General features: G+C 64.2%; 59 protein-coding genes and 2 pseudogenes (2 of these 61 running past the window's edge). 26 read left to right on the plus strand and 35 right to left on the minus strand.

Features of this window, described 5'->3' with window-relative positions; translation table 11 throughout:
* The 11 genes from ACWW36_RS28550 to ACWW36_RS28600 all read right to left on the minus strand — a co-directional run.
* On the minus strand, positions 1-1,063 hold the 5' portion of the coding sequence (locus ACWW36_RS28550) for an MCE family protein (RefSeq protein WP_456142661.1). Its footprint begins 251 nt before the window's first position; 1,063 of the gene's 1,314 nt are visible here — the first part of the coding sequence; its start codon is at positions 1,061-1,063; the stop codon falls past the left edge of the window.
* Positions 1,063-2,538 (minus strand): MCE family protein, encoded by a 1,476-nt coding sequence (locus tag ACWW36_RS28555; RefSeq protein ID WP_456139269.1) that lies wholly within the window; start codon positions 2,536-2,538, stop codon positions 1,063-1,065. Before ACWW36_RS28555 ends, ACWW36_RS28550 begins: the two co-directional genes overlap by 1 nt.
* The gene (locus ACWW36_RS28560) at positions 2,535-3,629 is read right to left on the minus strand and encodes an MCE family protein (RefSeq protein ID WP_456139270.1); all 1,095 of its coding nucleotides are present in this window, start codon (positions 3,627-3,629) and stop codon (positions 2,535-2,537) included. The genes ACWW36_RS28555 and ACWW36_RS28560 overlap by 4 nt, the downstream gene beginning before the upstream one ends.
* Complete coding sequence (locus tag ACWW36_RS28565; protein WP_456139271.1) at positions 3,629-4,660, minus strand: MCE family protein; 1,032 nt, start codon at positions 4,658-4,660, stop codon at positions 3,629-3,631. The genes ACWW36_RS28560 and ACWW36_RS28565 overlap by 1 nt, the downstream gene beginning before the upstream one ends.
* Complete coding sequence (locus tag ACWW36_RS28570; protein WP_456139272.1) at positions 4,657-5,937, minus strand: MCE family protein; 1,281 nt, start codon at positions 5,935-5,937, stop codon at positions 4,657-4,659. Before ACWW36_RS28570 ends, ACWW36_RS28565 begins: the two co-directional genes overlap by 4 nt.
* Positions 5,938-5,948: 11 nt before the next feature.
* The gene (locus tag ACWW36_RS28575) at positions 5,949-6,806 is read right to left on the minus strand and encodes an MlaE family ABC transporter permease (protein WP_456139273.1); all 858 of its coding nucleotides are present in this window, start codon (positions 6,804-6,806) and stop codon (positions 5,949-5,951) included.
* 4 nt (positions 6,807-6,810) lie between these two features.
* Positions 6,811-7,623 carry an MlaE family ABC transporter permease gene (locus tag ACWW36_RS28580; RefSeq protein ID WP_456139274.1) on the minus strand — a complete coding sequence of 271 codons (813 nt, stop codon included), beginning with the start codon at positions 7,621-7,623 and terminating at the stop codon, positions 6,811-6,813.
* Positions 7,610-8,779: a thiolase C-terminal domain-containing protein gene (locus ACWW36_RS28585; protein WP_456139275.1), complete on the minus strand. Its 1,170-nt coding sequence runs from the start codon at positions 8,777-8,779 to the stop codon at positions 7,610-7,612. The genes ACWW36_RS28580 and ACWW36_RS28585 overlap by 14 nt, the downstream gene beginning before the upstream one ends.
* A gap of 85 nt (positions 8,780-8,864) precedes the next feature.
* Positions 8,865-10,040 (minus strand): OB-fold domain-containing protein, encoded by a 1,176-nt coding sequence (locus ACWW36_RS28590; protein WP_456139276.1) that lies wholly within the window; start codon positions 10,038-10,040, stop codon positions 8,865-8,867.
* Positions 10,041-10,057: 17 nt separating this feature from the next.
* Complete coding sequence (locus ACWW36_RS28595) at positions 10,058-11,263, minus strand: CaiB/BaiF CoA transferase family protein (RefSeq protein WP_456139277.1); 1,206 nt, start codon at positions 11,261-11,263, stop codon at positions 10,058-10,060.
* Positions 11,260-12,744, minus strand: a complete 1,485-nt coding sequence (locus ACWW36_RS28600; RefSeq protein ID WP_456139278.1) for an aldehyde dehydrogenase family protein — start codon at positions 12,742-12,744, stop codon at positions 11,260-11,262. The genes ACWW36_RS28595 and ACWW36_RS28600 overlap by 4 nt, the downstream gene beginning before the upstream one ends.
* 249 nt (positions 12,745-12,993) lie before the next feature.
* Here ACWW36_RS28600 and ACWW36_RS28605 point away from each other — a divergent pair, with 249 nt between their 5' ends.
* The 5 genes from ACWW36_RS28605 (at position 12,994) to ACWW36_RS28625 (ending at position 16,709) form a co-directional block, all read left to right on the plus strand.
* Entirely contained in the window at positions 12,994-13,692 is a 699-nt protein-coding gene (locus tag ACWW36_RS28605) for an SDR family NAD(P)-dependent oxidoreductase (RefSeq protein WP_456139279.1), read from the plus strand.
* Between the two features lie 36 nt (positions 13,693-13,728).
* Positions 13,729-14,589, plus strand: coding sequence for a mycofactocin-coupled SDR family oxidoreductase (locus tag ACWW36_RS28610; RefSeq protein WP_456139280.1), 861 nt, complete (start codon positions 13,729-13,731; stop codon positions 14,587-14,589).
* 13 nt (positions 14,590-14,602) lie between these two features.
* Positions 14,603-14,797 carry a ferredoxin gene (locus ACWW36_RS28615; RefSeq protein WP_456139281.1) on the plus strand — a complete coding sequence of 65 codons (195 nt, stop codon included), beginning with the start codon at positions 14,603-14,605 and terminating at the stop codon, positions 14,795-14,797.
* A gap of 31 nt (positions 14,798-14,828) precedes the next feature.
* Positions 14,829-16,202: a cytochrome P450 gene (locus ACWW36_RS28620; protein ID WP_456139282.1), complete on the plus strand. Its 1,374-nt coding sequence runs from the start codon at positions 14,829-14,831 to the stop codon at positions 16,200-16,202.
* A 66-nt stretch (positions 16,203-16,268) separates the two neighbouring features.
* The gene (locus ACWW36_RS28625) at positions 16,269-16,709 is read left to right on the plus strand and encodes a hypothetical protein (protein ID WP_456139283.1); all 441 of its coding nucleotides are present in this window, start codon (positions 16,269-16,271) and stop codon (positions 16,707-16,709) included.
* Between the two features lie 9 nt (positions 16,710-16,718).
* Here ACWW36_RS28625 and ACWW36_RS28630 read toward each other — a convergent pair whose 3' ends face one another.
* The 5 genes and pseudogenes from ACWW36_RS28630 to ACWW36_RS28650 form a co-directional block, all read right to left on the minus strand.
* Positions 16,719-17,501, minus strand: coding sequence for an SDR family NAD(P)-dependent oxidoreductase (locus tag ACWW36_RS28630; protein WP_456139284.1), 783 nt, complete (start codon positions 17,499-17,501; stop codon positions 16,719-16,721).
* Between the two features lie 18 nt (positions 17,502-17,519).
* A pseudogene (locus ACWW36_RS28635) lies at positions 17,520-18,817 on the minus strand (acyl-CoA dehydrogenase family protein).
* A gap of 19 nt (positions 18,818-18,836) precedes the next feature.
* Positions 18,837-19,604, minus strand: a complete 768-nt coding sequence (locus ACWW36_RS28640) for an enoyl-CoA hydratase/isomerase family protein (protein WP_456139285.1) — start codon at positions 19,602-19,604, stop codon at positions 18,837-18,839.
* A gap of 5 nt (positions 19,605-19,609) precedes the next feature.
* On the minus strand, positions 19,610-20,785 hold the full coding sequence (locus ACWW36_RS28645) for an acyl-CoA dehydrogenase family protein (RefSeq protein WP_456139286.1): 1,176 nt from the start codon (positions 20,783-20,785) through the stop codon (positions 19,610-19,612).
* Positions 20,769-21,776 (minus strand): acyl-CoA dehydrogenase family protein, encoded by a 1,008-nt coding sequence (locus ACWW36_RS28650; protein WP_456139287.1) that lies wholly within the window; start codon positions 21,774-21,776, stop codon positions 20,769-20,771. Before ACWW36_RS28650 ends, ACWW36_RS28645 begins: the two co-directional genes overlap by 17 nt.
* Before the next feature lie 276 nt (positions 21,777-22,052).
* Between ACWW36_RS28650 and ACWW36_RS28655 the strand changes: the two genes are divergently transcribed.
* From ACWW36_RS28655 to ACWW36_RS28670, 4 genes are read left to right on the plus strand one after another with little or no spacing between them, the layout of a single operon-like run.
* Complete coding sequence (locus ACWW36_RS28655) at positions 22,053-23,138, plus strand: amidohydrolase family protein (RefSeq protein ID WP_456142662.1); 1,086 nt, start codon at positions 22,053-22,055, stop codon at positions 23,136-23,138.
* A gap of 30 nt (positions 23,139-23,168) precedes the next feature.
* A complete protein-coding gene (locus ACWW36_RS28660) occupies positions 23,169-24,311 on the plus strand; it encodes an amidohydrolase family protein (protein WP_456139288.1) in 1,143 nt (380 codons plus the stop codon).
* A gap of 1 nt (position 24,312) precedes the next feature.
* Complete coding sequence (locus ACWW36_RS28665) at positions 24,313-24,705, plus strand: Rieske (2Fe-2S) protein (RefSeq protein ID WP_456139289.1); 393 nt, start codon at positions 24,313-24,315, stop codon at positions 24,703-24,705.
* Positions 24,702-25,610, plus strand: a complete 909-nt coding sequence (locus ACWW36_RS28670) for an alpha/beta fold hydrolase (protein WP_456139290.1) — start codon at positions 24,702-24,704, stop codon at positions 25,608-25,610. Before ACWW36_RS28665 ends, ACWW36_RS28670 begins: the two co-directional genes overlap by 4 nt.
* A 5-nt stretch (positions 25,611-25,615) precedes the next feature.
* Here the strand turns inward: ACWW36_RS28670 and ACWW36_RS28675 are convergent, their stop codons facing one another.
* Entirely contained in the window at positions 25,616-26,089 is a 474-nt protein-coding gene (locus ACWW36_RS28675) for a hypothetical protein (RefSeq protein ID WP_456139291.1), read from the minus strand.
* 36 nt (positions 26,090-26,125) lie between these two features.
* Between ACWW36_RS28675 and ACWW36_RS28680 the strand changes: the two genes are divergently transcribed.
* From ACWW36_RS28680 to ACWW36_RS28720, 9 genes are all read left to right on the plus strand, one after another.
* Positions 26,126-27,427 carry an NADH-ubiquinone oxidoreductase-F iron-sulfur binding region domain-containing protein gene (locus ACWW36_RS28680; RefSeq protein ID WP_456139292.1) on the plus strand — a complete coding sequence of 434 codons (1,302 nt, stop codon included), beginning with the start codon at positions 26,126-26,128 and terminating at the stop codon, positions 27,425-27,427.
* A gap of 8 nt (positions 27,428-27,435) precedes the next feature.
* Positions 27,436-27,735 carry a ferredoxin gene (locus ACWW36_RS28685; protein ID WP_456142663.1) on the plus strand — a complete coding sequence of 100 codons (300 nt, stop codon included), beginning with the start codon at positions 27,436-27,438 and terminating at the stop codon, positions 27,733-27,735.
* Positions 27,732-29,387, plus strand: coding sequence for a thiolase C-terminal domain-containing protein (locus ACWW36_RS28690; RefSeq protein ID WP_456139293.1), 1,656 nt, complete (start codon positions 27,732-27,734; stop codon positions 29,385-29,387). Before ACWW36_RS28685 ends, ACWW36_RS28690 begins: the two co-directional genes overlap by 4 nt.
* Positions 29,388-29,434: 47 nt before the next feature.
* A complete protein-coding gene (locus ACWW36_RS28695) occupies positions 29,435-30,280 on the plus strand; it encodes an alpha/beta hydrolase (protein ID WP_456142664.1) in 846 nt (281 codons plus the stop codon).
* Complete coding sequence (locus ACWW36_RS28700) at positions 30,280-31,098, plus strand: NAD(P)-dependent oxidoreductase (RefSeq protein ID WP_456139294.1); 819 nt, start codon at positions 30,280-30,282, stop codon at positions 31,096-31,098. The genes ACWW36_RS28695 and ACWW36_RS28700 overlap by 1 nt, the downstream gene beginning before the upstream one ends.
* Positions 31,095-31,895 carry an NAD(P)-dependent oxidoreductase gene (locus tag ACWW36_RS28705; protein ID WP_456139295.1) on the plus strand — a complete coding sequence of 267 codons (801 nt, stop codon included), beginning with the start codon at positions 31,095-31,097 and terminating at the stop codon, positions 31,893-31,895. Before ACWW36_RS28700 ends, ACWW36_RS28705 begins: the two co-directional genes overlap by 4 nt.
* Before the next feature lie 124 nt (positions 31,896-32,019).
* Entirely contained in the window at positions 32,020-33,222 is a 1,203-nt protein-coding gene (locus ACWW36_RS28710) for a cytochrome P450 (RefSeq protein WP_456139296.1), read from the plus strand.
* Positions 33,219-33,419: a ferredoxin gene (locus tag ACWW36_RS28715; protein WP_456139297.1), complete on the plus strand. Its 201-nt coding sequence runs from the start codon at positions 33,219-33,221 to the stop codon at positions 33,417-33,419. The genes ACWW36_RS28710 and ACWW36_RS28715 overlap by 4 nt, the downstream gene beginning before the upstream one ends.
* Complete coding sequence (locus tag ACWW36_RS28720; protein WP_456139298.1) at positions 33,419-34,177, plus strand: alpha/beta fold hydrolase; 759 nt, start codon at positions 33,419-33,421, stop codon at positions 34,175-34,177. The genes ACWW36_RS28715 and ACWW36_RS28720 overlap by 1 nt, the downstream gene beginning before the upstream one ends.
* 70 nt (positions 34,178-34,247) lie before the next feature.
* Here ACWW36_RS28720 and ACWW36_RS28725 read toward each other — a convergent pair whose 3' ends face one another.
* The 12 genes and pseudogenes from ACWW36_RS28725 to ACWW36_RS28780 all read right to left on the minus strand — a co-directional run bounded on the left by ACWW36_RS28725 (position 34,248) and on the right by ACWW36_RS28780 (position 42,992).
* A complete protein-coding gene (locus tag ACWW36_RS28725; RefSeq protein WP_456139299.1) occupies positions 34,248-34,535 on the minus strand; it encodes a DUF1330 domain-containing protein in 288 nt (95 codons plus the stop codon).
* A 15-nt stretch (positions 34,536-34,550) separates the two neighbouring features.
* Positions 34,551-34,742: a ferredoxin gene (locus tag ACWW36_RS28730; protein WP_456139300.1), complete on the minus strand. Its 192-nt coding sequence runs from the start codon at positions 34,740-34,742 to the stop codon at positions 34,551-34,553.
* Positions 34,739-36,013, minus strand: a complete 1,275-nt coding sequence (locus ACWW36_RS28735) for a cytochrome P450 (protein WP_456139301.1) — start codon at positions 36,011-36,013, stop codon at positions 34,739-34,741. Before ACWW36_RS28735 ends, ACWW36_RS28730 begins: the two co-directional genes overlap by 4 nt.
* Before the next feature lie 124 nt (positions 36,014-36,137).
* Complete coding sequence (locus tag ACWW36_RS28740; RefSeq protein WP_456139302.1) at positions 36,138-36,983, minus strand: TauD/TfdA dioxygenase family protein; 846 nt, start codon at positions 36,981-36,983, stop codon at positions 36,138-36,140.
* On the minus strand, positions 36,980-37,315 hold the full coding sequence (locus ACWW36_RS28745; RefSeq protein WP_456139303.1) for a hypothetical protein: 336 nt from the start codon (positions 37,313-37,315) through the stop codon (positions 36,980-36,982). Before ACWW36_RS28745 ends, ACWW36_RS28740 begins: the two co-directional genes overlap by 4 nt.
* A gap of 2 nt (positions 37,316-37,317) precedes the next feature.
* Positions 37,318-38,577 (minus strand): aromatic ring-hydroxylating oxygenase subunit alpha, encoded by a 1,260-nt coding sequence (locus ACWW36_RS28750; protein ID WP_456139304.1) that lies wholly within the window; start codon positions 38,575-38,577, stop codon positions 37,318-37,320.
* Positions 38,578-38,589: 12 nt separating this feature from the next.
* A complete protein-coding gene (locus ACWW36_RS28755; protein WP_456139305.1) occupies positions 38,590-39,333 on the minus strand; it encodes an SDR family NAD(P)-dependent oxidoreductase in 744 nt (247 codons plus the stop codon).
* Positions 39,334-39,345: 12 nt separating this feature from the next.
* Positions 39,346-39,630: pseudogene (locus ACWW36_RS28760) on the minus strand (2Fe-2S iron-sulfur cluster-binding protein); the annotation flags it as partial.
* Positions 39,631-39,679: 49 nt separating this feature from the next.
* Positions 39,680-40,147 carry a MarR family winged helix-turn-helix transcriptional regulator gene (locus ACWW36_RS28765; protein WP_456139306.1) on the minus strand — a complete coding sequence of 156 codons (468 nt, stop codon included), beginning with the start codon at positions 40,145-40,147 and terminating at the stop codon, positions 39,680-39,682.
* Between the two features lie 6 nt (positions 40,148-40,153).
* A complete protein-coding gene (locus tag ACWW36_RS28770; protein WP_456139307.1) occupies positions 40,154-41,404 on the minus strand; it encodes a metal-dependent hydrolase family protein in 1,251 nt (416 codons plus the stop codon).
* Positions 41,401-41,730 carry a hypothetical protein gene (locus ACWW36_RS28775; protein ID WP_456139308.1) on the minus strand — a complete coding sequence of 110 codons (330 nt, stop codon included), beginning with the start codon at positions 41,728-41,730 and terminating at the stop codon, positions 41,401-41,403. The genes ACWW36_RS28770 and ACWW36_RS28775 overlap by 4 nt, the downstream gene beginning before the upstream one ends.
* Positions 41,727-42,992: an aromatic ring-hydroxylating oxygenase subunit alpha gene (locus tag ACWW36_RS28780; protein ID WP_456139309.1), complete on the minus strand. Its 1,266-nt coding sequence runs from the start codon at positions 42,990-42,992 to the stop codon at positions 41,727-41,729. The genes ACWW36_RS28775 and ACWW36_RS28780 overlap by 4 nt, the downstream gene beginning before the upstream one ends.
* A 101-nt stretch (positions 42,993-43,093) precedes the next feature.
* Here ACWW36_RS28780 and ACWW36_RS28785 point away from each other — a divergent pair, with 101 nt between their 5' ends.
* Positions 43,094-44,536 (plus strand): aldehyde dehydrogenase, encoded by a 1,443-nt coding sequence (locus ACWW36_RS28785; RefSeq protein WP_456139310.1) that lies wholly within the window; start codon positions 43,094-43,096, stop codon positions 44,534-44,536.
* A gap of 11 nt (positions 44,537-44,547) precedes the next feature.
* On the opposite strand, the gene ACWW36_RS28790 is transcribed toward ACWW36_RS28785, so the two are convergent.
* Positions 44,548-45,834 (minus strand): HNH endonuclease, encoded by a 1,287-nt coding sequence (locus ACWW36_RS28790; protein ID WP_456139311.1) that lies wholly within the window; start codon positions 45,832-45,834, stop codon positions 44,548-44,550.
* Between the two features lie 45 nt (positions 45,835-45,879).
* On the minus strand, positions 45,880-47,055 hold the full coding sequence (locus tag ACWW36_RS28795; RefSeq protein WP_456139312.1) for an acyl-CoA dehydrogenase family protein: 1,176 nt from the start codon (positions 47,053-47,055) through the stop codon (positions 45,880-45,882).
* 56 nt (positions 47,056-47,111) lie between these two features.
* Here ACWW36_RS28795 and ACWW36_RS28800 point away from each other — a divergent pair, with 56 nt between their 5' ends.
* The 5 genes from ACWW36_RS28800 to ACWW36_RS28820 are packed head-to-tail and all read left to right on the plus strand — an operon-like array spanning position 47,112 to position 51,914.
* On the plus strand, positions 47,112-48,020 hold the full coding sequence (locus tag ACWW36_RS28800; protein ID WP_456139313.1) for an NAD-dependent epimerase/dehydratase family protein: 909 nt from the start codon (positions 47,112-47,114) through the stop codon (positions 48,018-48,020).
* Between the two features lies 1 nt (position 48,021).
* Positions 48,022-48,765 (plus strand): hypothetical protein, encoded by a 744-nt coding sequence (locus tag ACWW36_RS28805; protein ID WP_456139314.1) that lies wholly within the window; start codon positions 48,022-48,024, stop codon positions 48,763-48,765.
* Positions 48,766-48,774: 9 nt separating this feature from the next.
* A complete protein-coding gene (locus tag ACWW36_RS28810) occupies positions 48,775-49,728 on the plus strand; it encodes a TIGR03564 family F420-dependent LLM class oxidoreductase (RefSeq protein ID WP_456139315.1) in 954 nt (317 codons plus the stop codon).
* A 56-nt stretch (positions 49,729-49,784) separates the two neighbouring features.
* Complete coding sequence (locus ACWW36_RS28815; RefSeq protein WP_456139316.1) at positions 49,785-50,624, plus strand: mycofactocin-coupled SDR family oxidoreductase; 840 nt, start codon at positions 49,785-49,787, stop codon at positions 50,622-50,624.
* Between the two features lie 15 nt (positions 50,625-50,639).
* Entirely contained in the window at positions 50,640-51,914 is a 1,275-nt protein-coding gene (locus tag ACWW36_RS28820) for a cytochrome P450 (RefSeq protein WP_456139317.1), read from the plus strand.
* Positions 51,915-51,952: 38 nt separating this feature from the next.
* On the opposite strand, the gene ACWW36_RS28825 is transcribed toward ACWW36_RS28820, so the two are convergent.
* Genes ACWW36_RS28825 through ACWW36_RS28835 form a run of 3 tightly spaced genes read right to left on the minus strand, consistent with a single transcriptional unit; the run spans position 51,953 to position 54,629 of the window.
* Positions 51,953-52,921, minus strand: coding sequence for a TIGR03619 family F420-dependent LLM class oxidoreductase (locus ACWW36_RS28825; protein WP_456139318.1), 969 nt, complete (start codon positions 52,919-52,921; stop codon positions 51,953-51,955).
* Positions 52,855-53,547 carry a nitroreductase family protein gene (locus tag ACWW36_RS28830; protein ID WP_456139319.1) on the minus strand — a complete coding sequence of 231 codons (693 nt, stop codon included), beginning with the start codon at positions 53,545-53,547 and terminating at the stop codon, positions 52,855-52,857. The genes ACWW36_RS28825 and ACWW36_RS28830 overlap by 67 nt, the downstream gene beginning before the upstream one ends.
* Positions 53,544-54,629, minus strand: a complete 1,086-nt coding sequence (locus tag ACWW36_RS28835; protein ID WP_456142665.1) for an NAD(P)H-dependent amine dehydrogenase family protein — start codon at positions 54,627-54,629, stop codon at positions 53,544-53,546. The genes ACWW36_RS28830 and ACWW36_RS28835 overlap by 4 nt, the downstream gene beginning before the upstream one ends.
* Positions 54,630-54,751: 122 nt before the next feature.
* Here ACWW36_RS28835 and ACWW36_RS28840 point away from each other — a divergent pair, with 122 nt between their 5' ends.
* Positions 54,752-55,660 (plus strand): enoyl-CoA hydratase, encoded by a 909-nt coding sequence (locus ACWW36_RS28840; protein WP_456139320.1) that lies wholly within the window; start codon positions 54,752-54,754, stop codon positions 55,658-55,660.
* A 17-nt stretch (positions 55,661-55,677) separates the two neighbouring features.
* Entirely contained in the window at positions 55,678-56,091 is a 414-nt protein-coding gene (locus tag ACWW36_RS28845; protein ID WP_456142666.1) for a PaaI family thioesterase, read from the plus strand.
* On the opposite strand, the gene ACWW36_RS28850 is transcribed toward ACWW36_RS28845, so the two are convergent.
* On the minus strand, positions 56,070-56,614 hold the 3' portion of the coding sequence (locus tag ACWW36_RS28850) for an acyl-CoA dehydrogenase family protein (RefSeq protein WP_456139321.1). Its footprint extends 469 nt past the window's final position; 545 of the gene's 1,014 nt are visible here — the last part of the coding sequence; its start codon lies beyond the right edge, outside the window — the gene reads right to left on this strand; it ends in the stop codon at positions 56,070-56,072. The two genes, ACWW36_RS28845 and ACWW36_RS28850, sit on opposite strands and share 22 nt — an antisense overlap.

The following is a 56,614-nucleotide window of genomic DNA, read 5'->3' on the forward strand; positions in this document are numbered from 1 at the left end:
AGGGGTCGCCCGGCGCCGGGATGAGTTTGGCGTCTTCGTCGCCCCATCGGGTGCCGAGGAATACCGACCGCTTCAGTCGCGGGTACGTGATGTCGAACACGGCGTACAGGTTGATGTAGTCGCCCTTGGTGATCCGGTCAGCGAAGGCCGGGCCGTAGGGGAAGGCAAGGGCAAAGTTGAGCGCCTTGGTTATCTCGGGTCCGATGTCGGCCAACGCCTTGAGGGCCGGCTCCAGGTCGCTGAGGTTCTTGACCAGATCCTGGCCTGCGTCATTGACCAGCCCCGCGGTGGTATCGCTGAACTGACCGAGCTTCTCGAGCGCGGTCGTAAAACGAGGCCGCTCCTTGTTCAGCACGTCCAATGCGGGCGGGATGTCCTTGAGCGCGCGGTCGATCACGTCACGTTGGCCGGCGAACTTGCCGGCGACTCGATTGAGTTGCTGGATGGATGCGACGATGTTGTCCCGCTGTTGATCAAGCACTCCGACGGTGTTGTCGAGCCGGGTCAGCAGCTCACGCAGCTGGGGTCCCCGCCCGTTCAACGCGATGCTGAAGTTGTGGATGACGTCGCCGAGTTGACCGAGCCCACCGGCGTTGACGACCGCCGAGAGGGACGACAAAGTCTGCTCGGTCGTCGGGAAGGTCGACGACTGGTTCAACCCGAGCGTTGCCCCGGGTTGCAGTCGGCCACTTGGCTGTTGGCCGATCGGCGGATCGAGCGCCAAGTGCATGGATCCCAGCAAGCTGGTCTGCCCAACCGTGGCCACGGCGTTGGCAGGCACGGCCACGTCGGGCTTGACCGAGATCTCCACGTCCGCGTGCCAGTCCTGGACGGTCATCTTCCCGACGCTCCCGACGACGACGTCGTTGATCATCACCGGCGAATTCGACTCCAGCGTTGCAACATTCGGTACCTGGACGTGGTAGGTGACCGCATCGGGGCCCCGCCCCACCGCCCCCGGGAGCGGCAGTGAATTCAACCCCTGGAAGGAGCAGCCCGTCAGCGTCAGAGCAACGCACGACGCGAAGACGGTCAAACTCTTCACACGACTCCGGCGGATCATCATGGCGCCCCCGCTTCCGCAGGCAGTGGTGGACCGGATGGTGGCGGTGGAGTGCCCGGCGGCGGCGTCGGCGGAAGCAGCATGCTGTCCAACGTGGGCGCGGTTCCGGTAACTATGTTGGGCGGCCCCGGAATCGGCGCGCCGGGATACAACGCCGGTGACGAGATGGCGGGCACTTCGTCATGTCCGTACATGCCCTGCCCCGGAGGCTGCGGGGCTCCCCAGCCAAGTGGTGGCGGAACATCGCCCATGCCGGTGTAGGCCGACACCGTCGGCGGCGGCTCGGGCGCGTCGCCGGGCCCTGCTCCACCGGGCGCAAGCTTCGGGTCGGTGTAGAGGAGCTTCCCCGGGCTGGGTACAGGCCGCAGGTACGGGTTGATCGGCAACGGCAGGCCGTTGAAGTTCAGCAGCCGCAACGCGGGACCCAGGTATTGCTCGCACAGTTTCGCGGTCTCAGGTGCGGTGGTGTTTTCGATACCTCCGATTAGACCGCAGACGAACCAAACCGGGTTCGCGAAGTTCGCCAGTGAGAACGCACCGGTCACGCCGCCGGACGCGGGATAGTAGATGTTCTCGTAGTTGGCGATCGCGGTAGGCGCAACGTGAAGAATGTTCTCAAACGCCATGTGTTGATCAACCAGGGTCTGGGTAACGGCACCCAGGCTTCTGATCTGCTCGGCGGTCTGATTCCGGCTGCCGGCGACGAACCGCTGCACGTCCGCGATCGCTGCAGGCAGTTCGCTCAGTGCGGCGTCCAGATCTGACCTGTTGTCATTCACGACGCTGCTCAAGCTGGCCAATCGATTCTGGAAGAGCACTATTTGTTCGTTGCTGTCACGCAGCGCCGTGACGAACGTCTGCAGGTTCTTGATGATGTCGACGATGTTGCCGCTGCCTTCGGCGAAAATTCGTGCCGCACCGGACAATTGCGCAATCGTCTCCCGCAGCTTTGCGCCGTTACCGTCCAAGGCGTTCGCGGCACTGTCGATGAACCGGGAGACGGATGTGCCCGATACGTCACTCTTCGGCCCCAGATCCGTTGCCAGGCGCATCAATTGGGCCTTGACCTCGTCCCATTCGATGGGGACAGCGGTGCGGTCGCTGGGAATTACGCCGCCGTCTCGCATGGTCGGTCCGGAGCCCTTCCGGTAGGCCGGCGTGAGCTGGACGTAGCGGGCCGCAACGAGGTTCTGGGCAACGATCACGGCCTTGGCGTCGGCCGGAATCGGCACATCCCTATCGACTTTGAGGATCATCTTCGTCTGCGTGCCCTCGGGCGTGATCGAATCGATCGTGCCAACCTTCACGCCCGAGACGCGCACCTCGTCCCCCGGATAGGTCGATGTGGCGGTTGGGAAGTACGCGGTGATCGTGTGGGGGCCGAAGAACACCTGGCGCACCAAGAACAGTGCGCCTGCGACGAGGGCGACGGCCAGGGCGATGGCCGCGACGGTGACGAGTCTTCTTCTGTTCATCGCGGCGGAAGGTCTCCTGGTTGCGGAATTCCGTTGACTGGGAACGGCAACTCAGCCCGTGGTCCGGCGTTGTCCGGTGGCTGGCCGGCATCGACTCCTCGCCTGAACCCGAAGGCGTAGTCGAGGAACGGCTGCAGAAGCTGTGCAGGTTGGATGTTGGGCACGAGCGCGTTGTAGTACGCACCGTTCGCCACGATCTCGCTTTGGGTGAGTTCGTATTTGGCCAGACCAGGCAGCGCCTTGGCGATATTGTCGCGGTTCTTTTCAAGCATCTCGGTGACGCGGTTCAGTCGCTCGAGCGCGGGCGCCAGTTGTTTCTCGTTGTCCTTCACCAGACCCGACAGTTGACGCGACACGGCGAAGGTGTTCGCGAGCAGGCCGACGATCGCCTGCCGACGCTCGTTGAGCACCGCGAGGAGATCACTGGAATTGAGGATCAGGCTGTTGATCTGCTGGCTGCGTTCGGACAAGATCCCGGTGACGTCGCCCGCGGTCTTGAGCAGCTCTGCCAGGCTTTGATTGCGGTTGTTCAGCGACTGCGACAGCCGGGACAGACCATCGAACGTCGGGCCCAGCTGCGGTGCGATCTGGTCGAGCGTCGCCGACAGTGTGTCGAGAGACTGGTTCAGGCTCTCGGTGTCGGTGGCAGCGGTATTTGCGGTGAGGTCGCTGACTGCGTCGGTCAGCGAATACGGCGACGTGGTTCGCGTCGTCGGAATCACGTGGTGCGGGTCGAGGGTGCCACTGCCCGCCGAGTCCAACGCCAACACGCGCTCGCCGAGCAATGTTCCCGTGCGAATGTGGGCCGTCGTGTCCGACCCGAGGGCGTACTTGCCTTGGATGGTGAAGCCGACCAGCGCGTCGCCGTTGTCGAGTTCGACACTCGACACCGATCCGACCTTGATGCCCGATACCGTCACGTCGTTGCCGACGACCAAGCCGCCCGCCTCGGAGAACAACGCCTGGTATCTGATCGCCGTCGCCCACTGCAGCAGCCGCTCGGGCTGTAACCCGATCGCGATGACGAGGATGATCAGGACAACGCCGATGAAGCCTGCCCTGATGAGTTTGGTTCCGCGGTATCTCAGCATCAGCTCTCCTCCGCGCACCTTCCCGTTTCTTGTTTGATCCAGGGAAATTGGACGGTCCGGCCCTGAAGGTCGCTGGCGCGGAAGGAGATTCCGCAGATGTAGTAGGGGAAGAAGCTGCCGTAAGAGCCCACACGCGCGAGCTTGCGATAAATCTCGGGCAAGCGCCCGATGCTGTCGTTGAGGCGATCCTTGTCGTTGTCGATGTTGGTGGCGAGACTGTTCAGTCTGTCGACCGTGCCCGCGAGCGGTGACCGCGCCTGGCTGAGGAGATCGGCGATCGAGGCGGTCCCGCGGTCCAACTGCTCGATGGCGGTACCGATCGAGTCCCGGTCATTGGACAGGCCCTTGAGGAGTTGCTCGAGTCTGTTGATCGCGCTCGAGAAGTCATCGCCATCCTTCGACAGGGTGTCCAGCACGGTCCGCAGGTCGTCGATCAACTGCTCGATCACCTGGTTGTTGTCGGCGAGCGAGTTCGAGAACGACGACGTATTCGATAACAGCGATTCCAGAGTCCCGCCCTGGCCTTGGAACACCTGGACGAGCGATGCCGTCAACGCGTTCACATCTTTCGGATTCAGGCCCTGGATAACAGGTTTCAGGCCACCAAGCAGCAGGTCGAGGTCCAGAGCGGGAGCTGTTCGATCCTCGGGTAGCTGCGAACCAACAGGAAGTATCTTCGTCGAACCCGGGCCGTCGACGAGCTCGAGATATCGGTCGCCGACAAGGTTGAGATAGCGGATCGCAGCCTTGGTGCCGGTCGTCAACCGGATGTTGCGGTCGGCATCGAACTTCACAAGCACCTTGCGGTCGCCTCGCAATGACACTTCCTGCACAGTGCCCACCCGGAGACCGGCGACCCGCACGGTGTCTCCCGGTTTCAGCCGTGACGCGTCGGCGAATATTGCCGAATAGCCGTTCGTCGGGCCTGTTCTGACCTGTGCAAATATGACGAACAGGAAGACGGTCAGCATCACCATCACGACCGCGAATGTCGCGAACTTGATCAGCGTCCCTGTTGCGCGCGTTTTCATCCCGGTTGCCCGATCTGTCCTGTGTTGCGGGGCGGCCCGGGGATCGGCCCGAACAGCCACTGCTTGAGGGCATCGGAGTTGAGCAGGAGGCCCTGGTTTCCGTACTTCACCGGGTTGGTGCCGCTGTCGGTGATAAGAAGCGGCGGACGGAACTCCGGCGGCAGTTCGGGCAGCCCCAGTTCCTTGCAGTACGGGCCGCCCTTCGCGGCGACCTTCGGCAGATCCTGCGGATAGCGATAGCGTTCCACACCCATGGTGATGGCTGCCGACACCAGCACACTCGAGAACTGTGGCACCGACCTCGCGAAAGGAACGAGTCCCCCGAGGCCGCATCCCAGTGCTTCGTGATACCTGCTCAATAGGTCGGTGGTTGGCACGAACAGGTGCAGCGTGTCCGTCAACGCTTGGCGGTTGGCACCGATCACGTCGTTACCGATGTCGGCGAGACCGATCGAGCTGACGAGGAAGGCATCAAGGTTCTGCTCCTCGTCGACGATGCTGCGACTGATCGTGGTCGAGCTGTCCACGGCCTTGATCAGGTCGGGCGCCGCATCGGCGTAGGCGGTGAACACCGGCACAGAGGTTTCGATGTCGTGGCTCAGATTCGGCAGGCTCGGTTCGATCTTGGCGAGGAAGGCGTTGAAGTCCGACAGAGTCTTGCCGAGCTTCTCGCCGCGGCCATTGAACGCCTTGGCTATTGCACCGAGGGTCTGGTTCAGCTTGACGGGGTCGATCTTGTCCAGGACAGCGACGAGTTGCTGGAAGACGGTGTTGATTTCGACCACCACATGCTGACTCTGAATCACCTGTCCCGCATGCAATCTCTGCGGAGATGGGTTCGGCGGCGCTTCGAGCTGCACCGACTTCGCACCGAACACGGTCGTGGAAGCGATGTCGACCGCGACGTTGGACGGTATGAGATGCAATTGGTTCGGATCCATCGCCAGGTGGATCGCAGCGGTGCCGTCCGGCCGGGTCTCGATCGAACTCACCTTGCCCACCTCGACGCCGCGCATCTTCACCTTGGCGTCGGGATTCATCACCAAGCCGGCCCGGTCCGAAATCACCGTGACCGCAGTGGTTGGGGTAAAGCTGCCCCGGAAGAGCGAGACAGCAAGTACGACTATCGCGGCGATCGCCACAACGGTTCCCAGGCCGGCCAGCGGCCGCACGTAGCCACTCGTCCCGAAATGCCGGCCCGGACGCCCGCCGACAGGCGTTGCGCCGCTAGTGGTCTCCGAGCGGTGCGCCGGACCGGGCCCAAGGTTTCGCGTCAACTTTTACTCACCTACCCGGACAGGTTGAAGTTGCCGTTGGAACCGTAAATGGACAGTGACACCAGCAGCGTCACCGACACGACGACGACCAGCGAAGTACGCACGGCGTTGCCCACCGCGACGCCGACGCCGGAGGGGCCGCCGGAGGCGAAGTAGCCAAAGTACGTGTGAATCAACAGGATCGTGATCGCCATCAAGACCGCCTGCAGGAACGACCACAACAAGTCGATTGGGTTCAGGAAGGTGTTGAAGTAGTGGTCGTAAAGTCCACCCGACTGCCCGAACAGGACGACGGTGGTGAACTGCGAGGCCACAAAGCTCAAGATGACGGCGATCGAATACAGCGGGGTAATTGCGATCATGCCCGCGACAATCCGTGTGCTCACCAGGTACTCGACGGGACGGATCGCCATCGATTCCAATGCGTCGATCTCTTCGTTGATCCGCATCGCGCCCAACTGCGCGGTCACGCCCGCGCCGAATGTGGCGGCCAGACCGATGCCGGCGACCACCGGCGCGGAGATACGCACGTTGATGAAGGCGGCCAAAAACCCCGTCAACGCCTCGATGCCGATGTTGCCCAGCGACGAATAGCCCTGCACCGCCAGCGTGCCGCCGGCCGCAAGCGTCAGGAACCCCACGATCACGACAGTGCCGCCGATCATCGCCAATGTGCCTGCGCCCATGGAGATCTCGGCGATGAGCCGGATGATCTCCTTGCGGAAATGCATGGCGGCGTGCGGCACACCCGCGAGTGCCTTCACGTAAAACAGCATGTGGTCGCCGATACGGCCCATGAGGTCCACCGGCCGGCGCGCCCCCCGCGTGATACGCGGGTAGGTCGACTTCAGAATCGTCATCGTGCCCATCGCGCTATCCCGTCGTCATCCGGATGCCGATGGCCGTGACGACCACGTTGATCACGAATAGCGCCATGAATGCGTACACCACGGTCTCGTTCACGGCATTGCCCACCGCCTTGGCTCCGCCCCCGGTGATGGTCAGCCCGCGATAGCAGGCCACCAGCCCGGCGATCAACCCGAACAGAGCAGCCTTCACACAGGAGATGATCACCTCGGGCACACCGGTCAACAGCGTGATGCCCGCGGCGAATGCACCCGGATTGACGTCCTGGATGAACACCGAAAACATGTAGCCGCCAAGGATCCCGATGATCACCACCAGGCTGTTGAGCAACAACGCCACCAACCCCGAGGCCAGCATCCGCGGCGTCACCAACCGCTGCACCGGATCAATGCCCAGCACTTCCATCGCGTCGATCTCTTCACGAATGGTGCGTGAGCCCAAATCCGCACAGATAGCTGTCGAGCCGGCACCGGCGACGATCAGCACAGTCACAATTGGACCGACCTGGGTTACCGCGCCGAACGCGGCGCCAGCACCAGACAGGTCCGCAGCGCCTAGTTCGCGCAGCAGAATGTTGAGGGTGAAGCTAATCAGGACGGTGAATGGGATTGCCACCAACAACGTCGGGGCCAACGCGACTCGAGCGATAAACCAGCACTGCTCCAGGAACTCCCGCCACTGAAACGGCCGGCGGAAGGTGTACTTCACAGCATCGGCGGACATCGCGAACAATCCGCCGACCGCCTGCATCGGCCCGGAGAAATTGCGAATGCTTGGCAGCCCGGCAGACCACCGTTCCGGCCCACTACCCCGCGCCATTGACCGATCCTTCCAGGATGGTGACGGCCGAAACCGCCGTCGGGCCACCGATATTGTGCGCCAACCCAATTCGCGCGCCGTCCACCTGGTTGACAGCCTCACCGCGAAGCTGTGCGAACAGTTCAACGCACTGCGCAACGCCCGTTGCACCGGGCGGATGCCCCTTGGCCTTCAGCCCCCCACTTGGGTTCACGGGCAGCCCTCCGCCGATAGTCGTGACGTCCGCTTCGACGAGTTTGTAGCCCCCGAACCGCTCGGCGAATCCGAGATCTTCATAGCTGATCAGTTCGATGCCCGTGAAGAAATCGTGAACTTCGGCCACATCCACGTCGGATGGCGTCATGCCGGCCATGCTGAACGCTTGCTTAGCAGCCCGCACTGTCGCGGTCAGCGTTGTCATGTCCGGCTTGTGTTGGTGCATCACGGAATCCAACCCGATGCCGACACCGCGAATCCATACCGGCCGGTCGGTGAAACGATCAACTACATCTTCGGCGGCGAGCACCAATGCGGCGGCGCCGTCGCTTTGTGGCGCACAGTCGTATAGGCGGAACGGGGTCACCACCATTGGTGCGTTCAGCGCCTGCTCCATCGTGATCTCGAAGCGCAATCGCGCCTTGGGATTATTGGCGCCGTGGCGGTGGTTCTTCACAGCCACCATGGCCAGGTGTTCCTCGGTGGCGGTCGACTCGTGCAGATAACGGCGGACGTGGAGGGCGAACCCGGCCGGTGAAACGACACCGAGGGGGTAGTCCCAGGCCATGTCTCGCGCCATCGCCTCCCACTCCCACAGCATGTCCGCCGAGGTGGTGTCACGCAGCTTGTCGGCGCCCATTACGAGAGCGACATCGAAAGCGCCCGACGCGACGCCGAACAACGCGTTACGCACAGCGTCATTACCTGTCGCGCAAGAGTTTTCAACACGGGTGACGGGGAGATCAGGCAACCCGAGGGTGTCGGCGAGGATGCCCGACGGGAACCCGTCGGTCGTGCCCATAGCGCCGAACCACGCCGCCTGAAGGTCGGTCTTCACCAAGCCCTTGTCGACGGTGGCCGCGCACTCCGCGAATGCCATCGGGAGGAGGTCCTTGATACCGAGGGCGAAGTGCTCGCCGAAGGGCGTCATACCGGCGCCGACGATGGCCACCCTCCTCATGGGGTGCCCCCGACGCAAGGAGAAGCACCAGGGCGGCCGGACACGCCGGGGATCGTACCGTATGGCTTACCGTAACTCGTGTTATTCACGCCGCCCGGACCTCCGGCTCGAAGGCGTACCCGTAATCAGGCACCCCCGATCGGACCGCCACACGACGCAGTGCAAGCCGCCCGCGGTCGCCGATGTCGACCGCGCCGGGAGATGCACCGGTCACCTTGACGAGGGCACGGATACCGACCCCGTCCAGCTCGACGATCACCAGCGAGTAGGGCGTTCGCAGTCCAGGTACGGGCATGTGAACAGTCGTCTCCGTGTACACCGTCCCGGTACGCGGCAGCGGCACCAGCTCATAGTCGGTGGCCAGGGCCCCATCGGCGCCTACCCGGTACCGGGGCGGGAAATCCAGTTCGTCGGACTCGGCGAACCGCCCCGCCTCCCACCGAACCTTCGCCTCGAACGCCCGCTCGTAGGCGGCAAGTGAGATGGGTATCTCGACGTCGGCGGTGTAACGGCTCTCCGGGATCGGCCGTGCCGCGGGCTCTCGACGATGTATCTGCGCGGAACCACCAGAGACGGTAATTCCTGACAGGATCGCCTGTTCGACGGCGACCAGCGGGCCCGCAGTTCCTGCATCGGCCATTCCGGCAAGCGCGAACAAGCTGGCGCTCGCGCCGGTCGTCGGCAGCGCAGGCGGATTGCCGACGCACAACTCGGCCGCGCGGTCGTGTTCCACACCGGCCACTGCGGCGGGCGTGTCCAGCCATGCCGCCTCCAACGAGGCGACTAACCCGCGCTCATGCAGCAACCGCGGGTCTCCGTAGTCGTGCACATCGCCCGTCGCGTTGCGAGTCCGAACGGGAAGGCTGCGTGCGACACGGGCCGCAGTCCGCACTTGCAAACCGCGCTCAGAGGTCAGGATCGCCGCCGCGCCTGCCGGATCAAGATCGGCGCCGATGATCAGCGTGCGCGGCCGCGCGGAACTGACCGCGTCGAGCGTGGCGGGTGCGCCACCGAGACGTTCGTCTACCTCGAGTTCGGGGTCGAGGCCCAGGCCCGCGAGGAGAACCGCCGCGTTACTGCTTTCCAGCAGCGGCATATCGCGGCTGACCAACACGACTCGCTCGACCGCACCACTGGCAAACAGCGCGGCGCGGCCGGCTTCCACAGCCAGGGTGATCGCGTCCTCGTCATCACCGGCCACCCGGTGCTGGGGCGCGCCCCAACACGGCAGGTAGGTGCCGATCGACGCGACGTAGGGCATTGAGATCTCTCCAGAACCTAGGTGACGGCGCCGGCCGTCTTGAGCTCGATGATGCGGTCCCAATCCAATCCGAGTTCCAGCAAGATTTCGTCAGTTTGCTCCGCAAAACCGGGCGCTGGTCCCGATTGGGGTGCGCTGACATCGAACTGCACCGGATTCGCGACCAATTCGAGCTCGCCCGCCTGAACGATGTATTCATTCGCACGGATTTGGGCGTCGTCGGCGGCCTGCAAGGTGTCCTGTACGGGCGCCCACGGGCCCGCCAGCGACGAGAACCTCTCGCTCCACTCTGGAAGCGTTCGCTTGGCCATCGCTTCGCGCAGGATGTCAACGGCGGCCGCGGTGTTCTCCGCGATCGACTCGACCGTCGCGAACCGAGGATCGTCGATGTACTCCTCGAGCTCCATGTGCCGACACACGTCTGCCCAGAACTTGGTGGGCTGCATCATCACGAACGAGATGTATCGGTCGTCGGCCGTCGGGTAGACGCCCACCAGCGGGTTGATGGGCGAACCATGCACGCCGGGCGGCGGTTGCACCATCAACTGTTTGAGGTGATTGGTCAGCGCCACCGTGTGGCCCATCGACCACAAACCGCTGCCCAACAACGAAACATCCACGACCGACGGCTCGCCCGTGCGCTCGCGCTTGAGCAGGGCAGCCGCGATCCCGCCCGCCAGGTTGGTGCCGGAGATGGTGTCGCCGTAGGCCGGTCCCGGTGGGCCGATCATTCCTTCGATTCCCGGAGGAGTGATCGTGGCCGCCGTGCCCGCGCGACACCAGAAGGCGGTCATGTCATAGCCGCCCTTCACCGACTCTTCACCGCGGGGGCCGAGCGCGCTGCCCCTGGCATAGATGATGTTCGGGTTCACGGCGCGGATGTCGTCGACGTCGATGCCGAACTTCTGACGGTGTCCGGGCAGGAAGCTGGTTAAGAACACATCGGCGTTTTTCGCCAGCGCTAGCAGTATCTCGCGCCCTTCGGGCACCGACATGTCCAGCCCGATGCTTCGCTTGCCGCGGTTGGCGTGCTCGATGTTCGGGTTGGGGTCGCCCTCGACGCGCAGCGGGCCGGTCTGCCGAAGCCCGCGCTGCGGGTCACCGGTAACGGCGTGCTCGACCTTGATGATGTCGGCGCCCCACTCGCCGAGCACGGCACCGGCCGACGGGACGAACCCGTACATCGCGACCTCGAGGACGCGGATGCCCTCGAGAGGCCTCACGAGACGACCTCGGCGAACGTCTTGGACTCCAGGAATTCCTCGAGTCCCGCGCTGCCCATCTCCCTGCCGATGCCGGACTGCTTGAATCCGCCGAACGGGCTGTCTGGGCTGAAGTAGTTGCCGCCGTTGATGGAAAAGGTGCCGGTCCGGATGCGACGGGCCACGGCCAGCGCCCGCTCCTGACCGCCGAACACGGCACCGGAAAGCCCGTAGATGGAGTTGTTGGCGATGCGCACCGCGTCGTCGTCGTCCTCGTAGGCAATGACGACCAGTACCGGGCCGAACACTTCTTCTTGCGCGATCTCGCTGTCGGGGTCGACGTTCGTCAGCAGCGTCGGGGTATAGAAGAAGCCCGGATCGACCTTCTCGCCGCCAGTAGCCAGCGTGGCGCCTGCCTCGACGGCACGCTTGACCATCCCGTCGACCTTGTCGCGCTGCTTCTCACTGATCAGCGGACCCATGTAGGTATTGGGATCAGAGGGATCGCCGTAGCGGACCAAAGCGAAGTTGTTCTTGATCAGCTCGACGATCTCGTCGTGGTGCTTGCGCGGCACCAACAGCCGTGACGTCAGTGCACAGCCCTGACCGGCATGGGAAACCATGCTGAACGCGGAGAACATGGCCGCGGTGTTGAAGTCGGCGTCGTCGAGCACGATCGCCGCGGACTTTCCGCCCAGTTCGAGGAAGACGCGCTTGAGTGTGTCGCTGGCGGCCGCCATGATGCGGCGGCCCGTCGGCGTGGAACCGGTGAAGGTGACCATGTCCACGTCCGGGCTTGTGGTCAGAACGGCGCCAACTTCTGGGTCGGCTCCGCTCAACACGTTCACCACGCCCGCCGGGATATCGGTGTGGTTGGCGATCAGCTCGCCCAGCGCGAGCGTGATCAGCGGGGTGTCCGGCGCGGATTTGAGAATCACCGTGCAGCCTGCGGCGAGCGCCGGTGCGAGCTTGGCCAGCGCAAGCTGGTTGGGATAGTTGTAGGCGATGATCGCGGCCACCACGCCTGCGGCTTCTTTCTCTACCCACCGGTGGTGCTGCATGCCGCGGCTTTCTATGTTGCCGAGGTCTTCGGTCATCGGATAGGTCTTCAGCAGGTCGGCGTAATAACGCACGATCTCGACGGGTTGGTCCAGCTGCGGGCCGGCGATGAGAGCCGGCGTGGCTCCGACTTCGGCGATCGTCAGCTCGGCCAGCTCGTCGCGGTGGTCGACCAGCGCCTGGTGGAATTGCTCGAGGCAGCGGATGCGCAGCTCGGTGTTCGTCGACCAGTCCGTCGTGTCGAACGCGCGCCGCGCCGCGGCGACGGCGGCCTCTGCGTCACTGATCGTGGCGTCGGGAGCACGGCCGAGGACGTCGCCTGTGGCGGGATTAATGGAAGGAAACGTCCGTTCGGTCTCGAGCAGTCGCCCGTCAATCAGGAGGCGCCGGTCGGCGGTGGCTGAGCCGGCTCCCTCACTCGAGATGGTGGCCGTTTCCGTCATCATCCTCCTCAGCATCCAGCGCAGTGTGATGGAAACTTCATTCTCATCCCCGGCGAATCATACATTCGCGACGGGAGAACTCAAGCAAATGGTCTGAACTACGCCTGCCTGCTATTAACGATGCGACAAACCACCGCCAAACGTCTCACCAGTGCGAACGCGACTCCTAAGCTGTCTTGCGGGATCGCAGGCTCCGAGAGTACGGTTCTCATAATCGGAAGGACGATTCTTGATAGTTGAGGCCCGCGCGTGAAGACGGCGGTCGTGACTGGAGGCGGCTCTGGCATCGGCCTAGCCGTCGCACGACGACTCCGCGCCGATGGCTTACACGTCGCAACCATCGATATCAACCCATCAGATGCCGACTTCGCCTACACCGGCGACGTCACGAACCGCGCGCAGATCGACGAAGCGCTCACCGCGATCCGGGGTCAGCTCGGACCCGTGACTGTCCTTGTCAACGCAGCCGGGCTGGAGCGCTTCAGGCGCTTCACCGATATCACGTTCGACGACTGGCAGCGGGTCATCGACGTGAACCTCAACGGCGTCTTCCACTGCACCCAGGCGGTGCTGCCGGACATGATCGAGGCCGGGTGGGGCCGCATCGTGAACATCTCGTCGTCGAGCACTCATTCAGGACAGCCCTACATGTCGCCCTATGTCGCGGCCAAGTCGGCCGTCAACGGGCTGACGAAGTCCCTCGCGCTCGAATACGGCCCCTATGGCATCACCGTCAACGCCGTCCCACCCGGTTTCATCGATACCCCGATGCTGCGCAAGTCCGAAGCTCGCGGCTACCTCGTCGTTGAGAAGAACATCGAAGCCACACCGGTACGCCGCATCGGCAAGCCCGAGGACATCGCGGCCGCATGCGCATTCCTGATTTCCGAGGAAGCCGGCTACATCACCGGACAGATCTTGGGCGTCAACGGCGGCCGAAACACATAGACATCGGACGAAACACATGAGGAAGGACACCTGAACATGGGACGCGTTCAAGGCAAAGTCGCATTTGTCACCGGCGCAGCGCGCGGCCAGGGCCGCAGCCACGCGGTCCGGCTGGCGGAGGAAGGCGCGGACATCATCGCGGTCGACCTGTGCCAAGACATCCCGACGATCGGCTACCCGATGGCGACGCCGGAGGATCTCGAGGAGACCGCCAAGCTTGTCGAGAAGACGGGTCGCAACATCGTCACAGCCCAGGCCGACGTCCGCGAAGCCAGCCAGCTTCGCGCGGCGTTAGAGCGTGGCGTCGCCGAATTCGGCAAGGTCGACATCGTCGTCGCCCAGGCGGGTATCGCGGGCATGAAAGGACAACCGCCCCTGCAGGCCTGGGTTGACGTCATCAACACGAACCTGATCGGCACCATCAACGCGATCAACGTCGCGCTGCCCCATTTGTCCGAGGGCGCGGCCATCGTCGCGACCGGGTCCACCGCCGCGTTGATGGACACCCACAACAAGCCCGATCCCGGCAATGATCCGGGCGGCATGGCCTACGTGCACTCCAAGCGTGCGCTCTCGGCCTACGTTCACGATCTCGCCACCGAACTGGCGCCGCGCGGTATCCGCGCCAATGTCGTTCATCCGACCAACTGCAACACCGACATGCTGCAGAGCGAACCGATGTACAAGTCCTTCCGGCCCGACCTGGAACACCCCACTCAGGCCGACGCAGAGCCGGTGTTCTACGTGCAACAGGCCATGAAGGTGCCGTGGATCGAACCCGTCGACATCAGCAACGCGGTGCTGTGGCTGGCGTCGGACGAGGCCCGCTACGTCACCGGCATGCAGGTGCGTGTCGACGCCGGTGGCTACCTCAAGTGGTACGACTACCACAACTGAGAAGAGGAACACTGTGAAGGTTTTTGTTGATTCGCAGCGCTGCCAGGGCCACACGCTGTGCTCGATGATCGCCCCGGATTCCTTCGAGCTCAGTGACATTGACGGCACGTCCTCGCCGGTGAACGAGGTTGTCCCGGCAGACCAAGAAGATGCGGTGCGCGAGGCTGCACACTCGTGTCCGGAGCAGGCCATCTCGATTGAAGAATGATCGAGCACGAAAAACGCAGGGAGACAAGGCCTTGAGCACCGTCGACGATCTCGCCGGAGGCACGGACGACAGCGATCGTAAGCGCAACCGATACCACTTTGATCGGCACACTCCGGAGTATCGTCTCCAGTTCGAGAAGATCACCGAGGAGATGCAGTCGCGGTGTCCGATGGCGTGGACGGACACCTACAACGGCCATTGGGTCGCCGCCGGCAGTAAAGAGGTCTTCGAACTCGCGCGCTGCCCCGCGGTGTCGAATCATCACGATCTCACGGGCGAGACGCCATACCAGGGCATCACCATCCCGAAAGCGCAACGGGCCACGGTCGTTCGCGGCGGCATCCTGGAAATGGACGAGCCCGAACACAGCCTGTACCGGGGTGCGCTGAACCCCTACCTCTCCCCGGCAGCGGTCAAGCGGTGGCAGCCGTTCGTCGACGAGGTCGTGCGTGCGGCGCTCGACGAGAAGATCGAGTCCGGCCGGATCGACTTCGTCGACGATCTCGCCAACGTCGTGCCCGCGGTGCTCACGCTCGCAATGATGGGCATCGAGTTGAAGAAGTGGATGATCTACAGCGAGCCGGCACACCTGTCGGTGTCTACCCCCGAGCACTCGCCCGACGCCGCGCGCGTCGCCGAGCTGAACCGGCAGATGGGCATCGACATGATCAACACCATGATGGAGGTCCGGGAGAACCCGCGGCCCGGCCTGGTGAACGCGTTGCTGCAACTACGAATCGACGGCGAGCCCGCACCCGACCTGGAAATCCTCGGCAACCTGGGCTTGATCATCGGCGGCGGGTTCGACACCACGACGGCGCTGACCGCGCACGCGTTGGAGTGGCTGTCAGAGCATCCGGACCAGCGCGAGTTGCTCAGCCGCGAACGCGACACCCTGCTCAACCCGGCCACGGAAGAGTTTCTGCGCTACTACACGCCGGCACCTGGGGACGGCCGCACGTTCTCCGAGGACGTCGAGGTCGAGGGGCAGGAGTTCAAAGAGGGTGAACGGCTGTGGATTTCCTGGGCCATGGCCAATCGGGATCCGTCGGTGTTCGACGAGCCAAACGAGGTCGTTCTTGACCGAAAGGGCAACCGGCACTTCAGCTTCGGTATCGGTGTGCACCGGTGCGTCGGCTCCAATGTCGCCCGTACGGTCTTCAAGTCGATGCTGACCGCCGTGCTCGACAGGATGCCGGACTACGTGTGCGACCCCGAAGGTACCGTGCACTACGAGACGATCGGGGTCATCCAGGGCATGAAGCACCTGCCGGCGACGTTCACGCCCGGTAAGCGGCTCGGACCCGGGCTCGACGAGACTCTCGACAAGCTGCAGCGGATCTGCGACGAGCAGGAGCTCGCCCGTCCGATCACGGAACGCAAGGAAGCCGCTGTTATCGATTGAGCCAAATTCGCGTAGCCGAAGTGGTTTGATAAGCAGCCGTCGGGGTGGAAGGACGAAGGGACGATCATGAAGTCCGTGACGTTGGCGACCGCCGCGGCCGTGCTCACGGCAGCTGCGGCCGTGCTTGCCCCGCCCGCCAGCGCCTCCATGCAGCTGGGGAATTACGACGTGCTCACAAATAGGTACGAGCGGGCTTCGTGGGCCTGGTTCGTCTCGGCGTGTCCGCAGCCGGTGAACCTGGACTGCTTGGCCATCAGCGCGATACCGCGACTGAAGTTCTACGCCTATTACAACGGCCAAGCGCACCTCGTCGACGGTCAATACAGGTTGACCGTGGACGTGCCCGACGGCCTGCAATGCCTCCCCGGCTACGCCATGCCAACGCACGAAACGTGGACCTGGGACGACCGGTCACTCGCCGGAACCATTGAGTCGAATTACGACGTTGGCTGCTTCAACGGCCCGCCGGGCTCCCAATTCTGGACGTTCGCGCTGCAACGGTTGTAGACGCGCGGCTTACAACCATCCGACTTCGCGCAAGAACCCCTGTGTGTGGGCAATGCGACCGGTCAACGCCTTCGGATCGCCGGTGCACAGCATGAAGGCGGTCTGGGTGATCAGCTCGATGTCCTCCGTGTCTGTCTTGGCCAGATCCAGCGTGCCCGCGCCAGGCGTCGCGACCGGATTGGTCGGCGCCGCGGCGTTGACCGCGATCCCATCGTCGTACAGCTCGGCGGCAAGGCTTTTCGTCAGCCGGTTGAGGGCCGCCTTGACCGTTCCGTAGATACCGAATCCAGCGGTGCGGTCGAAGTCGGAGAACGGCGGGCCGTCGGGCAGATCACCGCCGACGGATGTCACGTTGAGCACCCACCCGCGCCCGCGCTCGCGCATGGCGGGGATCGAAAGCTGGGTGAGGTGCAGCGGTGCCAGCACGTGCATCTCCATCATCAGCCGCACGCGCTTCTCTGGAAACTCGTCGAGCGGCCGCAGGAACGTTACGGCGGCGTTGTTGACCAGAATGTCCGGCACGCCAACGCGTTCCACCACCTCGTCGAACAGTCGCTCGCGGTCTTCGACTTTGGAGAGATCGGCCTGAATGGCGATCGCCGCGCCGCCGGCGGCTTCCATCTCTTCGAGCGTCTGCCGAAGGGAACCTTGATATTTGGGGTTGGGCTCCATGGTGCGCGCGGTGAGCGCAACGGTCGCACCTTCGGCGGCGAACCGGTGCGCGATCGCCTTGCCGAGTCCCCGGCTGGCGCCGGTCACCAACGCCACCTTGCCGTCACACGGAGCAGGCACTTGACGTCCTCCCTGGTTTCAGGTGCGGGGTATGCCCGCAAGCTTGTCGGCGAACTTCGCTTCCGCGGCTTCACGCAACCGAAGCAGGTGCTCCGACGGAAACATGTCGGGTGCCGGCTTCTGGTCCTTCAGCAGCAACCGGGCCAGCGTGACCTTGTGCACCTCCGTCGGCCCGTCGGCCAACCCGAGCACAAAGGACTCCACCAGATAGGACACGAACGGCATTTCGTGCGTCGTGCCCAGAGACCCGTGCAACTGCAATGCCCGCGCCGACACGTCGTGAAGCACCTTCTGCATCATCGCCTTGACCGCCGAGATGTCCGCGCGAACGGCCTTGTAGTCGTTGTGCTGGTCGATCTTCCACGCCGTCTGCAGGGTGAGCAGCCGGAACGCCTCGATCTCCATCCACGAGTCGGCCACCATCTCCTGGACAAGCTGCTTGTCGGACAGCATCCCGCCCTGGGTGTATCTGGACACTGCCCGTTCGCAGATCATGTCGTAGATGCGCCGAACCAGTCCGACGGTCCGCATGGCGTGGTGGATACGCCCGCCGCCCAACCGGGTCTGCGCAACGACGAATGCACCGCCGCGCGGGCCGAGCATGTGATCCGCTGGCACGCAGACGTTCTGGTACCGCACGTAACCCTCGCGGCCCCCACCACCCAACGGTTGGTGGCCAAGGCCGACGTCGCGCAGAACGTTGATGCCCGGGGTCTCCCCCGGCACGACGAACATCGAATACCGTTCATAGGGCGGCGCATCCGGATCGGTCATCGCCATCACGATGATGAACGAAGCCATCGAGGCAAACGACGAGAACCACTTCTCCCCGTTGATGATCCAGTGATCACCGTCCTGCGTCGCGGTCGTGGTGAACACCTTCGGGTCGGCGCCACCTTGTGGCTCGGTCATCGAGAAGCACGACACGATGCGGTTGTCCAACAGCGGCTCCAGGTAGCGTTTCTTGAGCTCGGGAGTGCCGTAGTGCGCGAGGATCTCGCTGTTGCCGGAGTCGGGGGCCTGCGAGCCGAAGACAATCGGCGCACACTCCGACCGGCCGAGAATCTCGTTCAGCAGCGCCAGCTTCACCTGCCCGTAGCCGGGACCGCCCAGATGCGGACCGAGGTGGGTGGCCCACAAGCCTCGCTCCTTTACGTTCTTCTGCAGCGCGGGATCAGCGCCTGGCGCACTGGATCATTGAGATCATGGGACTCCTTGACGATCAGATCGATCGGTTCGCACTCCGACCGAACAAAGTCATCGACCCACGCAAGTTGTTCGGCCCACTCAGGATCAGTTGAGAAGTCCCACGCCATCGTCGTCCTTCCGTCGGTGTCAGCGCTTCCGCCGTGCCGCGGCCTCATCCGTGGCGTGGGTGAGCACCTGGTTGCGGTTCTCGAGTTCCATCGCCGCGCCCGGCCCGGCTGCATCGGTGTTCACCTGCAGGGCGCGCTTTGTCAGTTGCACACCCAGCGGCGCCAATTCCGCTATACCCGAAGCCAGTTCGAGAGCACGGTCCACGAGGCGGTTAGGTTCGACGAGTTCGCTGACCAGACCTCGGCGGTCAGCCTCGGCTGCGGACACCGTCCGACCGGTCAGCATCCAATCGGCGGCGACGCTCGTCCCGACGATGCGGGGCAGGTGATAGCTCATGCCCATCTCGGCGCCGGACAACCCGAGCAGGATTGCGCCGTTGCCGAATGTGGCCGCCGTCGAGCAGATCCGGATGTCTGAGGCCAGACACAGCGCGAAGCCGGCGCCGACACAGGGCCCGTTGACGGCTGCGATGACCGGCTGCGGAAGGTCCCAAATCGCCTGGGGCAGTGCAGCCATGGCCTCTTGGAACCGCAGCCTGTCGATCGCCGGGTCTGACGCCTCAACCGTCCTACCCGCAAAGTTACGCACGTCGATGCCGGAACAGAACCCGCGGCCTGCGCCCGTGAGTACGACGACGTTTGCCGAGGTGTCCGCGCCGATCGTGGCGAACGCCTGTGTGAGTTCATCACGCATCACTTGGTTGATCGCGTTGAGCTGCCTCGGCCGCTTCAGCTGCAGGACAACGATTCCGGCCCGCGGCCGGTCGATGTTGAGCGTCTCGGTCACCGGACTCAGCGCCGCGGCAGGCCGAGCACCTGGGTGGCGATGATGTTGCGCTGGATCTCGGACGTGCCGCCCGCGATGGTTCCGCCGAAGCTGCGGGCGTAGCGCTCGAACCAGCTGGAGAAGTAATGGTCGAGGTTCATGTGCTCGTACGGCCCCGTCGTCGACGGATGGATGAGTCCGTCGGGACCCGCGGCGGTCAGCGCGTTCTCGAACGCCTGCCTTTCAGCCTCGGAGCCGAACACCTTGAGCACCGACACCGAAGCGGTGTCCATCTCTCCTCGGGCAGCCCGGGCCAGCGCAGCGGAACCCATTGCCCGTAGCGCGACGTAATCGATGATCGTCGTGGCGTACTGATCGCGTTGTAGCTCGGTGTGCGGCCGGAAGTCGGCGATCATGTTGTCGATCCGGTCGGCGAAGCCCAGCCACATCATCGTGCGCTCGTGTCCGAGCGACCCGTTGGCCACACCCCAGCCGCCGTTCAGCGGGCCGACGAGGTTCTCCGCAGGTACGCGGGCGTCGGTGAAGAAGACTTCGTTGAAGTCCTTATTCTCCTCACCCGTCATGTCCGCGAACGGCCGGCACACAACTCCGGGAGTGTCCGTCGGAATGATCAGCGCGCTGATTCCCTTGTGTTTGGGCGCGTCCGGGTCGGTGCGCACGAATGTCAGCAAGAAGTCGGCGTCGTGGGCGCCGGACGTCCACACCTTCTGGCCGTTGACGACGAAGTGGTCACCGTCCAGTACCGCCCTTGTACGCAAGGACGCCAGATCGGAGCCTGCGCTGGGCTCACTCATGCCAAGCGACGCTGTCTTTTCAGCTTTCAGCACCGGCACCGCCCAGCGATGCTTCTGCTCGTCGGAGCCGAACGAAAGCAGCGACGCCGCAATGATGTTCACGCCCTGCGGGTTGAAGCTGTGATAGATCCTGCGCTTGCAGAGCTCTTCGAGATGCACATACTGCTGCAGCACAGTGGCATTGCGGCCACCGAACTCTGGCGGCTGCGGGGGCAAGAGCCATCCGTTGTCGAACAGCAAGCGCTGCCATTTGCGAGCCCACTGCGGCATGTGCGATACCGACCGCGGCCGCTCGAGCGTCTCGGCCTCCGACGGCAGATGTTCGTCGAGGAAAGCCACGAACTCCGCGCGGAACTCCTCGACGTCTTGGTCAAAGGAAAGCTGCACTGCTACTCCTGTATTCCTCCGCGATCATCGCGCGATGTTCGGCCGCACCGCCGAGCAGCAGCTCACCGGCCTTGGCGCGCTTGAGCGCGAATTGAAGATCGTTCTCCCAGGTGAAGCCCATGGCGCCGAACAGCTGCAGGCCGTGGCGGAATGCCACCGCCTGACACTCCCCTGCCGCGGCTTTGGCCATCGCAGCGGCCAGGCGCCGTCGCGGATCGTCGGCCGAAATCGTCAGTGCCGCAAAGTAAGACAGCGCCCGGGCGCGTTCGGTGGCAACGTGCATGTCGACGGCCTTGTGCTGGACGGCCTGGAAAGTGCCGATCGCCACGCCGAACTGCTGGCGCTGTTTCACGTGCTCGAGCACCAAGTCGAGGATGCGCTGGCATGCGCCGACGGTGGTGATCGCCATACCGGTGAGCGCTACGTGACGGGCCTTTTCTGCATTGAAGCGCACCCGGTCGGAATCAGGCACATGTACGCCGGAAAACGAGACCTCGGCGATGTGGAGCACGGGGTCGAACACCGGGCTACGGCGGACCACCGCTTGACCGGCGTCCACCAGAAAAACGCCGGCTTCCGTCACGACCGCGAGTCGCTCGGCACGATCACCGTCGAGCACGTGATGCGCTGTTCCCTCCAGCACCCAGCCCTCGGCATCGCGATAAGCGGTCACCCCGCCGTAGACCGCCGTGCCCGCCTGCTGGGGATCGAAACGGTCGCCGGCAAGCGGCGCGAACTGGGTCAGCGTCGCCAGGAACGGCGTCGGATCGGTGGCGCGGCCGAGTTCTTCGAGCACAATCGCCAACTCGACGGCGTTCTCTGGGTCGGTTAGTTCCGTCCAGCCCGCGTCGACGTAGGTCTGCCACAACGGTGTCGGATCGACGCCATCCTCGGCAATCCCACGCACCAACGTCGGCGGGCATTGCTTGGCCACCGCGTCGCGCACGGTCTCCTGCCACAGCCGCTGATCAGCATCGAACTCAAGTAACATCCGGCCACTCCTGGGGGCATCTCACGTCGGTACGAGAATAACATTCTCCTTAGATGTTGTAATCGTTCTCTTCATGCGACTACCCCGTTTCGCTCAGCTGGACGTGCTCGAACGACCAGCACACACTCTCACCTGCGAAGAGATAAGCGATTCGCTGAGAACTCGATTCTTGCTATTGAAGAACAACGCTTTACACTGGGTTGTATCGGGCGCGTTTTCGCGCTGCGGTCGAAGGCGCTCGCCTCGACCGGATGGCATCGGAGGACAGCTTTGGTGATGCAGCACCCCGACGGGGGGACGACGCCCGTCATCGACGCCAGCGTGCACATCTTCTCGAGGTCGAACAAAGACCTCCGCAGTTTCCTTCGCGAGCCGTTCAAGAGCCGCGGCTTCCCGGACTACGAGATGGACTGGTACGGCGCACCCGGCGGTGAATACGCACCGAAAACCGAGGGGCCTGACCGCGCCTATCCGGGGTCGGACCCTGAGTTCGTCGGCAGCCGGCTGTTCGAGGATCGTGGCGTCGACGTGGCCATCCTGCATCCGATGACGCGCGGCATCATGCCGGACCGCCACCTGGGCACCGCGATCGCTGCCGCGATCAACGAGATGATGGTGACGCGCTGGCTCGACGACAATGCGTATGCCGAGCGGTACCGCGGCACCATCCGCGTCAATCCCGACGACATCGCGGGCGCATTGCGGGAGATCGACAAGTACAAGGACCACCCGCGGGTGGTGCAGATCGGCATTCCGATGCAGTCTCGCGATTTGTACGGCAAACCACAGTTCTGGCCGTTGTGGGAGGCGGCCGTTGAAGCGAATCTGCCAGTGGCCGTGCACATCGAGGTCGGCGCCGGCGTCTCTGCTGCGCCGACGCCCTCAGGGAACACCCGGACCTACGAGCAGTACGTCGGGTTCATGGCCCTGAACTACCTGTACCACGTGATGAACATGATCGCCGAAGGGGTATTCGAAAGAATGCCGGCGCTGAAGTTCGTCTGGGCCGACGGCGCGGCCGACCTACTGACGCCGTTCATCTGGCGGATGGACTGCTTCGGCAGGCCGCATCTCGAACAGACGCCGTGGGCGCCGAAGATGCCGAGCGACTATCTACCCGGCCATGTCTACTTCGTGCAGGGCGCCCTCGACGGCCCGGGCGACACCGACTTCGCGGGTGAATGGTTCGGCTTCACCGGCAAGGACGACATGGTGATGTTCGGCTCGAGCTACCCGCACTGGCAGCTCAACGAGCTCAAGGTGCCCGGCGCGTACACGGCCGAGCAGCGCGACAAGTTGTGCTGGCGAAATGCCGCGGAACTGTATGGCATAGACGTCGGGGCCGGCGTCGGCGCAAAGTAGTAATCGAAGGCTGCGAACAAGGAGACCACGATGACGGTGACAACCACAGAGCGCAAGCCGGCGGCCGAACGAATTGCCGTCCGGTGTGTCGACTCCGACGTCCATCCCGCTCCCCGTCGCGGCGAGCTGGTTCAGTACATCCCGGAGCCGTGGCGTAGCAAGTATTTCCTCAATCGCAGGGTTGGCGAACAGATCTATTACGACGCCCCTGACTATGCGCACACGTATGCGATGCGTGCCGACACGTTTCCGCCGGATGGTGAATTCGCCTGCAGCGACCCGGATATGGCCTTCAAGCAGTTGATCATGGAGGCCGGCGCGGACATCGCGATCCTGGAACCGGCCGCGTATCCGGCCCGCCTCGGCGAGGCCAACCACGCGATGTCGGTCGGACTGAACGACTGGCAGGTCAACCACTGGCTCGACAGCCACAACAACTGGCACGAGCGGTGGCGTGGGTCAATCTGCGCGGCGATCGAGGAGCCGGAAGCAGGGGCCCGTGAGATCGAGCGTTTGGCCGGCCACCCGTACATGGGGCAGATTCTGATCAAGGCCGAGCCACGCCCGTCGTGGGGTGCACCGCAGTACGACCCGATCTGGGCCGCGGCCACCAAGCACGACATGCCGGTGAGTTGCCATCTGTCGCGCAGCCACCACGACGAGCTGCCCGTGCCGCCGGTCGGCCTGCCCAGCTACAACCACGACTTCATGGTCACTTACTCGCTGCTGGCAGCGAACCAGGTGATGAGCCTGATCTTCGACGGCGTCTTCGACCGCTTCCCCACGCTGCGAATCGTCTTCGTGGAGCACGCGTTCACCTGGATCCTGCCGCTGATGTGGCGGATGGACGCCATCTACGAGGCCCGCAAATCGTGGATGGACATCAAGCGCAAACCGTCCGAATACGTCAAGGACCACATCAAGTTCACTACCCAGCCGCTGGACTATCCCGAGGACAAGACCGAACTCACTCGGGCATTCGAATGGATGGAGTGCGAGAAGATCCTGCTGTTCTCGTCGGACTACCCGCACTGGACATTCGACGACCCGCGGTGGCTGGTCAAGCATCTACCGGAGCACGCCCGCGAGGCCGTGATGTTCCGCAACGGCATCGCGACCTACAAGCTGCCCGACACGGTGCCTGCCCTCGAGGGCCAGGTCAGGGTGTTCTGAGTTGACCAACGCAGAGAAGACGCCCCGGCTGGCGCAGGGGCGCGAGCACGTCGTCGCCACGGTGGACGAGATACCCCCTGGCACACATAAACTCGTCCCGATCGGACGCCACGGTGTCGGTGTCTACAACGTCAACGGCACCTTCTACGCGATCGCCAACTACTGCCCGCACGAAGGTGGTCCGTTGTGTTCGGGTCGGCCGCGGGGCCGCACCGTCGTCGACGAAAGCGTGCCGGGTGACTCGGTGATGGTGCGCGACATGGAGTTCATCTACTGCCCCTGGCATCAATGGGGTTTCGAGCTCGCGACGGGCACCACCGCGGTCAAGCCGGAGTGGAGCATCCGGACGTATCCGGTGCGGGTGATAGACAACGAGGTGCTGGTACAGGCATGACCACCACAGAGTCCGCGGGTCCGCAGCTCAAGCGCGGCGAAAAGGTCATGGAGATCAACGGCGGCAACGTCGTCTACGAAATCCTCGGCAAGAAAGGCGATTTCATCGCGCTGACGCCGGGCGGGCGCTTCAGCAAGGACATCGAGGGCCTGCGACCGCTAGCGCAGGCACTGGCCAAAGGCGGCTATCGCGTTCTGCTGTGGGACCGGCCGAACTGCGGCAAGTCCGACGTCCAGTTCTACGGCCAAAGCGAATCCCACATGCGGGCGCAGACGCTGCACGCGTTGATAACCGGCCTCGATATCGGGCCGTGCATCCTTGCGGGCGGCTCCGGCGGTGCCCGTGACTCGATGCTCACGACGATGCTCTACCCCGAGATCGTCAAGAAGCTCGTGGTGTGGAACATCGTCGGCGGCGTGTACGGGTCGTTCGTGCTCGGCTCGTACTACATCGTGCCGAGCATCCTTGCGGTGCGCGGCGCTGGCATGAAAGGCGTTATCCGGGTCGACGAGTGGAAGCAGCGGATCGCGGAGAACCCGGCGAACCACGACCGGTTTCTCGCGCTCGACCCCGATGAGTTCCTGAAGCTGATGTTGCGCTGGCTCAACGCGTTCGTGCCGAAACCCGGACAGACGATCCCGGGCGTCGAGGACGAGATGTTCGACAACATCACGGTACCGACCTTGATCATCCGCGGCGGCGAGAACGACCTGGACCACCCGAAACGCACCTCGCTGGAGGTGAGCTGTCTGATCAAGGGCTCGACGCTGATCGACCCGCCGTGGCCGGAAGATGCGTGGGAGCGTGCCGGCGAGGCCCGGGCTTCAGGAAAGGTGAAGCGGTTCAACATGTTCGACACGTGGGTGCAGGCCGCCCCCGCGATCCTGGACTTCCTGGGCAGATGACCGGCCTACCCCGTCCGGATGTGCACCTCACAGTTCAGCGACGCCTCCAGCGCCGTGTGGATGCGGCTTTCCGGGATTCGTTCAAGATCGGCCCTGTTCAGCGTCACGTACACCACATCGAAACCGTCGTTGCCCGGCACCCTTTCGATGTCGCCGGTAAGCCCGAAGCGCGAGAGCACGCCCTTGGCGTCGTCGTCGGTTCCCCGGCTGACATAGGTAACGATGCCGGCTGCGGGAGCCACGCCGAAAGCCTTGGTGCACAGGTCGATACCGATAGCCGTGACCGCCTCGGTATCGCTGCCGCCGACAAGCAACTCCACCTGGCGACGCCGCACCGGCATCGCCGGCAGATCGATGTCGATCACCTCGACGTTCGCAGCATCGGCCAGCGCTTTCAGGGTTGCCATGCCGTCGCCTAACTGCTCCGGTGTGAGTTCGCCCGCCGGGTCGACGTCGACACGAACCACCGCAGTCCTCATGGCCGTCAGCCTATCCGCGGACAGGAAGGGCCTGTCATGACCACCACCGCAACCGAACTCGTCGTTGCCGCTTGGCCCGACTGTCCGCCCCGATTGCTGCGGCCCGTGCACGATGGAGTCGAGGACTTCGCCGGGTATTCGGCGGGCGGAGGCTATCAGCCTCTGGAAGACCCGGACACGCTTCTCGGGCAGGTCGACCTGTCCGGCCTTCTCGGGCGCGGCGGCGCGGCCTTTCCGTTCGGAACGAAATTACGCACGGTTCGTGATGCCGGTCGCCGCGGAGCCGAAACGATCGTCGTCGCGAACGGTGAAGAGGGCGAACCCGCGTCGGTGAAGGATCGCTGGCTCCTTCGCAATCGGCCGCACCTCGTGCTCGACGGGCTCCGGTTGGCCACCGCGATCGTCGGCGCACGGCGTGCATATGTCTACGTCTCCGACGAGCCGTCGGCCACCTCGGTGACGGCCGCGCTCGCCGAGCTAGAGCCGAGCACGCTCGGTGGGGTCGCGGTGACCGTGTTGACCGTCGAGCCCGGCTATGTCGCCGGGGAGGAAACCGCCGCTGTGCGCCGGATCAACGGCGGACCGGCCAAGCCGACCGACAAACCACCACGCCCTTACGAGGAAGGCGTACAGGGACTGCCGACGATGGTCAGCAATGTCGAAACACTGGCGAATCTGCCCTATATCCTCCAGCACGGTTCCGAGGGTTTCCGGGCAGTCGGCACGCCGATGTCGCCCGGCACCTTCCTCGCGACCATCACGGGCGGCGGCCGGCCCGCAACACTGTACGAGATCCCGCACGGCGCAGCGTTTTCCGATCTACTCAAGGTGCACGGGCTGACAGCAGACTCGGTGCACGGCGTCCTGATGGGCGGCTACTTCGCGGGCCTGGTCAACACCGACATCCTCGACGCGACACTCGACCACGAGACGATCCGCCGCCTGGGCAGCGGCCTCGGGTGCGGTGCGATCTCGATTCTCACCGACGACTGTCCCGTCGCCGTCGCGGCATCGGTGATGTCCTACTTCGACCGCGAGAACGCCGGTCAGTGCGGATCATGTTTCAACGGCACCGCGGCGATGGCCGCTGTCACGTCGGCGTTGCGGGATGGCGCTGCAACTAATGAAGACCTGGCCCGTCTGGAGCGGTGGTCGGTAGTGCTGCGCGGCCGCGGCGCATGCGGCACGCTCGACGGCGCCACCAACGTCGCCGCCAGCTTGCTGCGGCAGTTCCCTCAGGTGGTTGCGCGGCATCTGGCGAATGATTGTCCGTCATGCCGCACCGGTGCGTTCCAGGCCGAGCGCCCGTACGAAGTGGAGGCGGTGGCGGGGTCATGAGTGAGGGCTTGAGGATTCGCCTCGATCGGACCATCTGCGATGGATTCGGCATCTGCGCCAAGCATGCGCCGGAGTACTTCTCGCTGGACGACTGGGGTTATGCGTCACTGATCGGCGATGGGACCGTGCCCGAGCAAGACCGCGACGCGGTGATGCGGGCATTGATGGACTGTCCTGTGCACGCCATCATCTACATGGGCGAACATCCGCCGTCCGATGACGGTACGGCGCAACACGACGCACGGGAATCCCCAGAACCCGAGCCGAAATCCGATGACAACGAGGCTGTTTGGGGGTTCGTCCGGTGACAAGGCCGCTTCCCGAACTCACCGTTTCTAACGAGTTCTTCTGGACCGCAGGATCCGACGGCGTCCTGCGCATCCAAGAATGCCGTGACTGCGAGGCGCTGATCCACCCCCCGCAGCCGGTGTGCCGGTACTGCCGCGGCCGCAACATGGGCGTGCGTGACGTCTCCGGAACGGCGACACTGAGCGCGTTCACCGTCAACCACCGCTTCGGCTTCCCGGACCTGCCTCCGCCGTATGTCGTCGCCCAGGTTGCGATCGTCGAGGATCCGCGAGTTCGGTTGACCACCAACATCGTCGAATGTGATCCCGACGAGCTGGTGCTTGGTCAGACCGTCGAGGTGGTCTTCGAGAAGCACACCGACAAGGCCGGAGCCGTCTGGCTGCCGTTGTTTCGGCCCACTGGCCAGAAGACCACGGGCCCGCAGCCCGTTGACGAAATCGCGCCGCAGGATTTCGGCAACTACGTCCGGCCCCCGCTGACGACGGAGAAGTTCGAGGAGAAGTCGGCTATCACCGGGATCGGTGCTTCCCGACTTGGCCGCAGGCTGATGGTGCCGCCACTGTCGCTGACCATCGATGCTTGCGAGGCGGCGGTCGCCGATGCGGGACTGACGTTCGACGACATCGACGGGCTCTCAACCTATCCGGGGCTTGACATCGCAGGCATGGGCGAGGGTGGCGTGTCCGCACTCGAGGGTGCACTCGGACTGCGTCCGACGTGGATCAACGGCGGCATGGACACCTTCGGCCCCGGCGGCTCGGTCATCGCTGCGATGATGGCGATTGCGACGGGCATGGCCCGTCACGTGTTGTGCTTCCGCACGCTGTGGGAGGCAACCTTCCAACAGCTGATGAAGGAAGGCAAGATGTCCCCGCCAGGGGGTCCTCGCACCTCCAGCTGGCAGATGCCGTTCGGCGCGACGTCGGCGGCGCACACGTTGGCGCTCAACGCCCAGCGCCATTTTCAGCGTTACGGCACGACCAGAGAAACGCTCGGCTGGATCGCGCTGAACCAGCGCGCGAACGCGGCGCTGAATCCGACGGCCATCTATCGCGACCCGATGACGATGGACGACTACCTGAATGCCCGGATGATCACGACACCGTTCGGGCTTTACGACTGTGATGTGCCGTGCGACGGCGCCATCGCGGTCGTCGTCTCGGCCGTCGACGCCGCCAAAGACATGCCGCGCAAGCCCGTGCTGTTCGAGGCCGTGGGTACCCAGATCATCGAGCGCACCGACTGGGACCAGACCACGATGACGCACGAGCCGCAGGTCCTCGGCCAGTCGGCACACCTGTGGACGCGGACGTCGTTGCGCCCCAACGACGTTGACGTCGCCGAACTGTACGACGGATTCTCCTTCAACTGCCTGTCCTGGCTGGAGGCGCTCGGCTTCTGCGGCATCGGCGAGTCGAAGGACTTTCTCGACGGCGGCAAGGCGATCGCCCGCGACGGGGTGATTCCGCTGAACACCCACGGCGGCCAGTTGTCCCACGGCCGCACCCACGGCATGGGCTTGATCCACGAAGCGGTCACCCAGCTTCGCGGGGAGGCCGGTGAGCGTCAAGTGAAGGACGCCCGCGTCGCGGTGGTCAGCAGCGGCGGCCTCACGCCGAGTGGAGCCATTCTGATGCGGACGGACGGGTGAGCGAACCGCAGCCGCGTCCACGCGTCGTCCTCGTCGACGGCGTGCCGATGTCGGGCCTTGTCGCGCTCGCCGAAGATCCGAAAGCCGTCATCGTGGCGTTCCACGGAGGCGCAAGTACCGCAGCCTATTTCGACTGTCCCGGACATCCGGACTTGTCGCTGCTGCGCACCGGTGCCGCCGAGGGCTACACGATGGTTGCGCTGGACCGGCCCGGCTATGGGAGCTCGGCTCCGTACCCGGATGCCATGGCGCACCCGGCACAACGGGTGGCGCTGACGTTCGGGGCAATCGACAAGGTCCTCGGCGGCAACCCTCGCGGCGCCGGATTGGTTCTGCTCGGCCATTCGGCCGGCTGTGAGCTTGCGGTGCGATTGGCCGCCGACGAACGGGCCGACCACGCTGACGTCATTGGCCTCGAATTGGCAGGCACCGGCACGGAATACCATCCCGCGACAGCGGAGATCCTGAAGACCGCCACCGCAACGCAGCGACCTACCGGACTGCGCGACGTGCTCTGGCAGCCCGCGAACCTGTACCCCGACGACGTGTTGTCCGGCATGACGAACTCCGCGACCGGCGCCCTCTACGAGGTCGACATGACCAAGAACTGGCCACGGCAAGACTTTCCGGCACTAGCCGCGCAGGTGCAGGTGCCTGTGCAGTTCACGGTCGCTGAACATGAGCGGGTGTGGCGTTCTGATCCGGAGACGCTCGCGCAGATCGGCGCGATGTTCACGTCGTCACCGCGGTTCACGATCAACGAACAGGCCGACACGGGCCACAACCTGTCGCTCTCGCTCCGCGCCGCGGCGTACCACGCGAAGGTGCTGTCGTTCGTCGGGGAATGCGTTGCCGCGCAACAGGGCACATCGAATGAACTGGAGGCAGGTTGATGCGTGTCGGATTCATCGGGCTGGGCAGTCAGGGCGGCCCCATGGCCCGCCGGATTGTTGAGGGCGGCTACGAGACGACGCTGTGGGCGCGCAGAGAAGCGAGCCTGGAACCGTATGCAGACACGGCCGCGAAGACCGCTGGGTCGCCGGCTGAACTCGCGGCCGCAAGCGACCTTGTCTGCCTGTGCGTCGTCGGCGACGACGATGTCAGAGAAGTGCTGTATGGCGAGACCGGAGTCCTGGCCGGTTTGGCGTCCGGCGGAATTGTCGCCATTCACAGCACGGTGCACCCCGACACCTGCCGCGAGGTCTCCGAAAAGGCAGCACAACAAGGTGTTTCGGTGATCGACGCTCCGGTGAGCGGCGGAGGACCCGCCGTCGAAGAAGGGAAGCTGTTGGTCATGGTTGGCGGCGACGAAGACGTCGTCGAGCGCTGCAAGCCGGTGTTCGCGACGTACGCCGACCCGATTGTCCACCTCGGCCCGCTGGGTAGCGGTCAGGTCACCAAAATTCTGAACAACCTGCTGTTCACCGCCAACCTCGGTAGTGCGATGAGCACGCTTGAGCTTGGCGAGTCCCTTGGCGTCCCACGCGACCGGCTCGCCCAGGTTCTCAACGGCGGCTCGGCGACCAGCAAGGCGCTCGGCAGCATCACGGTCTTCGGCGGAAGCCTCGAAGGCCTCGCGCCGATCGCAGGGGCGTTGTTGCAGAAGGACGTCCGCCACGCGGCGAGTCTCGCGGCGACTGCGTCGGCGCCGGAGGGCTCGGTGTTCACAGCAGCCGACACCGCTCTCAAACTGATGGACCACCCACGATGAGCGAGGTCGGGTTCGTCGGGGCGGGCCGCATGGGCGCACCCATGGTGCGCCGCCTCGTCGAGGCCGGCCACGAGGTCCGCGCGCTCGGGAGGTCGGTCGAGAAGCGGCGAGCCGTCAGTGAACTCGGCGCGCGGCCGGTGACCGACTTGGCGGACGTCGGATCGGATTCCGACGTCGTGATCGTCTGCGTGTTCACCGACGAGCAGGTTCAGCAGGTGTGCCTGGAAAGCGTTCTGCTGCCCACGATGCGGCCCGGAGCCGTGCTCGTCATCCACACCACGGGAAGCCCGCGCACGGCCGAGGCGATCGCCGCTGAGGCCGAGCCGCGCGGTATCGCAGTCGTCGATGCCCCGGTCAGCGGCGGTCCGCACGACATTGCCGCAGGCCAAGTAACGCTGTTTGTGGGTGGGTCCGACGATGCCGTCGAACGGGTTCGGCCCGTCCTGGCCAGCTACGGCGACCCGATCCTTCACGTCGGTCCCATTGGCGCAGGGCAGGGCGTCAAGCTTGTCAACAACACGCTGTTCGCCGCGCAGATCGGCCTGCTGCATGAGGCCGTGCGACTGGGTGATCGGCTTGGGGTCGACGAACGGCGCCTGCTTGACGCGATTGGCCATGGCAGCGCGGCGAGCCGCGTAGCAAGCATTGTCGGCGGCCGCGGTTCCGTCGACGCGTTCATTGAAATGGTCGGCGAATTCGTCGGCAAAGACGTCGCCGTCGTGCGCAAGACCGCAGCTGAACTCGGCAGCGATCTCGGGCTTCTCGACGACGTCATAAACGCGGGTTTCCAGGGGTAAACCATGAGAAACGCCCGAGTAGTTAGCCCGTTTCAATGTATCCGGACACCGAAGCTGTTAGCGTTACAGTTAGAGCGTCCCTCGTAACGCTTCCGGCAATCAGCCCGCCGCGAAGGAGGAGTCCATGACCAAGCCCAAACTGAAGTTCAACCCGGTCTCGCAGGAGTATTTCGACAACCCGTATGAGATCTACAAACGGATGCGGGACGAGGCCCCGATCTACTACGACGAGGACGAGGACTTCTATGCGCTGACGCGGCACGCGGATGTGGCAGCTGCGCTCAAGGACTACGAATCGTTTTCGTCGTCACGCGGCTGCGATCTCGGCATGGTGCGCACTGGCGAGGTCCCCTCGAAGTCGATCATCTTCATGGATCCGCCCGACCACCGCCACATGCGCAGCCTGCTCAACAAGGCGTTCACTCCGCGCGCCATCCAGTCGCAGCACGACACCGTCGTCGAGCTCGTCGAGCATTATCTGAGCAAGGTCGACCCCGACAACTTCGACGTGGTGCAGGACTTCTCCGGGCCATTCCCCGTCGAGGTGATCACCCGGATGGCCGGCGTGCCGGAGGACTTCCGCCAGCAGGTCCGGCACTGGATCGACACCAGCCTGGAACGCGAGCCCGGCCAGATCGAACTGTCCGAGAAGAACATGAAGGCCAACATCGACTCGGCGATGTACTACTACAGCCTGGTTCAGGAGCGGCGGCAGAACCCGCAGGACGACATGATCAGCCGCCTCATTGCCGCGGAGATACCGGACGACGAGGGGAATCTGCGCAAGCTCGACGACATCGAGATCACCGGCTTCACCACCCTGTTGGGCGGCGCAGGCGCCGAGACCGTCACCAAGCTGGTCGGCAGCGCTGTGGTCGAGTTCGCCAGGCACCCTGAGCAGTGGCAGATGTTGCTGGATGACCGCAGCAAGGTGCCGGACGCCGTCGAGGAGTTGCTGCGCTATGTCGGCCCGGTGCAGTACAACGTGCGCTACACGCTCAAAGAAGCCCACCTGCCCAACGGCACTGTGCCCGCTCACAAGCCGGTGTTCCTGATGAAGGCCGCGGCCAACCGCGACCCGCGCGCGTTCGACAACGCCGAAACGTTCGACATCACGCGAGACAAGGCTCAGTCGCAGAACCTGGGCCTCGGCTACGGCATCCACAGCTGCCTCGGCGCGGCACTGGCCCGCTTGGAGACCACGGTCGCTCTCGAGCACCTGCTCGACTTCATGCCGCGCTATGAGGTCGATTTCGCTGGGCTGCACCGGGTGACGATGCAGAACGTCGCCGGCTACCACAACGTGCCAGTGAAGGTGCTGAAGTGACGCAGAAGGTAGTAGTCGACTTCGGTCTGTGCGAAAGCAACGGGGTGTGCATGGGCATCATCCCTGAGGTGTTCGACTTGGACGATCAGGATTTCCTGCACATCCTGCAGGAAGAGGTCACCCCGGAGAACGAACACCAGATTCGCGAAGCGGTCCGGCAGTGTCCGCGGCAGGCCATCTCGATATCTGACGAGTAATGCGATTCGTCTTCGTGCACGGCGGTTTTCACGCCGCCTGGTGCTGGGAACGGACGATCGCTGAGCTCGAGCAGCTTGGCCATGTGGGCGTCGCAGTCGATCTCCCAGGACATGGGGCCAGGGTCGACGAGGAGTCGACCCTGGCCAACCGCCGCGACGCAATCGTGTCGGCGCTCAAGCAGGGTGATGTGCTCGTCGGGCACTCGGGCGGCGGGTTCGACGCCACTCTTGCCGCCGACGCAGCGCCGGATCTGGTCAGCCACATCACCTACATTGCCGCGGCCCTGCCTCGCGAAGGCAGGACGTATCCCGAAGCGATGGCGATGCGTGACAACGAGGACGGCGAGTTCGACGCAGACGTCGGAGAGATGTTGGGCTACTTGAAGTTCGACGACGACGGCGCGATGTGGTTCGCCGACTTCGACGGCGCGTGGAAATACTTCTACCACGACTGCGACGAAGCCACCGCGCGCTGGGCGTTCGAACGCCTCGGCCCTGAACGCTTCGGCGATACAACGGTGACACCGGTATCGGTGCCTGCGTTCTGGGCGGCCGATCTCCCCCGCAGCTTCATTCGCTGCCTGCAGGATCAGTCGATGCCACGGTGGCTGGCCGACACTGTGACACGCCGCCTTGGCGTCGAGCAGCTGACCATCGACACGTCGCACTCACCGTTCCTCAGTCGCCCACGCGAGCTGGCCGAGCTGCTCGTGCACGCGACCACGACGAAGGCAACGGGCCCGCTGGTGCCCGACTGACTGATGTTCGCGAAATAGCGTTCCGGGTTGTGGAATTGGCGAATCAACGACCAGGAATGCTATTTCGCGGCTAACCCAGTCCGGAGAGGATGACTCCGTTGCAGTTGGCTGCGGCCTGCCGGAGCTTCACCGCTTCCTGGTAGGCATCCGAGTTGTACCAGTCACGGGCCGCCTCGACCGAGTCGAATTCCAGCAGCACGCTCTGGGTGCCGTGCCAGCTTCCTTCGATCACCTCGGGCTTCTGATCGAACGACAGAAGCGTCGCACCGGCCATCGCCTTACCGGCCAGCTTGGCGTACTCGGCCATCCCTGCCGGATCGTGGACGTCTTCGGTGATGAGGATATAACCCTTGGGCATGAATCTCCTTGACTTTCAGTCGGTTTCGCTGATGGCTTGCTCTGGGCAGCAGTCGATGGCTTCCTTCGCCGCGCCTTCGAGACCGGCGGGCACATCGGAAGGATCGGCGACGGCATACCCGTCGTCGGTCATATGGAACACCTCGGGGCACAACGTCAGGCACATGCCATGACCGCGGCACCGGTCCTCGTCGACGGTGACTTTCATGCGGGATCGAACTCCAGATGCAACTCGGTGAGACCGCGCAGGATGTAGGTCGGAATGTATTGGTAATGACGGTTATCCGCGGGCCCGTGCTTGCTCTCCGATATCCGGATGTCGCTGGTCCTGTCGAGCAGTCTCTCGAGCCCGACCCGCGTCTCGGCGCGAGCCAGTGGTGCGCCGGGGCAACTGTGGATACCACGACCGAAGGCCAAGTGCTGACGGGCGTTCTTGCGTTCCGGATCGAACGTGTCCGGACTCTCGAAGCGGCGGGGATCGCGGTTGGCGGCCCCGTTGATCACCATCACCGTGCAGCCGGCAGCGATTGCTTCCTCACCGATGGTGGTCGGCACGCGCGACAACCGGAAGTCGCCCTTGACCGGACTCTCGATGCGCAGGCATTCCTCGATGAAGTTCGCGAGCAGGCTGCGGTCGTCGCGGAGCCTGCGCTGGATGTCGGGGCGATCACCCATCACCTTCAGTGCGGTACTGAGCAGCCGCACGGTCGTTTCCTGTCCGGCCGAGAAGACGTTGGTGGCCACCCGCACGACGTCTCCGACCTCGGGCATCGTCCCATCCGGGAACGTCGCCGTCGCCAGGCCGGTCAGCACGTCGTCACGCGGCTCACGACGCCGGTCTTCGACATATGTCGCGAAGACGTCGTACAGGTATTCCAACGGCGTCTTCGTCAGCGTCTTGTCGGCGTTACCGAGGCCACCCCCGTGGGTGCCGCGGGCGAGCCGCTCGATGAGCTCGTCGCGGTCCTCATCGGGGACGCCGAGCAGGTCGGCGATGACGCGCAGCGTGAACGGCCCCGCGAACCCCTTGATGAATTCGCCTTCACCCGGAGCGAGGAAGTCATCGAGGATGTCGTCGGCGAGCTGCCACATCGCGTCCTCGTTCTCCTTGAGACGCTTGGGGGTGATCAGCCGCATCAACAGCGCGCGGTGGTTCGTGTGTGTTGGAGGGTCGAGCGTCGGCAACTGATCGCTGAACGGAATCTCGTCGCGATGCTGCTCGATCAACTCGGTGACATCGTCACCTTCGAGAGGCACGGGAAACCCGGGGAACGGACCGGTCACCGAAATGCACGACGAGAACGTCTCCTCGTCGTTGTAGACGTCGACGGCCTCCTGCCAGCCGGTCACCATAGTCACGCCGTAGTGGTCCTCACGGCTGACCGGGCACTTGTTGCGAAGCGCCTCGTAGAACCGGTACGGATCATCAGTTAGACGACCATCCCGGAAGAAGTCGACCGAGGTGAGGTCCTCCGTCATGCGCCCTCCGTTTCGACGATCTCGACGAGCGAGAACGTGATTCTCATTCTTGGGTATTAGATTTCCATAGTGGGCCGTCGGCGTCAACGAGAGGGTCGTGCACCCGCTCAGCACGGCCGTGCGGTCACTGGATCGGCTCGTCGCCGAGCACGGTGGTGCGCAGCATTTCCCTCCGTGAGCTGGGGTCATAGGGGGCTGCGCGGTGTAGGACGCCCCGGTTGTCCCAGATGACGGTGTCGCTGACCGACCACTGGTGGCTGTAGACCTTGTCGTCACTCGTGGCCCGTTCGAGCAGTTCCGTCAACAGCGCCCGCCCCTCGTCGAGATCCATCCCGACGACGTAGTCGGCCGATGCTCCGAGCACGAGGGACCTGCGGCCGCTGCGATGCGTCCACACCAGCGGATGCTCGTGGGTCGGCCGAGCGCGCCACCGCGCTAATTCCTCCGGTGACGGATCCGGGGTGACGCGCCGCTGCGACGCCTCGAGTGAGTGCACAACGCGCAGCGACGCGAAGCGCTCCTTCTCCTCGTCACTCAATTCGTCAAAGGCGCCATAGGTGCTGGAGAACTCGGTCTCGCCGCCACGCTCGGCGACCTCGACGGCAGACAGCACCGTCGCCTTTTGCGGGTACTCGTCGCGGGTCGGCGTGCAACCGTCGATGTGCCAATCGAATGTGGCACGCAGATAACCCGCCGAGGAGTTCTTCGACTTGTCGAGTGTGATCGGGTAGATGCCTGCGACGGGGTGATGTCCGTCCGAGGAGTGGTCGATCGCGCCGAGTCGGCGGCAAAACGCCACCTGCGCTTCGGGATTCAGCCCGAGCCGCGGAAAGACCAGCACGCCGTTTTCCTCGAGTGCATCGAGCACCGCGTTGCCGAGCAGGTCATCGCTCCCAAGCCGGTCGGAGTCGACGCCGACGACTTCCGCACCGACCGACTCGGTGAGCTTGTTGATCGTCAGCAGGCTCATGGCACCGGCTCCCCGATGCGATCGATGACGGCGTCAGCCGAGTCGGTGGGCTTCTGTTGGCCGAACACCTCGACGGCCATCGACACCATGATCATGGAATAGATGAGGTGCAGCAGATTCAGCGCGTCCTCCGGCACGTCATCGAGCGGAAGCTTATCGCAGTAGTCGATGGCCTCCTCGAAGCGAGGAGAAAACGCGTCATAGAACTCACGGATCTCGGGCATCGGAGTCGCCAGACGCATATTCCATCGCTCAGCTTCCGTTGCCAGACACCATTTTCCGGCGAATGGCTCGAACTCGGCGAACGCGCTCGGCAGTCGTGATTCCGTCATATTCATACCTTCACCGGTTGACGCTCGTTCGTGTATTCCTCGACCCAATCGACGGCCACCTTATGCAGATGACGCACCAAGATTTCCTGGTCACTGAGCGGGAAGTCGTCGACTACGTCGTACTCGAGCGCCGCCTGCGTGCCGCCCAGCATGCCGGCGTCCTGTAGCGCGAACTCCTTGAGCACGACGGAGGCGACCTCGTGTTCGATGCGCTCGCGGACGGTGCGGGCCGGATGGAATGCGTTGTACGCCTCGAACTTGTGGGTGTTGTGCGACGTCGGCCAGTACCGGTACAGCAGGTACCAACCGTGGTAGATCAGGATCTCGAGGTTCGGGAAGATCTGGAAGTTGGTAATGCCCCACGGCTCGATCCCGCCCGGGTTGAGACCCGCCGATTGGTGCGTCTCCGGCGTACGCCATGGTCCGACCAGACCGCTGCGCGTGGCTCGTTCGACGGGATACATGTACTCGGGAGCCAGCAGCCATCTGCGGGTACCGGCCGTGGACACCAACCGGTGCGGCCCATCGATCTGAAAGTGTCCGCATTCGAAGGTGGCGTTGGGCTGTCGCACGGCCGTGGGCACTTGCTGCGAATGCAGAGACGGCACGTGATAGTACTCCTGGAAGGCGTCGGCGAAGATCTTCCAGTTGCTGTTGTTGTGCGCGACGAAATCGTAACGCTCGGTCATCAATTCGAACGGATAGTCGTCCAGTGCGGTGATCATCGGCCCGAGGAATTCACGCAGGGTCTGTCGCGGTTCGGGGTCGAGGTTGATGAAGATGAAGCCGTTCCAGACGTCGCAGTTGACCGGACGCAAGCCGTATTGCGCGGTGTCGAGGTCGAAGAACTCGCCGGGTTGCTGCACGAACGTCAAAGCGCCTTCGAGGTCGTAACGCCAACCGTGGTACTTGCAGGTGAATTGACGACAGGTGCCCTTGACCTCCTCGTTCGGAAAGTCGTTCCACACCAATTTGTTTCCGCGATGGCGGCAGACGTTATAGAAGGCGCGGATCGACTGATCCTTGCCCTTGACGACAATGACCGACGTCTTGGCGGCGTCGATCTCCTTCGTGAAATAGCTGCCGACGCGCGGAACCTCCTCGACCCGACCGACATTCAGCCACGCGCGCTTGAAGATGGCTTCACGCTCGAGTTCGTAGAATTCCGGCGACGTCGAGTCACGAAATGAAATCGGGTCAATCCCGAGTCCCGGGTAGTGCTCCGTCCAGCTTCCTTCGGCCGGTTTAGGCCAGCGTCCCATCCTGCCCTCCTCTCACAACACCGCTCCGCCGTTGACGCCCAAGACCTGACCGGTGATGAAACCAGCCTCTTCCGAACACAGGAATCCGACAGCGGCGGCGATGTCGTCGCCGGTACCGAGGTGGCCGAGCGGGACGCTGGCCGCCATCTGTTCGTTGGACGGCAGATGTCCTTCGGCCTGCCCACGGTGCTGCATCGGCGTCTCGATGGCTGACGGTGGAATGTTGTTGACGGTGATCCCTAGCGGACCATATTCGCGGGCAAGCGATTTGGTCAGTGACAGCAGTGCGCCCTTGGAGGCGGCGTAGTGCGCCATTTTCGGAGACCCCCGCTGGGCACTTGACGACGAGATCATCACGATCCGACCCCATTTGGCCGCCACCATGTCGGGCACCGCGACCTGACAGCAGTGGAAAGTGCCGGTCAGGTTCACCGCGATCAGCCGATCCCACGACTCGGGGGTGATCTCGGTAAACGGCGCAAAATCCACCAAGCCGGCGCTGGTGACCAGGATGTGCACACGGCCGAGCTCTGACCGTATCTTGGCGAACGCTTCTTCAACCGCGGCGCGGTCACTGACGTCGGCGGCAACGGCGAGTGCGGCGGCTCCCGTGGCGCGCAGTTCCTCGGAAACACGTTGCGCCGCTTGGCCATCGATGTCCATCACCGCGAGCTTGTGTCCGCGCCTAGCCAACTCATGGCAGGTCGCTTCGCCCATGCCGGAAGCGCCGCCGGTCACCACAGCCACTCGGCTCATTGATTCTGCTTCCTAGTAGTCGTAGGTCAGCCTGATCGTCGGGCTGGTCGGTAGGGCCTGACAGGTGAGCACGTAACCCTCGGACACCTCGTCCTCTTCGAGCGCGTCGTTGTTCACCATCCGGGCGCTGCCCTCGACGACGCGCGCCATGCATGTGCCACATGAGCCGGCTTCACAGGAATACGGGGCCTGCAGCCCGGCTGAACGCGCAGTCTGCAGCAGCGTGTCACCGCTCCGGTAAGTCGCGGTCGTCTTCCGGCGCTCGAGTTCGATGACGACCTCTTCGGTGCGCACCGCCGTGTCCTCAATCATCGAGGCGCACATTATCAAGTACTTGTCATTAATATCAACTACTTGCTATGTCCGGACCGATGTGATCGGTGTGCAACTTGTGCCCGGTGCCCTGCTCGATCACCCGGCCCAGCAGCTCTTTCAGCGTTTCCTGCTCGTCGCTGCTGAGGACGCCGAAGACCCTGTCGTTCGCGGCGATCGCATCGCTGACTACGGCCTCGGCGACCTTGCGTCCCTCGTCCGTCAGGAACGCCTGCAGTATCCGGCCGTGTTGTGGGTTCTGTTTCCGCTCGACAAGTCCGCGACGCTCGAGTTCCTTGAGCGCCAATTGCACTCCCTGCGGACTGATGAGCAAACGACGCGCGAGGTCGGCTCCGGACAGGCCGGGCTCGGTGGCCAGTTGTCGCAGCATGCCGATCTGCGCGGTGCTCACGCCGTGGTCGCTGACGGAATCATTCACGGTTGTCAGCGAGAAATACCACGCCTGCTTGAGCAGCCAGAGGATGTTGTCGGTTTGTTCCACGCTCGCCTACTTTCTCCAGCCTCCGCGCTTGTAGATCTGGCCGTTCTTCATCACGAACTCCACGTCCAGCGTGGTCGCGATATCGCGCGACGGGTCACCCGGCACCGCGATGATGTCGGCAAGGTATCCCGGTGCGAGCCGGCCCAATTCGTCGTCCGCCTCGATGAGCTCAGCACTAGTCACCGTGGCTGCCCGAATCGCCTCCATCGGCGCCATACCGCGATCCACCAGCGCGCACAGCTCTTTGGCGTTCTGCCCGTGTGGGATCGCCGGCGCATCCGTTCCGCACGCGATTCGCACACCTGCGGCGATCGCCTTCGGCAGCATTGCTTGTGCGCGCGGAAACACCTCCTCGGCTTTCTTGCGAAGTTCAGGCGCGATGCGGTCGACCGCCATCGCTTCGGTGAGATAGGTGGTCGAGACGAGGAACGTGCCGTGGTCGACCATCATCTGGATGGTCTCGTCGGTCGCGAGGAAGCCGTGTTCGATGCAGTCGATGCCGGCGCGAATACAGGCACGAATGGCCTTGTCCCCCACCGCATGTGCGGCCACTCGCACACCGGCGCGGTGCGCCTCGTCGGCGATCGCGGCGAATTCGTCGTCGGAGTACTGCTGGGCGCCGGGGGCTGTGCTGTGCGACATCACACCGCCGGACGCGGACACCTTGATCAGCTTGGCTCCGTGGCGGATTTGATAGCGCACGCACGCCCGGACGTCGTCGACTCCGTTGGCGATGCCCTCGGCGACCGACAGCGGCATGATGCCCGGCGCCAGCCGTTGAAACACGGTTGGGTCGAGGTGGCCTCCGTACGGGGTGACCGCATGGCCTGCCGGGTAGATACGTGGACCGATGTGCCAGCCCTGGTCGATGGCGCGCTGCAGTGCGACGTCGAGCAGATACCCGCCGGTCTTCACCATCAGTCCGAGATTGCGCACGGTCGTGAACCCGGCCTCGAGCGTGGTCCGCGCGTTCACCGCACCGCGCAAGGTCCGGTATGCGGGGTCGTCCTGCACGCCGTGCATCGGATTGGGTAGCCCCTCGGGGCCACCCGGGCCCCCGATGAGCAGGTTGAGTTCCATGTCCATCAGCCCCGGCAACAGCGTCACATCGCCGAGGTCGATATCCGTCGAGTCAGCAGGCAGCTCAGCAGGATTGATCGACTGGATCCGTTCACCCTCGACCACCACCACCGCGGGCGAATGCACCTCGCCGGCGTCGACGTCGGCCCATCGCGCGGCGTGCAGAACGGTGGTCACGGCACCGGTTCAGAGAGGCAGTCAAGAGTCGCTGCGCCGGAATCCGGCACCCGCGGCTGCTTCCAGCATTCGACAGGAAACGAGACCATGATCATCGAATACAACAGGTGCATCAGATTGAGCACGTCGTCGGGCATGTCGTCGAGCGGGAACTTGTCGCAGTAGGAGATTGCCTCCTCGGCGCGCGGTGTGATCGCGTCATAGAAGGCCTGCATCTCGGCCATCGAACTGGCCAACCGCTTCGCGAAGCGCTCGGGTTCGGTGGCCAGACACCACTCCGAATATGGCTCCAGGTCGGCGAATTCGGCGGGCAGCACGGCGGTCATACCTCCACCGTCCTGCGCTGGTAGTCGTCGACCCACGCAGCAGTTTCCTTGTGCAGGTGGCGAATCAGCACCTCTTGGTCACAGAGCAGGAACTCGTTCACCACACCCGACTCCACCATCGTCTGCGTCGCCTCGAGGGTGTTCGCGTCCTGCAGCCCGTACTCCTTGAACGACACCGCCGCCAGCTCCTGAGCGATCCGCTCTCGCGGCGTGCGCGGCTGCGGGAAGTACAGCGTGCCCTCGAAGATGTGCCTGTGGTAGGACGTCGGCCAGTAGTGGTAGGTCAGATACCAGCCCTGGCCCCAGATCAGGATCACGAAGTTGGGGAACAGCTGGAACGAATCCAGGCCCCAGGGGTCACATTTCGCCGGATTGAGGCCGTCGGGCATCTCGCCCAGGTCCGGCTTGTCCCACGGCCCGAACAGACCGCTCTGGCAGATGTCCTCGATCGGCTTGCGCATATCGGGGTCCATCTCCCACGCCCGCACTCCCGACGTGCTCACCAGACGATGCGGCCCATCGAGGCGATAGTGCGGTGCCTCGAACCCGGCTTCCGCAGCGGCCTTCGAATACGCCGACGGCGACTGGTTCGCATGCAACACCGGGGCGTGATAGAACTCCTGGAACGCGTCCATGTAGAGCTTCCAGTTCGCCTTCACCTCGGAGCGGTAGTAGAACCGAGACGTCATCTCGCCGAACGGATAACCCTCTAAACCGGTGACCATCGGACCGAGGAAATCGCGCAAAGACTGTTCCGGTTCGTCCGCGAAGTTGACGAAGATGAACCCTTCCCAGACATCGCAGTGCACGCTGACCAATCCGTAGCGGCTCTTGTCGAGATCGAAGAACTCTTGCTCCTGCTGCACGAAGGTCAGATTGCCGTCCAGGTCATAGCGCCAGGCGTGGTATTTGCAGGTGAACTGCCGACAGACGCCGCTGGTCTCCTCGAGCGGCATGTCGTTCCACACCAGCTTGTTGCCGCGGTGCCTGCAGATGTTGTGGTACGCCTTGATCTCGCCCGCGGTGGTGCGCACCACGATGATCGACGTGTTGACGACTTTCAGTTCCTTCGTGAAGTAGCTACCTTTGCGCGGAAGTTGTTCGACGCGACCGACATTCAGCCAAGCCCTCTTGAACACCGCTTTTCGTTCCAGCTCATAGAACTCCGGGCTGATGGAATCCTCATAGGACACCGGCGCGGTTCCCAGCTGCGGGTAGTGCTGGGTCCAGCTGCCTTCGGGGGGTTTGGGGAAACGAGCCATCGCCTTCTCTCCTCCACTCGGTAGCGCCGACGGTATATGCTCCAGGCAACAATCACAAGTAGTTGATATTGCTGTGATATCGCTCGGAAGGAGACGGTCGCGTGCGCCAGGACGAGCTGTTCATCGGCGGTAATTGGGCGAAGCCGAGTACCGACCAGCGCATCGAGGTGATCTCTCCTCACTCCGAAGAACTGGTGGCGCACGTCGCGGCCGCGGGACCAGAGGACGTGGACAGGGCGGTCGAGGCCGCGCGGGTGGCGTTCGACACGGGCCCGTGGTCCCGACAGGCGCCCGCCGAACGCATCGACGCCGTACGCCGGCTTGCCAAGCTGTACGGCGAACGACGGTCCGAGATGGCCGGGCTGATTACATCGGAGATCGGTGCTCCGATCAGCTTCTCGCAGCGGGCCCAGGTCGGGCTGCCCGCGATGATGATGAGTGCGTTCTGCGACGTAGCCGAGGCCTATCCGTGGCAGGAGGCGCGGCCGGGAATGTACGGCGCCGACATCCACATCCGCCGCGAGCCGGTCGGCGTCGTCGCCGCGATCGTGCCCTGGAACATGCCGCAATTCCTGATCACCACCAAGCTGATACCCGCGCTCTTGGCCGGATGCACTGTCGTTCTCAAACCCGCTCCGGAATCACCGCTGAATGCGCTGCTGCTCGCAGAGATGATCGCCGAGATCGGCCTGCCGGACGGTGTCGTGAGCGTGCTGCCCGGCGACACCAGGGTTGGCGAGTTCCTGGTGAAACACCCTGGCGTGGACAAGGTTTCGTTCACAGGGTCGACGGCCGCGGGCAGGGCCGTCGCGGCCGCATGCGCAACCGACCTACGGCGCGTGAGTCTCGAACTGGGCGGCAAATCCGCCGCGATCGTGCTCGCGGACGCCGAACCGGGCACGGTCGCCACCGGCGTGCGGTCGGCCAGCCTGTCGAACAGCGGCCAGATCTGCAATGCGCTGACCCGCATACTGGTGCCCGCCGGTCGGGCCGACGAATTCACCGACGCACTGGCCGCCGAGATGACGTCCATGGTCGTCGGCGATCCGGCGGACAGCGCGACGCAGGTGGGTCCGCTTGTCGCGCAACGTCAGCAACAACGTGTGCGCGACTACATCGAGAGCGGCCAGCAGCAGGGCGCTCGCGTTGTCGTCGGCGGCGCGGAGATGCCCGACGGGCTGGATCGAGGGTGGTATGTCCGGCCGACGCTGTTCGACGGTGCCGACAACTCGATGCGGATCGCGCGCGAGGAGATCTTCGGGCCGGTGCTGACCGTGATCCCGTATGCCGATGAGGACGAGGCGATCCGGGTCGCCAACGACTCCGACTACGGTCTGGCGGGTTCGGTGTGGACGCAAGACACAGACCGCGGACTGGCCGTCGCCGCCGCTATCCGCACCGGTACGTTCGGTGTCAACCAGGGCTACACCATGGATCCGTTCGCCCCGTTCGGCGGCGTGAAGGCCAGCGGCTACGGACGCGAACTCGGCCGTGAGGGCATCGACGGCTACACCGACACCAAATCCATTGCGGTAGCCGGTTAGTCATCGGAGCCTTAAGCCGCGTGTAGGTCGGTGAGTTCGATGCCGATTCTGATTTCGACTTCGCTGACCGTGATCAGTGCAGCGCCGGGCAGCGGGGGCGCTGTGGAGCGATACCGGGCACCGGTGGGTGTGATGAATTCGGCTGTGTGCGTACCGTTCTCATCACCAGCAGTGACCCGCCAGCCGGGTGCCTCTTTGGTGTAGTTGCACCGTTCGCACTCCCCCAACCCATTGACCGCACTGGTGGGCCCGCCACGGTTACGGGGGGTGGCGTGATCGCGATGCCGAATCGGCGCATCACAATACGGGGTGCGACAGGTTCGGTCCCGCACCCCGATAAACGCCGCCAGACCTTTGGGGAACAACCGCGACCGCGACTCCATCGCCACCAACGCCCCACTCCTGGGATTCCGATACAGCCGCCGCAACGTCGCCAACGACCGGTCATCAACGACCGCATCACGCACCAACCGTTGCGCCAGCGACGCCGGAATCGGCCCATACCCGTCGAGCACAGCAGGCGCGGTGTCTTGGCCCCACAACGCCGCATCCGACACCACCACATTCAGCGCCACCGGCGCAGGCTCGTCAGCGGGCCGGCCCGTGACCCGCTCAAACAGCGTGTCGGCCATCACCTGCCCCCGCGAACGCTCATCAAAAGTGGTGTCGGCCTGACGTTTGAGCGCGGCATACACTCCCACCCCCTTGGCCACCGGCAGCAGCACGGTCACATACGTCATGCAATCCGGCGCCGGGCGGATCGTGACGGTGCGATCGTTCTCCGCCTTGGCTGCCCGGTCGACCACCGCCTGGGCATCGAGGCGGCAGGCGATCTCTTTAGCCTTCGCGGTGATCCGCGCGTCGCCCTTGCCCTCGAGCGTGCCGACATCAGCGCACATCTCGGCATCCAGCCGGCGCCGATCCTGCACCGACAGGCACGCCGACTCGCGCGCAATCAACGTCGCGCGCCACTCCGACAGCGCCCCGCACTCCAGGGCGGCCAACGTATGCGGCATCTCATGCACCAGCGCCTTGGCCAACCCCAAATGCTGGCCGCCACGTTTCGGGGAATCCCGCCGCGCCAACGCCACCTCGCTCGCCAGACCCTTGCCTTGGTCGGCCGTGGGCACCCCGGCCGCGGCCTCCGCCGCGCGCCGCTTGTCGTCCAACGCCGCCGCCGCGCGCGCCTGACCCGCGGCCGCCGCCGACTTCACCCGCTCCAACCACGCAATACGCTCGACCAACGCCGACTCATCGGCATGCGCATCCACCGCCGCCAACACCACTGCATCGAACATACATTCGATACTAGAAGAGGGGTCCGACAAAAATCACTCGGTTGGTCAGCGAGCCGGCAAGCCGAGCACGCGCTGCGCGATGATGTTGCGCTGGATCTCCGACGTGCCACCCGAAATGGTGCCGGCATACGTGGCGACGTAACGACTGAACCAACTGCCGGTGAAAAGGTCTGGGCTGTAAGGGTTGTACGGCGCGGTGAGCGCTGAACTGCTTAGGCCGTCGACACCCGCCGCGTCCAGGGCGTGCCTGAACGCGCTCTGCTCGGCCTCCGACCCCAACAGCTTGAGCACCGAAATGCCGGGGATGTCTCGCTCGCCGCGTGCGGCCTGGCCAAGCGCAACCGAGCCCAACAGACGCAACGCTTGATAATCCATCGCGATGGTCGCGTACCGGTCCCGATTGAGCTCCCCGACAGGTCGGTAATCCTCGAGCAACTGTTCCATTCTGTTGGCGAACGCCATCCACATCATCGTTCGCTCATGGCCGAGCGATCCGTTGGCGACCTTCCACCCGCCGCCCCGCGGACCGACGAGATTTTCCACGGGCACGCGCACGTCTGTGAAGAACACTTCGTTGAAGTCGAGGCTGTCTCGGTCGACGACCGACGCGAATGGACGGCGCTCGACCCCTGGCGTATCGGTGGGGATCAGCAGCGCACTGATGCCCTTGTGCTTCGGCGCGTCGGGATCGGTACGCACGAAAGTCAGCAGCACGTCGGCGTCGTGGGCGCCAGACGTCCACACCTTCTGCCCGTTGACCACGAAGTGGTCGCCGTCGAGTACGGCGCGGGTGGCCAGTCCAGCGAGATCTGATCCCGCGCCAGGCTCGCTCATGCCGAGGGCCGCTGTCATTTCCGCACGCAAGATCGGAACCGCCCACTGCTGCTTTTGCTCGTCGGTGCCGAACGACAGCAGCGACGCCGCGATGATGCCGACGCCCTGCGGGTTGAAACAGTGGTAGATGCGCCGGCGCGACAGTTCTTCACGATGGACGAACTGCTGCAGCACACCCGCGTTTCGGCCACCGAATTCGGGAGGGTTACCCGGCAACAGCCAACCGTGGTCGAACTGCAGCCGCTGCCAGTCGCGCGCCCACTGCGGCACGTGCGCCGTCGACCGCGACCGCTCGGCGGCCTGCGCCTCGGTCGGCAGGTGGTCGTCGAGGAATCTGCCGAACTCCGCGCGGAACTCCTCGACCTCGGGGTCGAATGTGAGCTGCACACGGCCAACATATCAAGTACTTAACATTTGTGCGCCGGTGCGCTATGACTGATTGGATGCTCGAGTCGGAAAAGATCCTCATCACCGGTGCGACGGGAAAGATCGCGTTCCCGATCGCGCGTGCGCTCGCGGAGCGCAATGATGTTTGGGGCGCTGCCCGCCTAAGGGATCCGGCCGATCGGGACAAGCTGGCGGCCGCCGGCATCAAGCCCGTGGCGCTGGACATGAGCACCGGCGATTTCTCAGCCCTGCCCGACGATTTCACGTACGTCTTCCATGCTGCGGTCGACGTCGGCGCCGGCGAGTGGACGGACTGCGTGGACACCAACGCGCAGAAGTCCGGCGACTTGCTCTACCGCTGCCGAACCGCGAAGGGTTTTGTCTTCTGTTCCACCGGCTCGGTGTACGGATACCAGGGGCAGCGGCCATTGCGTGAGTCCGATCCGCCAGGCGTCCCACTTCGCGCGAACTACAGCTTCTCCAAGATCGCCGCCGAGGCGGTCTGCACCTGGATCGCCAAGCAGTTTCGGATCCCGCTCACGATCATCCGGATCTGTTCCACCTACGGTCCAGAAGGTGGAGCGCCTGCCGACCGGCTCGAGATGATGTTGGCCCACAAGCCGATTCGGCTGTACCCCGACAAGCCCAACAATTACAACCCGATCTATGAAGACGACTACGTCGAATTCGGTGTCCGGGCCATGGAGGTCGCGGCCACACCGCCGATCGTGGTGAATTGGGCAGGAAGCGAGACCGTGAGCGTCGAGGAGTACTGCGGCTACATGGGTCAACTCGTCTGCATCGAGCCGATCTTCGAATACACGCCCGACGCCCACACGCCATTGTGGCCCGATGTCACCTACATGCACGAAGTGCTGGGGCGCACCAAAGTGCCGTGGCGCGAAGGCTTCCGGCGGATGATCGAAGCTCGCCACCCTGAAATCATTCTGACGGAGAGTAATTGACATGCAACTACCGGGCACACCGTCGGATGAGGTCGACGGAGTACTCGCCGCAGGCCACGGCGATATCACCACTCTGTTCGTCTCCATGGCGAGGCGGCATCCCGAGGGAGCGGACGCCGAGTACCTGCGTTGGCACACCCTCGACCACCGGCCGGAACAACACCGACTGACGGCGGTGCGGGCGTCCCTGCGGTTGGTGTCGACGCCCGCGTGCCGGGCTGCCCGCGCCACGAACCGCGACCCTTACGACGACATAGACCACGTGATGACGTACTTCTTCACCGATCAAAGCGGTATGACGGGTTTTCTCGACCTGGCCAAGGCGCTAAGCAACGCTGGCCGCAAACTCCCGCTGCTGCCTCCGGTCGAGCGCGGCATCTACCGAGTCGAGGACAAGGCCACGGCGCCGCGCGTCAAGATCGGAGCCGATGTACTGCCGTGGTGGCCCGTCCGCGGCGTTTATCTCCTGCTGGAACAGGGTGGTTCAACCGCAGCGCAGCTGACGGACGTGGATGGTGTCGCCGGTGTGTGGTCGGCGGCGTCGCAATCAGTCGACGCCCGATTGGCGAGTGCCCCTGCGGGCCAGACGATTTCGTACTGCTTCCTCGACGACGACCCGGTTGCGGCCGCGGGCCGGCTGCGCCCGGTTCTGGAGAAACGATGGAGCAACAACGGAATCGAACCACTCTTCGCCGCTCCGTTCCATGTGGTGGTGCCGTATGAGTGGGATCGCTATGTGCCGTAAGGGGCTTGGATGCGAATCGGTTTGATGGTCGGCTCCGACAAGGAGCGTTCACGGGCGGACCGGCTGACGGGGGTGCTCGACGACGGAAAAGCCGCCGAAGATCAAGGCTTCGCGTCGTTCTGGTTCCCGCAGGTGCCCGGCTACCTCGACGCGCTGACGGCGGTGGCGCTTCTCGGACAGGTGACCGAGCGGATCGAAATCGGGACGGCAGTCGTCCCGATCCAAACCCGGCATCCTCTGATCCTGGCCCAACAGGCGCTGACCACGCAGGTCGCGTGCTCCGGGCGCTTCAGCCTCGGGCTTGGTCCATCGCACCACTGGATCATCACGGACCAACTGGGCTTACCGTATGACCGGCCGGCGCGCGTGGTTCGCGACTGCCTCGACGTTCTTACGGCCGCGTTCGCGGGCCCGGGAACGGTGGACGTCGAGAACGATAACTATCGGGTGCACAGCCCCATTGACGTCACCGATTCATATGAGATGCCAATGCTTTTGGCCGCGCTCGGTCCGACGATGCTGCAGATCGCGGGCGAGCGCGCCGGAGGAACGATTCTGTGGATGGCTGACGAGCGAGCGATCGGCGACTACGTGGTGCCGCGCGTCACCGAGGCGGCCGCCGCAGCGGGCAAGTCCGGAACACGCATCGTCGCGGGCGTGCCCGTCGCCCTGTGCTCGCCCGGAGAGGTCGACGGCGCGCGCGCATACGCCAGCGACGTGCTCGGCCATGCCGACTTCTCTCCCAATTACGTTCGGCTGCTCGAACACGGCGACGCCGAGGACGTCGGCGACACCATGGCGGCGGGCGACGAATCGACGGTGCTCGCGCGCTTGCAGAGCTACCGCGATGCGGGCGTCACCGATCTCGCCGCGCGCGTCGTGCCGCTCGGCGCCGATGCGCAAGCGCGCAAAGCGTCGCGGGAACGCACCCAAGAGTTCCTCGCTTCACTCAACCTCGATTGACAGACTGCCGCACACCTGTAAAGTGTTGATCGATCGATCAGACTTGTGAGGTGGAGATGGCTGGGCGTGTCGAAGGCAAGGTCGCTTTCATTACTGGCGCGGCGCGCGGGCAGGGCCGCAGTCACGCGGTGAGGCTGGCGCAAGAAGGTGCCGACATCATCGCGATTGACGTCTGCAAGCCGATCAGCCGCAGCAGCGAGATTCCGCCGTCGACGCCCGACGACCTGGCCGATACCGCCGATCTGGTCAAGGCGCAGAACCGCCGCATCGTCACCGCCGAGGTCGACGTCCGCGACTACGACACCCTGAAGGCCGCTGTGGACAGCGGTGTCGAGCAGTTGGGCCGGCTCGACGTCATCGTCGCCAACGCCGGCATCGGAAACGGTGGAGCCACGCTGGACAAGACCAGCGAGAGCGACTGGAAGGACATGATCGACGTCAACCTGTCCGGAGTCTGGCACACGGTGAAAGCCGGTGTGCCGCATCTACTCTCCGGGGGTCGCGGCGGCTCGATCGTGCTGACGAGTTCGGTGGGAGGCCTCAAGGCCTACCCGCACACAGGGCACTACATCGCAGCCAAGCACGGTGTCGTTGGCTTGATGCGGACCTTCGCGGTCGAGCTCGGGCAACACTCCATTCGCGTGAACTCCGTCCACCCCACCAACGTGAACACGCCGATGTTCATGAACGAGGGGACGATGAAGTTGTTCCGGCCCGACCTGGAGAACCCAGGCGCCGACGACATGAAGGTCGTCGCGCAGCTCATGCACGTGCTGCCGGTGGGCTGGGTGGAACCGGTCGACATCAGCAACGCCGTCTTGTTCCTGGCATCCGATGAGGCTCGCTATGTCACCGGCCTAACCCTGACAGTCGACGCCGGCAGCATGCTGAAGTAGATCGACCGATCAGAAATGACTAACTTCGCATCTGTCGACTATTTCTCCGATCAAGCCGTCGCACAGGACCCCTATGACTACCTCGACTACCTACGCAGCCAGGGACCTGTGTTTCGGGAACCGCATCATGGCGTCGTCGCCGTCACGGGCTACGCCGAGGTCATGGCGGCGTTCAAAGACGTCGACGCATTCTCCGCAGTCAATGCGATCGGCGGGCCGTTTCCGCCGCTGCCGTTCGAGCCCGAGGGTGACGACATCACTGCGCAGATCGAGGCGCACCGTCATCAGTTTCCGATCAACGAGCACCTCGTTGTCATGGATCCGCCGGCACACACGCGTGCGCGCTCCCTGCTGAGCAAGTTGTTGACGCCAAAGCGGCTCAAGGAGAACGAAGACTTCATGTGGCAGCTGGTTGACCGCCAGCTCGACGAGTTCATCGCCAACAACCACTGCGAGTTCTTGGCCGAATTCGCAAGGCCGTTCGCCACATTGGCGATCACTGACCTTCTCGGCGTACCGGAGGAAGACCGCGACGAGATTCGACACGCACTCGGCGCCGGCCAACCGGAGGGTGGTGTTGGTGCGCTCGACGGCGAGCCGGTGGGACTGAATCCGCTGCAGTATCTCGATGACAAGTTCAGCGCCTACCTGGCAGAGCGGCGAAGCGAGCCACGCGACGACGTACTCACCACCATGGCGACCGCGACATACCCGGATGGCTCGACGCCCGAACTACTCGAGGTCGTTCGCCCCGCGACGTTCCTGTTCGCAGCTGGCCAAGAGACCGTCACCAAGCTCCTCAGCTCGGCGGTGCAGGTACTGGGCGAGCGACCGGATCTGCAGCAGGAGGTGCGGGAGAACCGCAAGCTGGTCGGCCCGTTCATCGAGGAATCACTGCGCACGCAGAGCCCGACGAAGGTGGACTTCCGGCTGGCGCGGAAGACGACCACGCTTGGCGGCGTTCACATTCCGGCGGGAACAGTGATCATGTTGTGCCTCGGCGCGGCCAACCGGGATCCGCTCAAGTTCGAGGATCCGCACGAATTCCGGTTGGACCGCAAGAACGTTCGCGAGCACATCGCCTTCGGCCGCGGCATCCACACCTGCGCAGGTGCACCGCTTGCACGCGTGGAGGGTGTCATCACTGTCAACCGGATGCTCGACCGCATGCGCGACATCACGATCAGCGAAGCCAAGCACGGCACCGCCGACGACCGTCACTACAGCTACGAGCCGACGTTCCTGTTGCGCGGGCTGACAGAACTGCACATCGAGTTCGCGCCGTTGTAGTTGGCGGCACTCCGTCGGCATGCCGCGACAAGAAACATCTACCTGGTTGCGGCGCGGAACGCCTCGACGAGTGACGAAAGCTCCTCCACCGCCCGGTCGGGTGCGACGGATAACGATGCCGGAAACCGGACGTCGGTCACCCCGGCAGCGACGAGCGCCGGGACGCCGGCAACCGACGCCTTGAAGTCGATCGATCGGTCGTCTCGTTTCACCACCCGCGCAACGCCCTGCACCTGCAGATCGTTTGGCTCTCCGCCGAACTCGCGCACCCTCTCCTGCATCGCTGCGATCGCGCCGGGCAGATCCGCGTACGCCGGCCCCCACGGGATCCAGCCACTTCCGAAGCGCGCAATCCGGCGCGCGACAGCGTTGTTCACCGTGCCGCTGATCCACACCGGCACGCCACCGGGTTGTACCGGCTTCGGCATTTGGTGAATGCCGTCGAACGTCAACTCGTCAGATTTGTAGGACGCCCGCCGTTGCGTCCACAGCGTCTGGCAGACCTCTATCGTGTGGTCGAGCAGTCGTCCGCGGTTCTCAAATGACAGGCCGGCGGCTTCGTATTCCTCACGCTGCCAACCGACTCCGACGCCGAGGTCGACTCGACCCTCCGACAACACGTCGAGGGTGGCGAGTTGTTTGGCCAGCACTGCGGGGCGACGTAGTGCGGCGAGCAGGATCGCGGTGCCCAGCCTGATCCTGTTCGTCGTGGCGGCGATGGCCGTAAGCACCATCAGAGGCTCCAACCAGCTTCCATCTGGACCCGTCGGCTGCCGCCCACCGACCTGTCCACCGATCGTCGGATCGGCGTAGGCGTCCAAGTTCTCCCCGAACACCACGTGGTCGGACACGACTACCCGGTCCACTCCCGCGGCGTCCATGGCGCGGGCGTATTCCAAGGTGGCAGGCCAGTCATGGGATGGACCGTCGGTGTAGGTCGTCAGATAGAGCGAGAGTTCGGGTGCGCGCACGGTTTCAGCCTCTCCGCCGACCAGGGGTTGTCCCATGTGTCTATCACCGCGGCTGTCGACAACGGTTTACGGGACACCGGATGATGCCCCCCAACCGGCCAACCGACCGTCACCAGCGTCGCAATCTTCCAATCGTCGGGGATGCCGATCGATGCGCGCAGTTCGTGCTCGCATTGGCCGTGCCACAGTGTGATTGCCGCGCCCAGGTCCTGTGCGCGTGCCGCAAGCAGAAAGTTCTGAACGGCGGGAAAGATTGAACCGGCCTGTTGCATTTCGGTGGTCCCCCGCTGAGGCTGCACGCAGAAGAGCACGAGTTCCGGCGCACCCCCGCCAACCTTCATGTGTTCGGCCATCGCGCGAAGGACGCGTGACTTGGGGTCGTCAGCACCGTGCGCGACCGTGGGCAACCGGTAGAAGTCTTTCATCACCTCCCAGGTCTGCTGGGCCGCAGCGGTGATCACGTCCCGAAGTTCGGAGTTGCGGATCACCACGAATCGCCACGGCTGCCCGTTGCCGCCCGACGGCGCCCACGTCGCCGCCAGCAGGCACTTCTCCAATACCTGATCGTGCACGGGCTCGTCGCGATACCGCCGGACCGCGGTGGCCGAGCTCATGACTGTCCACAGGTCATCAGAGACCCGCGGCACGTCCTGGCGGCTCATGCGTTCGCCAACCGAGGCAGCACACCTTGCCACTGCCCACCGCGCACGGGCCCGGTGATGAGCGGTAGGTCGAGAGTCGACAGCACCCCCGGGGGAGCCGCCATGACTGCCGGGATCGCGTTGAGTTCGCGCATGACGGTCGCATAGGTCAAGCCCCGCATATTGTTTCCGCGGCCGTGCATTTCGATGTCCACTGTGTAGGTCGGCAGGCCGTCGACGATAACGCGGTATCCGCCATGCGGCGACGGATGCCGCGGCCAGTCCGGCGCCGCGCTGTCGCCCATGCGGGTGATGTGCTCGAGCACAACGCGTTCCTCGTCGTCCACCATTCCGGCGAGCTTGAAGCGCATCCCGCCCATCGTGCCTGGCTCGATCCAACCGGATGCGACCTCGTAACGCTCTGTGGCCAACCACTTCTCGATGGTGGTGTCAACGCGGTCGAGTGGCAGCCCGACTCCGTCGGCAACCAGATGAACGATGGGCGCCCACAGGGCGGCGAGGCGCTCGGTGTCGAACAGCGGCGCTGGATGGTCTGGCGGGTGACCGAAGCCCATGAAGTCGAACATGATCTCGGGCTGATCGATGGGGCCGTAGTCGAGAATCTCGAGCATCGTGATCGTGTCGACACGGCTGCTGAACCCTGTCATCGTCAGCGCGATGACATCATTCGCCCAGCCCGGATCGACACCGCTGTTGAAGAAGCTGGTACCGCCCTCGGCGCACGCCGCGGCGATGAGGTCGGCGGTTTCTGAGTCCGCGGCGGGTGGGTAGCACATCGGCACCAGCGACGTGCACACCACGTTCTTGCCCGCCCGTAGGCAGCGCGCGATGTCCTGTGCGGCTTCGTGATACCGGTAGTCGCCCGACGCGAAGTAGGCCACCACATCGGCGTCAACTGCCAAAGCGGCCGCGATGTCGCGGGTCGCGGTGATGCCGGTCGCGGGCATGCCGCACAGGTCGCCGGCATCCTTGCCGTCCTTGTTCTCGGCGTGCACCACGACGCCCACCAGGTCCAGACCGGGATGCGCGATCACTGCTCGCAGTGCGCCGACACCGACTTGTCCAGGGCCCCACAAAATCACCCGTGGGTTGCGTTGGCGATCCGTCATGAGCACCCTTCCCATCTGATCCACCGCCTGTGAGAACATAGCTTCTCAGTAATTGATAACACCATTGCCGGATTAGAAGAACTGCGGAGGAGACAATGAGCGATTACGAGTTCCTGAAGTGGGAGTCGTTCGACGACGGCCAGATCGTTCGGATCTCGCTGAACCGACCGGAACAGCGAAACGCGCAGAACCGCGGAATGCTGGTCGAACTCGACGACGCGTTCACCAGGGCCGAGGCCGACGACACCGTGCGCGTCGTGATCCTTGCAGGTGAGGGGCCGATGTTCTCTTCGGGTCACGACATCGGGTCCAAGCAGGCAAGAGCCGAGTTCACCCCGGGACCGGGTCAGCATCCGACGGCGGCGATCAACGGTGGGACCCGTGAAGGCGCCGAGAAGATCATGCTGCAGGAATGGCACTACTTCTTCCAGAACAACCTGCGCTGGCGCAACCTGCGCAAAATCACCATCGCTCAGGTGCACGGCGATGTGTTCTCGGCGGGGCTCATGCTGATCTGGGCATGTGACCTGATCGTCGGAAGCGAAGAAGTGCGCTTCGCTGATGTCGTCGGCACCCGGCTGGGCATGTGCGGCATGGAGTACTTCGGTCATCCGTGGGAGTTCGGGCCACGTCGCACCAAGGAACTGATGCTCACCGGCGACGCGATCGACATCGACGAGGCGTACCGCCTCGGCATGGTCAGCAAGATCTTCAAACGCGAGGAACTCGCCGACCGCACATTGGAGATGGCCAGGCGCATCGCGACTGTCCCGACGATGGCGGCCCTACTCATCAAGGAATCCGTCAACCAGTCCGTCGACAACATGGGCTTCTACAACGCGCTGCAGTCCTGCTTCACACTGCACCAGCTGAATCACTCGCACTGGGTCGGTGTGCGCGACGACAAGGGTGCCACGGCAGGTGAAGAGCAGGGTGTACCGAACTGGCGCACCGCTCCCCCGATAGTCCTGTCGGTCAAGGACAAGGTGCGTTCCGACGCATGACGATCGCTCCGCAACCGATGCAGGTGACAATCCCCGGCCACCTATTCGGCCAGCTGCCGTTCTACGACGTCGTCGACACCGATGACACTGTGATTCTGGATCTGCACAACAGAGAAGATTTGGTCAACATCCGCGGCGCTCTGCAGGGCGGCCTCGTCGCCACGCTGATCGACGTGGCGGCAGGCAGGCTGGCGATCAAGTACACCGGCGGGGCCGGGGCGGGCACCGCGGACATGTCGATCCACTTCCTGGCGCCGGTGGTCGAGGGGCCCGCGCGAGCGACCGCAACGCTGCTGCGCGCGGGTAAACGATTGATCGTCGTCGCCGTCGATGTCGTCGATGTGGCTGGAGACCGACTCGCCGCGCGCGCCACGCTGAGCTTTGCCGTCATGGCGCAACGAGATCCGGCTCAGCCCGCGACGGCGCCGTAACGCGCATCGGCGACGCGGTCGAGCGCGACCGCCGATTCGCCGTACACCATGGCCCAGCCGCGGACCCGGCGGTAATACAGCTGGATGTCGCCTTCCATCCCGAACCCGTAGCCGCCGTGGATGTGCAGACTGCGTTCCGTCGCGTCGCGCGCGGTCTCGTATGCGAACGCGAAGGCCATGGCCGCCAACTCTTTGACGCGGTCGGGTTCGTCGACGAACGCACAGGCCGCTTCGAATGCCAACAGCAGCGCGCCATCGGCCGCAGTTGCGCTGTCCGCCAACGGATGCGAGACGGCTTGAAAGGATCCGATCGGGTTTCCGAATGCATGCCGCTGCTTGGCGTATTCGACACCCAGTTCGACGGCCTTCTTCGCCGCCCCGGCGAGGGCAGCGGCGGTGAGAGCGAGCCACAGATCCAGTGCATCGGAGAACATCCGGCCCGCATCGTCGCCTTCGGCGAGAGTCACGACGTCATCAGCGACGGTGACATCGGCCAGCGGAAGCGAGCCGAGATTCTGCACGG

Source organism: Mycobacterium sp. MMS18-G62 (assembly GCF_053877835.1).

Coding starts and splice junctions, on each gene's coding strand:
- ACWW36_RS28555 (WP_456139269.1), bottom strand. CDS start 2,538: ATGAACAGAAGAAGACTCGTCACCGTCGCGGCCATCGCCCTGGCCGTC.
- ACWW36_RS28560 (WP_456139270.1), bottom strand. CDS start 3,629: ATGCTGAGATACCGCGGAACCAAACTCATCAGGGCAGGCTTCATCGGC.
- ACWW36_RS28565 (WP_456139271.1), bottom strand. CDS start 4,660: ATGAAAACGCGCGCAACAGGGACGCTGATCAAGTTCGCGACATTCGCG.
- ACWW36_RS28575 (WP_456139273.1), bottom strand. CDS start 6,806: ATGGGCACGATGACGATTCTGAAGTCGACCTACCCGCGTATCACGCGG.
- ACWW36_RS28580 (WP_456139274.1), bottom strand. CDS start 7,623: ATGGCGCGGGGTAGTGGGCCGGAACGGTGGTCTGCCGGGCTGCCAAGC.
- ACWW36_RS28585 (WP_456139275.1), bottom strand. CDS start 8,779: ATGAGGAGGGTGGCCATCGTCGGCGCCGGTATGACGCCCTTCGGCGAG.
- ACWW36_RS28590 (WP_456139276.1), bottom strand. CDS start 10,040: ATGCCCTACGTCGCGTCGATCGGCACCTACCTGCCGTGTTGGGGCGCG.
- ACWW36_RS28600 (WP_456139278.1), bottom strand. CDS start 12,744: ATGACGGAAACGGCCACCATCTCGAGTGAGGGAGCCGGCTCAGCCACC.
- ACWW36_RS28610 (WP_456139280.1), top strand. CDS start 13,729: ATGGGACGCGTTCAAGGCAAAGTCGCATTTGTCACCGGCGCAGCGCGC.
- ACWW36_RS28625 (WP_456139283.1), top strand. CDS start 16,269: ATGAAGTCCGTGACGTTGGCGACCGCCGCGGCCGTGCTCACGGCAGCT.
- ACWW36_RS28650 (WP_456139287.1), bottom strand. CDS start 21,776: ATGTTACTTGAGTTCGATGCTGATCAGCGGCTGTGGCAGGAGACCGTG.
- ACWW36_RS28655 (WP_456142662.1), top strand. CDS start 22,053: ATGCAGCACCCCGACGGGGGGACGACGCCCGTCATCGACGCCAGCGTG.
- ACWW36_RS28660 (WP_456139288.1), top strand. CDS start 23,169: ATGACGGTGACAACCACAGAGCGCAAGCCGGCGGCCGAACGAATTGCC.
- ACWW36_RS28670 (WP_456139290.1), top strand. CDS start 24,702: ATGACCACCACAGAGTCCGCGGGTCCGCAGCTCAAGCGCGGCGAAAAG.
- ACWW36_RS28675 (WP_456139291.1), bottom strand. CDS start 26,089: ATGAGGACTGCGGTGGTTCGTGTCGACGTCGACCCGGCGGGCGAACTC.
- ACWW36_RS28680 (WP_456139292.1), top strand. CDS start 26,126: ATGACCACCACCGCAACCGAACTCGTCGTTGCCGCTTGGCCCGACTGT.
- ACWW36_RS28695 (WP_456142664.1), top strand. CDS start 29,435: ATGTCGGGCCTTGTCGCGCTCGCCGAAGATCCGAAAGCCGTCATCGTG.
- ACWW36_RS28700 (WP_456139294.1), top strand. CDS start 30,280: ATGCGTGTCGGATTCATCGGGCTGGGCAGTCAGGGCGGCCCCATGGCC.
- ACWW36_RS28705 (WP_456139295.1), top strand. CDS start 31,095: ATGAGCGAGGTCGGGTTCGTCGGGGCGGGCCGCATGGGCGCACCCATG.
- ACWW36_RS28710 (WP_456139296.1), top strand. CDS start 32,020: ATGACCAAGCCCAAACTGAAGTTCAACCCGGTCTCGCAGGAGTATTTC.
- ACWW36_RS28720 (WP_456139298.1), top strand. CDS start 33,419: ATGCGATTCGTCTTCGTGCACGGCGGTTTTCACGCCGCCTGGTGCTGG.
- ACWW36_RS28725 (WP_456139299.1), bottom strand. CDS start 34,535: ATGCCCAAGGGTTATATCCTCATCACCGAAGACGTCCACGATCCGGCA.
- ACWW36_RS28730 (WP_456139300.1), bottom strand. CDS start 34,742: ATGAAAGTCACCGTCGACGAGGACCGGTGCCGCGGTCATGGCATGTGC.
- ACWW36_RS28735 (WP_456139301.1), bottom strand. CDS start 36,013: ATGACGGAGGACCTCACCTCGGTCGACTTCTTCCGGGATGGTCGTCTA.
- ACWW36_RS28740 (WP_456139302.1), bottom strand. CDS start 36,983: ATGAGCCTGCTGACGATCAACAAGCTCACCGAGTCGGTCGGTGCGGAA.
- ACWW36_RS28745 (WP_456139303.1), bottom strand. CDS start 37,315: ATGACGGAATCACGACTGCCGAGCGCGTTCGCCGAGTTCGAGCCATTC.
- ACWW36_RS28750 (WP_456139304.1), bottom strand. CDS start 38,577: ATGGGACGCTGGCCTAAACCGGCCGAAGGAAGCTGGACGGAGCACTAC.
- ACWW36_RS28755 (WP_456139305.1), bottom strand. CDS start 39,333: ATGAGCCGAGTGGCTGTGGTGACCGGCGGCGCTTCCGGCATGGGCGAA.
- ACWW36_RS28775 (WP_456139308.1), bottom strand. CDS start 41,730: ATGACCGCCGTGCTGCCCGCCGAATTCGCCGACCTGGAGCCATATTCG.
- ACWW36_RS28780 (WP_456139309.1), bottom strand. CDS start 42,992: ATGGCTCGTTTCCCCAAACCCCCCGAAGGCAGCTGGACCCAGCACTAC.
- ACWW36_RS28790 (WP_456139311.1), bottom strand. CDS start 45,834: ATGTTCGATGCAGTGGTGTTGGCGGCGGTGGATGCGCATGCCGATGAG.
- ACWW36_RS28800 (WP_456139313.1), top strand. CDS start 47,112: ATGCTCGAGTCGGAAAAGATCCTCATCACCGGTGCGACGGGAAAGATC.
- ACWW36_RS28805 (WP_456139314.1), top strand. CDS start 48,022: ATGCAACTACCGGGCACACCGTCGGATGAGGTCGACGGAGTACTCGCC.
- ACWW36_RS28810 (WP_456139315.1), top strand. CDS start 48,775: ATGCGAATCGGTTTGATGGTCGGCTCCGACAAGGAGCGTTCACGGGCG.
- ACWW36_RS28815 (WP_456139316.1), top strand. CDS start 49,785: ATGGCTGGGCGTGTCGAAGGCAAGGTCGCTTTCATTACTGGCGCGGCG.
- ACWW36_RS28820 (WP_456139317.1), top strand. CDS start 50,640: ATGACTAACTTCGCATCTGTCGACTATTTCTCCGATCAAGCCGTCGCA.
- ACWW36_RS28825 (WP_456139318.1), bottom strand. CDS start 52,921: ATGGGACAACCCCTGGTCGGCGGAGAGGCTGAAACCGTGCGCGCACCC.
- ACWW36_RS28830 (WP_456139319.1), bottom strand. CDS start 53,547: ATGAGCCGCCAGGACGTGCCGCGGGTCTCTGATGACCTGTGGACAGTC.
- ACWW36_RS28840 (WP_456139320.1), top strand. CDS start 54,752: ATGAGCGATTACGAGTTCCTGAAGTGGGAGTCGTTCGACGACGGCCAG.
- ACWW36_RS28845 (WP_456142666.1), top strand. CDS start 55,678: ATGCAGGTGACAATCCCCGGCCACCTATTCGGCCAGCTGCCGTTCTAC.